Source organism: Mycobacterium sp. NGS68, assembly GCF_059812195.1.
Window position 1 is genome coordinate 1 of sequence record NZ_JCALCE010000012.1, and the last position, 55,959, is coordinate 55,959.

The 55,959-nt window shown below is 69.5% G+C and carries 57 protein-coding genes (1 of these 57 only partly in view); 42 read left to right on the forward strand and 15 right to left on the reverse strand.

All coding sequences use genetic code 11. The features are described from left to right. Positions 1-44 precede the first annotated feature (44 nt). Positions 45-536 (reverse strand): alpha/beta fold hydrolase, encoded by a 492-nt coding sequence (locus tag AC5Y5V_RS14915; RefSeq protein ID WP_499936450.1) that lies wholly within the window; start codon positions 534-536, stop codon positions 45-47. 341 nt (positions 537-877) lie between these two features. Here AC5Y5V_RS14915 and AC5Y5V_RS14920 point away from each other — a divergent pair, with 341 nt between their 5' ends. The 5 genes from AC5Y5V_RS14920 to AC5Y5V_RS14940 all read left to right on the forward strand — a co-directional run bounded on the left by AC5Y5V_RS14920 (position 878) and on the right by AC5Y5V_RS14940 (position 6,824). Then, the gene (locus AC5Y5V_RS14920; RefSeq protein WP_499936452.1) at positions 878-1,111 is read left to right on the forward strand and encodes a YlxR family protein; all 234 of its coding nucleotides are present in this window, start codon (positions 878-880) and stop codon (positions 1,109-1,111) included. A 99-nt stretch (positions 1,112-1,210) separates the two neighbouring features. Next, positions 1,211-4,060 carry a translation initiation factor IF-2 gene (gene infB, locus AC5Y5V_RS14925; RefSeq protein WP_499936455.1) on the forward strand — a complete coding sequence of 950 codons (2,850 nt, stop codon included), beginning with the start codon at positions 1,211-1,213 and terminating at the stop codon, positions 4,058-4,060. Continuing rightward, positions 4,060-4,548, forward strand: a complete 489-nt coding sequence (rbfA, locus tag AC5Y5V_RS14930) for a 30S ribosome-binding factor RbfA (protein ID WP_499936459.1) — start codon at positions 4,060-4,062, stop codon at positions 4,546-4,548. Before infB ends, rbfA begins: the two co-directional genes overlap by 1 nt. Then, positions 4,523-5,530, forward strand: a complete 1,008-nt coding sequence (locus AC5Y5V_RS14935) for a DHH family phosphoesterase (RefSeq protein ID WP_499936461.1) — start codon at positions 4,523-4,525, stop codon at positions 5,528-5,530. The genes rbfA and AC5Y5V_RS14935 overlap by 26 nt, the downstream gene beginning before the upstream one ends. Then, complete coding sequence (locus AC5Y5V_RS14940; protein WP_499936463.1) at positions 5,523-6,824, forward strand: MATE family efflux transporter; 1,302 nt, start codon at positions 5,523-5,525, stop codon at positions 6,822-6,824. The genes AC5Y5V_RS14935 and AC5Y5V_RS14940 overlap by 8 nt, the downstream gene beginning before the upstream one ends. Positions 6,825-6,846: 22 nt before the next feature. Here the strand turns inward: AC5Y5V_RS14940 and AC5Y5V_RS14945 are convergent, their stop codons facing one another. Genes AC5Y5V_RS14945 through AC5Y5V_RS14955 form a run of 3 tightly spaced genes read right to left on the reverse strand, consistent with a single transcriptional unit; the run spans position 6,847 to position 9,990 of the window. Further along, complete coding sequence (locus AC5Y5V_RS14945) at positions 6,847-8,028, reverse strand: RtcB family protein (protein WP_499936467.1); 1,182 nt, start codon at positions 8,026-8,028, stop codon at positions 6,847-6,849. A gap of 42 nt (positions 8,029-8,070) precedes the next feature. Continuing rightward, complete coding sequence (locus AC5Y5V_RS14950) at positions 8,071-9,234, reverse strand: DUF4245 family protein (protein WP_499936472.1); 1,164 nt, start codon at positions 9,232-9,234, stop codon at positions 8,071-8,073. 6 nt (positions 9,235-9,240) lie between these two features. After that, positions 9,241-9,990 (reverse strand): enoyl-CoA hydratase, encoded by a 750-nt coding sequence (locus AC5Y5V_RS14955; protein ID WP_499936475.1) that lies wholly within the window; start codon positions 9,988-9,990, stop codon positions 9,241-9,243. 138 nt (positions 9,991-10,128) lie between these two features. On the opposite strand from AC5Y5V_RS14955, the gene AC5Y5V_RS14960 reads away from it, so the two are divergent. Both AC5Y5V_RS14960 and AC5Y5V_RS14965 read left to right on the forward strand, forming a co-directional pair. Continuing rightward, positions 10,129-10,377, forward strand: a complete 249-nt coding sequence (locus AC5Y5V_RS14960; protein ID WP_499936477.1) for a DUF2277 domain-containing protein — start codon at positions 10,129-10,131, stop codon at positions 10,375-10,377. Beyond that, on the forward strand, positions 10,374-10,919 hold the full coding sequence (locus AC5Y5V_RS14965) for a DUF1802 family protein (protein WP_499936480.1): 546 nt from the start codon (positions 10,374-10,376) through the stop codon (positions 10,917-10,919). Before AC5Y5V_RS14960 ends, AC5Y5V_RS14965 begins: the two co-directional genes overlap by 4 nt. Positions 10,920-10,942: 23 nt before the next feature. On the opposite strand, the gene AC5Y5V_RS14970 is transcribed toward AC5Y5V_RS14965, so the two are convergent. Both AC5Y5V_RS14970 and AC5Y5V_RS14975 read right to left on the reverse strand, forming a co-directional pair. Beyond that, positions 10,943-12,586 (reverse strand): CocE/NonD family hydrolase, encoded by a 1,644-nt coding sequence (locus AC5Y5V_RS14970; protein ID WP_499936932.1) that lies wholly within the window; start codon positions 12,584-12,586, stop codon positions 10,943-10,945. Positions 12,587-12,596: 10 nt separating this feature from the next. Next, a complete protein-coding gene (locus AC5Y5V_RS14975) occupies positions 12,597-13,160 on the reverse strand; it encodes a DUF3558 domain-containing protein (protein WP_499936936.1) in 564 nt (187 codons plus the stop codon). 111 nt (positions 13,161-13,271) lie between these two features. On the opposite strand from AC5Y5V_RS14975, the gene pptH reads away from it, so the two are divergent. From pptH to AC5Y5V_RS15000, 5 genes are read left to right on the forward strand one after another with little or no spacing between them, the layout of a single operon-like run. Beyond that, positions 13,272-14,246: an ACP phosphodiesterase PptH gene (gene pptH, locus AC5Y5V_RS14980; protein ID WP_499936482.1), complete on the forward strand. Its 975-nt coding sequence runs from the start codon at positions 13,272-13,274 to the stop codon at positions 14,244-14,246. After that, positions 14,243-14,923, forward strand: a complete 681-nt coding sequence (gene pptT / locus AC5Y5V_RS14985) for a 4'-phosphopantetheinyl transferase PptT (RefSeq protein ID WP_499936484.1) — start codon at positions 14,243-14,245, stop codon at positions 14,921-14,923. Before pptH ends, pptT begins: the two co-directional genes overlap by 4 nt. After that, positions 14,920-15,801, forward strand: coding sequence for a tRNA pseudouridine(55) synthase TruB (truB, locus tag AC5Y5V_RS14990; RefSeq protein WP_499936487.1), 882 nt, complete (start codon positions 14,920-14,922; stop codon positions 15,799-15,801). Before pptT ends, truB begins: the two co-directional genes overlap by 4 nt. A 38-nt stretch (positions 15,802-15,839) precedes the next feature. Next, positions 15,840-17,042: a lipid-transfer protein gene (locus AC5Y5V_RS14995; RefSeq protein WP_499936491.1), complete on the forward strand. Its 1,203-nt coding sequence runs from the start codon at positions 15,840-15,842 to the stop codon at positions 17,040-17,042. Position 17,043: 1 nt separating this feature from the next. Further along, on the forward strand, positions 17,044-18,276 hold the full coding sequence (locus AC5Y5V_RS15000; protein WP_499936493.1) for an acyl-CoA dehydrogenase family protein: 1,233 nt from the start codon (positions 17,044-17,046) through the stop codon (positions 18,274-18,276). Positions 18,277-18,310: 34 nt separating this feature from the next. Here AC5Y5V_RS15000 and mntR read toward each other — a convergent pair whose 3' ends face one another. Continuing rightward, positions 18,311-19,012 (reverse strand): manganese-binding transcriptional regulator MntR, encoded by a 702-nt coding sequence (gene mntR, locus AC5Y5V_RS15005; protein WP_499936495.1) that lies wholly within the window; start codon positions 19,010-19,012, stop codon positions 18,311-18,313. Positions 19,013-19,059: 47 nt separating this feature from the next. On the opposite strand from mntR, the gene AC5Y5V_RS15010 reads away from it, so the two are divergent. The 5 genes from AC5Y5V_RS15010 to AC5Y5V_RS15030 all read left to right on the forward strand — a co-directional run bounded on the left by AC5Y5V_RS15010 (position 19,060) and on the right by AC5Y5V_RS15030 (position 25,300). After that, positions 19,060-20,028 carry a bifunctional riboflavin kinase/FAD synthetase gene (locus AC5Y5V_RS15010; protein WP_499936497.1) on the forward strand — a complete coding sequence of 323 codons (969 nt, stop codon included), beginning with the start codon at positions 19,060-19,062 and terminating at the stop codon, positions 20,026-20,028. Between the two features lie 122 nt (positions 20,029-20,150). After that, entirely contained in the window at positions 20,151-20,420 is a 270-nt protein-coding gene (rpsO, locus tag AC5Y5V_RS15015; RefSeq protein WP_096438806.1) for a 30S ribosomal protein S15, read from the forward strand. A gap of 280 nt (positions 20,421-20,700) precedes the next feature. Beyond that, positions 20,701-22,935, forward strand: coding sequence for a polyribonucleotide nucleotidyltransferase (locus AC5Y5V_RS15020; protein ID WP_499936499.1), 2,235 nt, complete (start codon positions 20,701-20,703; stop codon positions 22,933-22,935). Further along, positions 22,922-24,217, forward strand: coding sequence for a M16 family metallopeptidase (locus AC5Y5V_RS15025; RefSeq protein ID WP_499936502.1), 1,296 nt, complete (start codon positions 22,922-22,924; stop codon positions 24,215-24,217). The genes AC5Y5V_RS15020 and AC5Y5V_RS15025 overlap by 14 nt, the downstream gene beginning before the upstream one ends. A 60-nt stretch (positions 24,218-24,277) precedes the next feature. Further along, the gene (locus tag AC5Y5V_RS15030) at positions 24,278-25,300 is read left to right on the forward strand and encodes a nitronate monooxygenase (RefSeq protein ID WP_499936506.1); all 1,023 of its coding nucleotides are present in this window, start codon (positions 24,278-24,280) and stop codon (positions 25,298-25,300) included. Positions 25,301-25,337: 37 nt separating this feature from the next. Here the strand turns inward: AC5Y5V_RS15030 and AC5Y5V_RS15035 are convergent, their stop codons facing one another. Both AC5Y5V_RS15035 and ald read right to left on the reverse strand, forming a co-directional pair. After that, positions 25,338-25,697 (reverse strand): hypothetical protein, encoded by a 360-nt coding sequence (locus AC5Y5V_RS15035; RefSeq protein ID WP_499936509.1) that lies wholly within the window; start codon positions 25,695-25,697, stop codon positions 25,338-25,340. A 28-nt stretch (positions 25,698-25,725) separates the two neighbouring features. Beyond that, on the reverse strand, positions 25,726-26,829 hold the full coding sequence (gene ald, locus AC5Y5V_RS15040) for an alanine dehydrogenase (protein WP_499936512.1): 1,104 nt from the start codon (positions 26,827-26,829) through the stop codon (positions 25,726-25,728). A gap of 68 nt (positions 26,830-26,897) precedes the next feature. Here ald and aldR point away from each other — a divergent pair, with 68 nt between their 5' ends. The 4 genes from aldR (at position 26,898) to AC5Y5V_RS15060 (ending at position 30,539) form a co-directional block, all read left to right on the forward strand. Beyond that, entirely contained in the window at positions 26,898-27,413 is a 516-nt protein-coding gene (gene aldR / locus AC5Y5V_RS15045) for an HTH-type transcriptional regulator AldR (protein WP_499936516.1), read from the forward strand. A 15-nt stretch (positions 27,414-27,428) separates the two neighbouring features. Beyond that, on the forward strand, positions 27,429-27,890 hold the full coding sequence (locus tag AC5Y5V_RS15050; protein ID WP_499936520.1) for an SRPBCC family protein: 462 nt from the start codon (positions 27,429-27,431) through the stop codon (positions 27,888-27,890). 66 nt (positions 27,891-27,956) lie between these two features. Beyond that, positions 27,957-28,832: a metal-dependent hydrolase gene (locus AC5Y5V_RS15055; protein WP_499936522.1), complete on the forward strand. Its 876-nt coding sequence runs from the start codon at positions 27,957-27,959 to the stop codon at positions 28,830-28,832. Between the two features lie 3 nt (positions 28,833-28,835). Beyond that, a complete protein-coding gene (locus tag AC5Y5V_RS15060; protein WP_499936526.1) occupies positions 28,836-30,539 on the forward strand; it encodes an SDR family oxidoreductase in 1,704 nt (567 codons plus the stop codon). 6 nt (positions 30,540-30,545) lie between these two features. Here AC5Y5V_RS15060 and AC5Y5V_RS15065 read toward each other — a convergent pair whose 3' ends face one another. Then, positions 30,546-31,676 carry an epoxide hydrolase family protein gene (locus AC5Y5V_RS15065; protein WP_499936530.1) on the reverse strand — a complete coding sequence of 377 codons (1,131 nt, stop codon included), beginning with the start codon at positions 31,674-31,676 and terminating at the stop codon, positions 30,546-30,548. Between the two features lie 4 nt (positions 31,677-31,680). Further along, a complete protein-coding gene (locus AC5Y5V_RS15070) occupies positions 31,681-32,247 on the reverse strand; it encodes a TetR/AcrR family transcriptional regulator (protein WP_499936939.1) in 567 nt (188 codons plus the stop codon). A gap of 124 nt (positions 32,248-32,371) precedes the next feature. Here AC5Y5V_RS15070 and AC5Y5V_RS15075 point away from each other — a divergent pair, with 124 nt between their 5' ends. Continuing rightward, on the forward strand, positions 32,372-33,406 hold the full coding sequence (locus AC5Y5V_RS15075) for an aromatic ring-hydroxylating dioxygenase subunit alpha (protein WP_499936534.1): 1,035 nt from the start codon (positions 32,372-32,374) through the stop codon (positions 33,404-33,406). A gap of 7 nt (positions 33,407-33,413) precedes the next feature. Next, complete coding sequence (locus AC5Y5V_RS15080) at positions 33,414-34,502, forward strand: NAD(P)H-dependent amine dehydrogenase family protein (RefSeq protein WP_499936537.1); 1,089 nt, start codon at positions 33,414-33,416, stop codon at positions 34,500-34,502. A gap of 13 nt (positions 34,503-34,515) precedes the next feature. On the opposite strand, the gene AC5Y5V_RS15085 is transcribed toward AC5Y5V_RS15080, so the two are convergent. Together AC5Y5V_RS15085 and AC5Y5V_RS15090 are read right to left on the reverse strand one after the other, a co-directional pair. Continuing rightward, a complete protein-coding gene (locus tag AC5Y5V_RS15085) occupies positions 34,516-35,154 on the reverse strand; it encodes a TetR/AcrR family transcriptional regulator (RefSeq protein ID WP_499936539.1) in 639 nt (212 codons plus the stop codon). A gap of 28 nt (positions 35,155-35,182) precedes the next feature. Next, positions 35,183-35,980 carry an SDR family NAD(P)-dependent oxidoreductase gene (locus tag AC5Y5V_RS15090; protein WP_499936541.1) on the reverse strand — a complete coding sequence of 266 codons (798 nt, stop codon included), beginning with the start codon at positions 35,978-35,980 and terminating at the stop codon, positions 35,183-35,185. A 100-nt stretch (positions 35,981-36,080) separates the two neighbouring features. Here AC5Y5V_RS15090 and AC5Y5V_RS15095 point away from each other — a divergent pair, with 100 nt between their 5' ends. From AC5Y5V_RS15095 to AC5Y5V_RS15140, 10 genes are all read left to right on the forward strand, one after another. Continuing rightward, positions 36,081-36,806 (forward strand): enoyl-CoA hydratase/isomerase family protein, encoded by a 726-nt coding sequence (locus AC5Y5V_RS15095; protein WP_499936543.1) that lies wholly within the window; start codon positions 36,081-36,083, stop codon positions 36,804-36,806. After that, positions 36,803-37,594 (forward strand): enoyl-CoA hydratase/isomerase family protein, encoded by a 792-nt coding sequence (locus AC5Y5V_RS15100; RefSeq protein ID WP_499936545.1) that lies wholly within the window; start codon positions 36,803-36,805, stop codon positions 37,592-37,594. The genes AC5Y5V_RS15095 and AC5Y5V_RS15100 overlap by 4 nt, the downstream gene beginning before the upstream one ends. After that, the gene (locus AC5Y5V_RS15105) at positions 37,591-38,376 is read left to right on the forward strand and encodes an enoyl-CoA hydratase/isomerase family protein (protein WP_499936548.1); all 786 of its coding nucleotides are present in this window, start codon (positions 37,591-37,593) and stop codon (positions 38,374-38,376) included. The genes AC5Y5V_RS15100 and AC5Y5V_RS15105 overlap by 4 nt, the downstream gene beginning before the upstream one ends. Continuing rightward, entirely contained in the window at positions 38,373-39,602 is a 1,230-nt protein-coding gene (locus AC5Y5V_RS15110) for an aromatic ring-hydroxylating oxygenase subunit alpha (RefSeq protein WP_499936551.1), read from the forward strand. Before AC5Y5V_RS15105 ends, AC5Y5V_RS15110 begins: the two co-directional genes overlap by 4 nt. Further along, the gene (locus AC5Y5V_RS15115) at positions 39,599-40,096 is read left to right on the forward strand and encodes an aromatic-ring-hydroxylating dioxygenase subunit beta (RefSeq protein ID WP_499936553.1); all 498 of its coding nucleotides are present in this window, start codon (positions 39,599-39,601) and stop codon (positions 40,094-40,096) included. The genes AC5Y5V_RS15110 and AC5Y5V_RS15115 overlap by 4 nt, the downstream gene beginning before the upstream one ends. Positions 40,097-40,101: 5 nt before the next feature. After that, positions 40,102-40,317 (forward strand): hypothetical protein, encoded by a 216-nt coding sequence (locus AC5Y5V_RS15120; protein WP_499936942.1) that lies wholly within the window; start codon positions 40,102-40,104, stop codon positions 40,315-40,317. A gap of 27 nt (positions 40,318-40,344) precedes the next feature. After that, entirely contained in the window at positions 40,345-40,533 is a 189-nt protein-coding gene (locus AC5Y5V_RS15125) for a ferredoxin (RefSeq protein WP_499936555.1), read from the forward strand. Between the two features lie 79 nt (positions 40,534-40,612). Then, entirely contained in the window at positions 40,613-41,350 is a 738-nt protein-coding gene (dapB, locus tag AC5Y5V_RS15130; protein WP_499936558.1) for a 4-hydroxy-tetrahydrodipicolinate reductase, read from the forward strand. Continuing rightward, entirely contained in the window at positions 41,347-41,802 is a 456-nt protein-coding gene (locus AC5Y5V_RS15135; protein ID WP_499936561.1) for a tetratricopeptide repeat protein, read from the forward strand. Before dapB ends, AC5Y5V_RS15135 begins: the two co-directional genes overlap by 4 nt. A gap of 50 nt (positions 41,803-41,852) precedes the next feature. Then, a complete protein-coding gene (locus AC5Y5V_RS15140; RefSeq protein WP_499936945.1) occupies positions 41,853-42,254 on the forward strand; it encodes a flavodoxin family protein in 402 nt (133 codons plus the stop codon). Here the strand turns inward: AC5Y5V_RS15140 and AC5Y5V_RS15145 are convergent. Further along, entirely contained in the window at positions 42,251-43,078 is an 828-nt protein-coding gene (locus tag AC5Y5V_RS15145) for a thioesterase family protein (protein WP_499936563.1), read from the reverse strand. The genes AC5Y5V_RS15140 and AC5Y5V_RS15145 overlap by 4 nt on opposite strands. Before the next feature lie 78 nt (positions 43,079-43,156). Here AC5Y5V_RS15145 and AC5Y5V_RS15150 point away from each other — a divergent pair, with 78 nt between their 5' ends. The 5 genes from AC5Y5V_RS15150 to AC5Y5V_RS15170 all read left to right on the forward strand — a co-directional run bounded on the left by AC5Y5V_RS15150 (position 43,157) and on the right by AC5Y5V_RS15170 (position 50,418). Next, positions 43,157-43,558, forward strand: coding sequence for a PNPOx family protein (locus tag AC5Y5V_RS15150; RefSeq protein ID WP_499936565.1), 402 nt, complete (start codon positions 43,157-43,159; stop codon positions 43,556-43,558). Between the two features lie 15 nt (positions 43,559-43,573). Beyond that, positions 43,574-45,100 (forward strand): class I adenylate-forming enzyme family protein, encoded by a 1,527-nt coding sequence (locus AC5Y5V_RS15155; protein ID WP_499936568.1) that lies wholly within the window; start codon positions 43,574-43,576, stop codon positions 45,098-45,100. Positions 45,101-45,237: 137 nt separating this feature from the next. Then, positions 45,238-46,041: a PPE family protein, SVP subgroup gene (locus AC5Y5V_RS15160; RefSeq protein WP_499936570.1), complete on the forward strand. Its 804-nt coding sequence runs from the start codon at positions 45,238-45,240 to the stop codon at positions 46,039-46,041. A gap of 32 nt (positions 46,042-46,073) precedes the next feature. Further along, entirely contained in the window at positions 46,074-47,213 is a 1,140-nt protein-coding gene (locus tag AC5Y5V_RS15165; RefSeq protein ID WP_499936948.1) for a PPE family protein, read from the forward strand. Positions 47,214-47,229: 16 nt separating this feature from the next. Then, the gene (locus AC5Y5V_RS15170) at positions 47,230-50,418 is read left to right on the forward strand and encodes an acetyl-CoA carboxylase family protein (RefSeq protein ID WP_499936572.1); all 3,189 of its coding nucleotides are present in this window, start codon (positions 47,230-47,232) and stop codon (positions 50,416-50,418) included. A 38-nt stretch (positions 50,419-50,456) separates the two neighbouring features. On the opposite strand, the gene AC5Y5V_RS15175 is transcribed toward AC5Y5V_RS15170, so the two are convergent. Beyond that, on the reverse strand, positions 50,457-50,783 hold the full coding sequence (locus AC5Y5V_RS15175; protein ID WP_499936573.1) for a PE-PGRS family protein: 327 nt from the start codon (positions 50,781-50,783) through the stop codon (positions 50,457-50,459). 102 nt (positions 50,784-50,885) lie between these two features. On the opposite strand from AC5Y5V_RS15175, the gene AC5Y5V_RS15180 reads away from it, so the two are divergent. From AC5Y5V_RS15180 to AC5Y5V_RS15195, 4 genes are all read left to right on the forward strand, one after another. Further along, positions 50,886-51,668, forward strand: a complete 783-nt coding sequence (locus tag AC5Y5V_RS15180; RefSeq protein WP_499936575.1) for an SDR family oxidoreductase — start codon at positions 50,886-50,888, stop codon at positions 51,666-51,668. Next, positions 51,665-52,843, forward strand: a complete 1,179-nt coding sequence (locus AC5Y5V_RS15185) for an acyl-CoA dehydrogenase family protein (protein WP_499936577.1) — start codon at positions 51,665-51,667, stop codon at positions 52,841-52,843. The genes AC5Y5V_RS15180 and AC5Y5V_RS15185 overlap by 4 nt, the downstream gene beginning before the upstream one ends. Then, a complete protein-coding gene (locus tag AC5Y5V_RS15190; protein ID WP_499936579.1) occupies positions 52,840-53,949 on the forward strand; it encodes an acyl-CoA dehydrogenase family protein in 1,110 nt (369 codons plus the stop codon). The genes AC5Y5V_RS15185 and AC5Y5V_RS15190 overlap by 4 nt, the downstream gene beginning before the upstream one ends. A 162-nt stretch (positions 53,950-54,111) precedes the next feature. Further along, positions 54,112-55,959 carry the 5' end (the start) of a PE family protein gene (locus AC5Y5V_RS15195; protein WP_499936581.1) on the forward strand. Its footprint extends 2,997 nt past the window's final position, so only the first 1,848 of its 4,845 coding nucleotides appear in the window; the start codon lies at positions 54,112-54,114; its stop codon lies off the right edge, out of view.

Genomic DNA, 55,959 nt, shown 5'->3' on the forward strand with positions numbered 1-55,959 from the left:
GCCCTTCTGAGATGGCGTGCTGGCTGATGCGCGGGGAATAGGCTTCATGCCTGCCTACGCGATGGCGAGCACGCGATTCTGAGCGATCCACTCGTCGTTCGCTCCATGGTCACGGGCAGCGCGGCGCCGGAGAAGACGAGGTGGTCGGCACGAGGTATCTCGACATAGCTCCCCTGTTGATACCGGGCAGCCGTCCTGCGGGCGAACTGCGGCGGCACGCGGCTTGATTCGCAGACCCAGCCGCTGAAGACTTCGCGGGCGGTCTCATCGGTCTGGGCGTTGGCTATCCGCCGCCGATACCGCTCCCGCGTCGGGGGATATCGCGGTTTGCCCCGGGGTGCGCGGCTGTAGAAAGCGCCGCGCGTAGGTGACGGGCAGGCGGCGACAACGCTGGCGTGCCGGGTGCGTGCGGCCACGAGCTGCGCCAGCAGCCCGCCCAGCGACAAGCCGAACAGAAGCGGCGGCGAGCCCCGCGAGTCGGCGAGCGCGGCGAGGTCATCGGTGTAGTCGCGGAAGCTCATCGTCGCGATCTTCATCGGCCTCTCCACAGGGGCAGATCATGATGTCGCGGCGTCGGGTTGTGCACCGTATAACGCGCTCCGCGAAAGCCGTCCGGGTGGAACAAGAGAGGTCGTCGCGGCCCCAATTGCCATGGATCAGAACGACATGCCTCGCGTCGGACATCAGGCTAAGAATGACACCAACGGATCGGTTGAAGCGGGCGATTCTGACCACCGGTCCAGTGACGCTAGACTGAGCCGTGATCCAGCGCGAGCGTTCGGCCCCCGAGGCTAGACGGGCGCACAGACACACAGATGGACCAGTGCGGACGTGTGTCGGGTGCCGAAAGCGAGAGCTGGCCGTCGAATTGCTTCGAGTGGTTGCTGCATCGACCGGGAACGGCGAATACGCCGTGATCGTTGATGCAGCGAGTAGCCTGCCGGGGCGGGGTGCATGGCTGCATCCCGTACCGCAGTGCCTGCAACAGGCGATAAGGCGGCGGGCTTTCAGCAAAGCGCTGCGCATCGCCGGTTCACCGGACACATCCGTGGTGGTCGAGCACGTCGAGCAACTGGACGCGCCCCGACCACCTGGGCAACAGAACAGGTAGCAAAGAACATGAGCACACCGTGAAGTCCCGATGACAATGCGTCATAGCTAACCCCCGAGGCGCGGCCCACGAACTGTCGCCTCATAGACAGGAGATGTAGTGGCAGGTAAGGCCCGCGTACACGAGTTGGCAAAGGAACTCGGTGTCACCAGTAAGGAAGTCCTCGCCCGGTTGAATGAACAGGGCGAATTCGTCAAATCCGCATCCTCGACGGTGGAGGCACCCGTCGCGCGCCGGCTGCGGGAGTCGTTCGGAGGCAGCAAGCCCGCGCCCGACAAGGGCCCGGCCAAGGCTCCGGATGTAGCCAGAGGTCCCGCGAAGCCCGTCGACCGGGCGCTGGACCAGGCGCTCGACAAGGCTGTAGGCAACGGTGAGGCGGTCGCCAAGCCGGCAGCGGGCACGGCCCCGGCGGCCCCGGCGGCCCAAGCCCAGCCCCAGGTCCAGGCCTCGGCAGCGCCGGCCGCTTCGTCGGCGGCCACCGAGGCGCCTGCGCGGCCGGCGCCGGGTCCACGCCCCGGTGCACCGACCCCCGCCGCCCCGGCGCCCCCCGTGGCGCCCGCCCAGCCGTCGAGCCCGGGACCCCATCCGGGCACCGCGCCCGGCGCGCGTCCCGGCCCGGCGCCCAAGCCGGGTGCGCGTCCTCCGCGCGTCGGCAACAACCCGTTCTCGTCGGCGCAGCCCGTCGACCGGCCCATCCCGCGTCCGCACCCGCAAGCGCCGCGGCCCGGGGCGCCCCGGCCGGGCGCACCGCGACCGGGTGGCGCTTCGCCCGGCAGCATGCCACCGCGGCCCGGTGGCGCCGGTGGACCCGGCGCTCGTCCGGCGCGGACCGGCGCCCCGAGGCCCGGCGGCGGTCGGCCCGGTGGGCCCGGCGGCGGTCGCACCGACGGTGGTGGCGGTAACTACCGCGGCGGCGGCGTAGGCGCCGGACCCGGCGGCGGCGCCGGAGGCTTTCGAGGCCGTCCCGGCGGTGGCGGTCCCGGTGGCGGCGGTCCCGGTGGCGGCGGCGGCCGTCCCGGCCAGCGCGGCGGTGCGGCCGGTGCGTTCGGTCGTCCCGGCGGTGCGCCCCGGCGCGGCCGCAAGTCGAAGCGGGCAAAGCGCGCCGAGTACGAGAACATGCAGGCGCCGGTCGTAGGTGGCGTGCGGTTGCCGCACGGCAACGGCGAGACCATCCGGCTGGCCCGCGGCGCATCGCTGTCGGACTTCGCCGACAAGATCAACGCCAACCCGGCCGCGCTGGTGCAGGCGCTGTTCAACCTCGGCGAGATGGTCACCGCGACGCAGTCGGTGGGCGACGAGACGCTCGAGCTGCTGGGCAGCGAGATGAACTACGTCGTGCAGGTCGTCAGCCCTGAGGACGAGGACCGCGAGCTGCTGGAATCCTTCGACCTGACCTACGGCGAGGACGAAGGCGGCGAGGAGGACCTCGAGCAGCGTCCGCCGGTGGTGACCGTGATGGGTCACGTCGACCACGGTAAGACCCGACTGCTGGACACCATCCGTAAGGCCAACGTCCGCGAGGCCGAGGCCGGCGGCATCACCCAGCACATCGGCGCCTACCAGGTCGGGGTCGACCTCGACGGCAACGAGCGGCTGATCACCTTCATCGACACCCCGGGTCACGAGGCGTTCACCGCCATGCGTGCCCGCGGCGCCAAGGCCACCGACATCGCCGTGCTGGTGGTGGCCGCCGACGACGGCGTGATGCCCCAGACGGTGGAGGCCATCAACCACGCGCAGGCCGCCGACGTGCCGATCGTGGTCGCGGTGAACAAGATCGACAAGGAGGGCGCCGACCCGGCCAAGATCCGCGGCCAGCTCACCGAATATGGTTTGGTGGCAGAGGATTTCGGTGGCGACACGATGTTCGTCGACATCTCGGCCAAGCAGGGCACCAACATCGAGGCACTGCTCGAGGCGGTCGTGCTGACCGCGGACGCGGCGCTGGATCTGCGGGCCAACCCCGACATGGAGGCCCAGGGTGTGGCGATCGAGGCGCACCTGGACCGCGGCCGCGGCCCGGTGGCGACGGTGCTGATTCAGCGCGGCACGCTGCGCGTCGGCGACTCGGTGGTCGCCGGCGACGCGTACGGCCGCGTCCGCCGGATGGTCGACGAACACGGCGAGGACATCGAGGCGGCGCTGCCGTCGCGCCCGGTGCAGGTCATCGGCTTCACGTCGGTGCCCGGCGCGGGTGACAACTTCCTGGTCGTCGACGAGGACCGCATCGCCCGCCAGATCGCCGACCGGCGCAGCGCCCGTAAGCGCAACGCACTGGCCGCGCGGTCCCGCAAGCGGATCAGCCTGGAGGACCTGGACTCGGCGCTGAAGGAAACCAGCCAGCTGAACCTGATCCTCAAGGGCGACAACGCCGGTACCGTCGAGGCGCTGGAAGAGGCCCTGATGGGAATCGAGGTCGACGACGAGGTGGCGCTGCGCGTCATCGACCGCGGTGTCGGTGGCATCACCGAGACCAACGTCAACCTGGCGTCGGCGTCGGACGCGATCATCATCGGCTTCAACGTGCGGGCCGAGGGTAAGGCGACCGAGCTGGCCAACCGCGAGGGCGTCGAGATCCGCTACTACTCGGTCATCTACCAGGCGATCGACGAGATCGAGAAGGCCCTGCGCGGCATGCTCAAGCCGATCTACGAGGAGAACCAGCTCGGCCGCGCCGAGATCCGGGCGCTGTTCCGGTCCTCGAAGGTGGGCCTCATCGCCGGCTGCATGATCACGTCGGGCGTGGTGCGCCGCAACGCGAAGGCGCGGCTGCTGCGGGACAACATCGTGGTCACCGAGAACCTGTCGGTCACCTCGCTGCGACGGGAGAAGGACGACGTGACCGAGGTCCGCGAGGGCTTCGAATGCGGTATGACGCTGGGCTACTCGGACATCAAGGAAGGCGACGTCATCGAGTCCTACGAGTTGGTCCAGAAAGAACGCACCTGATGGCCGACCCCGCCCGCGCGCGTCGGTTGGCCAAACGGATCTGCACGATCGTCGCGTCGGCGATCGAGTTCGAGATCAAGGATCCGGGCCTGGTCGGGGTGACCATCGTGGACGCGAAGGTCACCGCCGACCTGCACGACGCGACGGTCTACTACACCGTGATGGGCCCCTCGCTGGACGACGAGCCGGACCTGGACGGGGCCGCGGCCGCGCTGGAGCGGGCCCGAGGTGCTCTGCGCACCAAGGTCGGGGCGGGCACGGGTGTGCGCTTCACGCCTACCCTGACCTTCGAGCGGGACACAACGTCGGACAACGTGCACCGGATGGAGGAGCTGTTGGCCCGTGCCCGTGCGGCGGACGCCGATTTGGCGCGGGTTCGGGTGGGGGCGAAGCCGGCGGGGGAGGCCGATCCGTATCGTGCGACGGCGGCATCAGAACCGTTAGCCGATCCCGAGGACACCGGTGACGGCGATCGATCCGAACACTGAACTGGCGAGTGTCCCGGTCGCGGGGACACGTGTCGACGCCCTGGGCGCCGTTGAGTTGCTGGCGGCCGCGCAGGCCGTCGCGGTGATCTGCCACGTCCACCCCGACGCGGACACCATCGGCGCCGGGCTGGCCCTGGCCCTGGTGCTGGACAAGTGCGGCACGCGGGTCGAGGTCAGCTTCGCCGCACCGGCGACGCTGCCGGAGTCGCTGCGGTCGCTGCCCGGCTGTCACCTGCTGGTCACACCCGAGGAGTTGCGTCCGGACGCGGATCTGATGGTGACCGTCGACGTCCCGAGCGTGCATCGACTGGGCCGGCTGGGCGATCTCGTCGAGGACAAGCCCCTGCTGGTCATCGACCACCACGCCTCCAACGACTTGTTCGGCACCGCGAATTTCGTTGATCTATCCGCGGATTCGACCACGATGATGATCGCCGAGCTGCTCGACGCCTGGGAGAAGCCAATCGAACCCGATGTGGCGCACTGCATCTACGCCGGCTTGACGACGGACACCGGCTCGTTCCGCTGGGCCAGCGCGCGCGCCCTGCGGCTGGCGGCGAGGCTGGTCGACCTCGGCGTGGACAACGCCGCGATCAGCCGGACGGTCATGGACAGCCATCCGTTCGGGTGGTTGCCGATGCTGTCGCGGGTCCTGGGTTCCGCGCAGCTGCTGCCCGACGCGGTGGCGGGGCGGGGTCTCGTGTATGCGGTCGTCGACCATCAGGAGTGGGTCAACGCGCGGCCCGAGGAAGTCGAGAGCATCGTCGACATCGTGCGCACCACGCAACAGGCCGAGGTGGCCGCGGTGTTCAAAGAGGTTGACCCGCAACAGTGGTCGGTGTCGATGCGGGCCAAGAGCGCCGTAGACCTGGCCGCCGTCGCGTCCGGGTTCGGCGGCGGTGGGCACCGGCTGGCCGCCGGCTACTCGTCCGCCGGGCCGATCGACGACGTCGTCGCATCCCTGCGCGCCGCGCTTGGCTGAAGCGGGCCGGATCGCGGCGCTGGCGCTGCCGGCGCTGGGTGTGTTGGCCGCCGAGCCGCTGTACCTGTTGTTCGACACCGCGGTGGTCGGTCGGCTGGGTGCGCTGTCGCTGGCGGGTCTGGCGATCGGCAGCCTCGTGCTCGGCATGCTGGGCTCCCAGCTGAACTTCCTGTCGTATGGCACCACGGCGCGATCGGCGCGTCATTTCGGGGCCTCAGACCGGGCGGCGGCGGTCGCCGAGGGAGTGCAGGCGACCTGGCTGGCGCTGGGTCTGGGCGGGCTGATCGTCGTCGCGGTGGAGGCGACGGCGGGTCCGCTGGTGGCGGTGATCGCGGGTGGCCGATCGGGCGGTGCGGCGATCGCACACGCGGCGCTGCCGTGGCTGCGGATCGCGATCCTGGGCACGCCCGCGATCCTGGTCTCGCTGGCCGGCAACGGGTGGATGCGCGGGGTGCAGGACACGGTCCGGCCGCTGCGCTACGTGCTCGCCGGTTTCGGGCTGTCCGCGCTGCTGTGCCCGCTGCTGGTGTACGGCTGGCTGGGGTTGCCCCGCTGGGGGTTGTCGGGTTCCGCGGTGGCCAATCTGGTCGGTCAGTGGCTGGCGGCCGTGTTGTTTCTGGGCGCGCTGCCGGCCGAGCGGACCCGGCTGCGGCCCGACGGCGTGGTGCTGCGCGCCCAGCTGGTGATGGGCCGCGACCTGGCGCTGCGGACGCTGGCCTTCCAGGCCTGCTTCGTGTCGGCGGCAGCGGTCGCGGCGAGGTTCGGCGCCGCCGCCGTCGCCGCCCACCAGGTGGTGTTGCAGCTGTGGAATTTCCTTGCGTTGGTCCTGGATTCGCTGGCCATCGCCGCCCAGGCGCTGGTCGGTGCCGCGCTGGGCGCCGCCGAGGTCGGGCATGCGAAGTCGGTGGCGCGACGGGTGACCGGGTTCTCGTTCGTGGCGGCGACGCTGCTGGCCGCGGTCTTCGCACTGGGCGCGGGCGGGCTGCCGCGGCTCTTCACCGGCGACCCGTCGGTGCTCGCCGCCATCGGCGTGCCGTGGTGGTTCATGGTCGCCCAATTGCCGCTGGCGGGAATCGTTTTCGCGCTCGACGGGGTGCTGCTGGGCGCGGGCGATGCCGCCTACCTGCGGACGGCGACCATCGCCAGCGCGCTGCTCGGCTTCCTGCCGCTGGTGTGGCTGTCGCTGGCCTACGGCTGGGGTCTGGCTGGCATCTGGTCGGGGCTGAGCACGTTCGTGGTGTTGCGGCTGGTCTTCGGCGGTTCGCGGACGCTGTCGGGGCGGTGGGCGACGTAGCCTGCAGCGGCCTGACCCGACGTCATTCGCCCTTGACGTTGAGGATCTGGCGCAGCTCGTGGTCGACGCTGACCAGCTCGCGCGCGTCTTCCATCACCGCATCGATGTCCTTGTACGCCGCGGGGATCTCGTCGATCCACGCAGCGCCATGCCGGTACTCGATGCCGTGCATCGCCCGCGCGAGGTCGTCGGTGCTGAACCGCTTGCGCGCCTCCGTGCGGGAGAAGCGCCGGCCCGCGCCGTGCGGCGCGCTGCACAACCCGGCCTTGTTGCCCAGGCCGGTGACGATGTAGGAGCGTGTGCCCATGCTGCCCGGGATGACTGCGCGCACACCCTTGTTGGCGTTGATCGCGCCCTTGCGGGTGATCCAGACGTCCTTGCCGCCGTGGCGCTCCACCGTCGTGTAGTTGTGATGGCAGTTCACACGGTCGACCTCGATGTCGGCGGGGTCGTCGTCCATGTGCCGGGCGAGGACCTGCCGGAAGCGGTCCATCATCTCGGCGCGGTTGGCCAGCGCGAATTCCTGCGCCCACTTCAATTCCGTGATGTAGGCGGTGAATTCGCGCGTGCCCTGCGGCAGGTACGCCAGGTCCGGGTTCGGCAGCGTGATCCAGAACTGGGCCATCAGCTTCTGGGCGATCTTGATGTGGCGGTTGGCGATCTTGTTGCCGACGCCGCGGCTGCCCGAATGCAGGAACATCCAGACGCGGTCGTCGTCGTCGAGGCACAGCTCGATGAAGTGGTTGCCACCGCCGAGGGTGCCCAGCTGCAGGCGCCAGTTGGGCGAGTGCCGCAGATCGACGTTGTTCGAATCCGCCTGCTGCTCAAGCGATTCGATGCGCTGCGCGGTGAACCCGAAGCGGTCCGCCCGGTCGTTGTAGCCGCCCTTGCTCATCGGGATGGCCGCCTCGATGGAGGCGCGCAGCTCCGCAAGCGGCAGGCCGGCGATGTCGTCCTTGCCGTACTTGGTGCGCGCGGCGATCATGCCGCAGCCGATGTCCACGCCCACCGCGGCCGGGATCACCGCACCCATCGTCGGGATCACCGTCCCCACCGCGGAACCCTTGCCGACGTGCGCGTCGGGCATCAGCGCCACGTGCGGATGCACGAACGGCATCGACGCGGTGTCCTTCGCCTGTTCGATCGTGCCGTCGTCGATCTGCGAGGCGAAGTTGAGCAGCTTGTGCCCCTCAATCTTCTTCATGGCTACCAATGATGGCCCGGAAGCGCCGGGAAAGCTTCCGAATTATTCGATGCTGCCGTTGCTCGGTGCGGGCCTGAGGCGGGCGGCGATCGTCGCCAACTGGTCGGTACTGAGGTCGTTGGAGACCAGCATCACGAACGTCCCGTCGCGTTCGAAATGTGCCTGCGACTGCGGCCATTCGGCCGGGCTGACCCTCACCGAACTCCCATCGCGGACCACTTGTTGCCAGTCCGCATCGATCGAGTTCTGGTAGCGGTGGTCAGACGCCGCCATCTGCGAGATCGAGACGTTCTGGTGTCCGTCGTCGGAGCGGTAGCTCAGCGCGACCATCGCCGGGGACGGTGGGCGCTGCGAGGCTTCCACGAATATGCAGTGCATCCGCCAATCGGCGGGCACGCGGTCCGGCATGAGAACCGTGAACGGGGCGCGCTGCTGCGCTTGAGTGAGCGTGATGGGCTGCAGATCGTGGCGCGCTCGCGAAGGCGTGGGCTGGATTTCTTCGCCCTCCGGCGCCGCGAACCGGAACGTCTCGGCGGGAATGGGCTCGTCGAAGCGGATTGCGAGCGTGGTGATCTTGAAAAAGGGCTGCTCGTCGCGGATCGCGGTGACGGCCAACAGCGCTCCGCGTTCCTGGTCGACGTCGAGTTCGTAGCGGTGGGCGCCGGCGCCGAGTTCGTGCAGTTCGAGAGCCATCCCGTTGCGTGGATCCTCCGGGCGCGGCGTGGCGTGGGCCGTGATGGTGGCCCTGCCGGCGACCTGGGAGTTCCCCGCCACGCGGAAGCGCAGCGAGCGAAGCAGCGGCGCGGGATTGAGCATGAACTGCAGTTCCTGCCCGACGCTGCTGCCGATCCTGGGATCGTCCTGATTGCTCCTGGCACCCATGCTGTTGGACCAAAACCACCACAGTGGACCGTCAGCAACGGCGTAATCGCCGTCCCGATGACCACCGTGGTGCTCCGTGCGGGATCGGTGGCCGTCGCGCCAGATGCGCAGCGTCTCTTCGGTCTCGGGGGGCGCGGGACCACCTCCGCGGGCGGCGCTGACACTGCTGATCGAAGCCCCGCGCCGCTTCTGTTCCTCGATGTTTGCGCGAAACGCGGCACCCATGCGCTCGTCATGGCGCCAGAGGCGATAGGTCGCCTGCACCGTTCGAAACGAGTCGTCAGCGTCGTGTAGCAACACCAGCAGGGCGCCAAGCTCGGACATGGGTTTTTAGCGCACCTGCGAGCGGCCGCGCTGCAGCACGGCCTCACGGTTGGCCGCGATGTCGTCGCCGCTGGTCCGGAATTGCCTGGCCGCCATGGCTTCCAACCACAGCCCCTCGCTGGTCTGCGTCTCGTCGATGCGGTGGTAGGACGCCAGCAGGGCGCGCACCGCGTCCTGGTTGTTGCCGACGATCGTGGTCGCCACCTGGCGCGCGGTAGGCAGCAGCTGGTCGTGCGGCACCACCTCGGTGACCAGTCCGGCCCGCAGCGCGTCGGCGGCGGACAGGTAGTCGCCGGTCATGCTCATCCGTCGGGCCAGGCCCACGCCCACCTTCTGCGGCAACCGCACGCTCAGCCCCCACGTGGGTAGCAGGCCCACCCGCGCGTGGGTGTCGGCGAAGCGCGCATGCTCCGAGGCGATCACGATGTCGCAGTACAGGACGAGCTCCAGCCCGCCGGTGACGGCGGCGCCGTTGATCGCGCCGATCACCGGCTTGGCCATCGCCGGCCAGCGCGGCGAGATGTCCGGCAGCGCCGTCTGCCCGCCGAGTTCCTTGAGGTCCAGTCCCGCGCAGAACACCGGGTCGGCCCCGGTGACGATGACGACGTCGACGCCGTCGTCGGTCTCGGCGTCGGTCAGCGCCCCGAAGAACCGGTCACGCAGCGCCGAGGACAGCGCGTTGCGGGACTGCGGCCGGTTCAGGGTCAGCGTGCGGACCCGTTCGGTGGTTTCGATCAGCAGGATGTCGTCGGTCATAGGGCAACCGTAGTCGCGCCGTTTTCGCATCGACCCTGCGTCCAGGGTCACCGTCGCCGCGATTTCCACGCCACCAGCGCAGGGTCGGTGCCCTGAGCGCAGACTCGGGCATTGAACCCCGCGCCTATCGTGGAAATCATGTGCCGGAACATCACCGAACTGCGTGGGCTCGAGCCGCCGGCCAGCGGCCAGGAGATTGCGGCCGCGGCGCGCCAGTACGTGCGCAAGGTCAGCGGCATCACGCACCCGTCGGCCGCCAACGCCGAGGCGTTCGAGGCCGCCGTTGCCGAGGTCACCGCGACGACGACGCGCTTGTTGCAGGCACTGCCGGCGCGGCGCCAGCCGCCCAAGACCGTCCCGCCGCTGCGCCGTCTGGCCGCGCGTTGACGCTGGCGCTCAAGGAGTGGAGTGCGGCCGTGCACGCACTGCTCGACGGCCGGCAGACCGTTCTGCTGCGCAAAGGCGGCATCGGGGAGAAGCGGTTCGAGGTGTCGGCGCGGGAGTTCCTGCTGTTCCCGACGGTCGCGCACAGTCACGCCGAGCGGGTGCGGCCCGAGCACCGCGACCTGCTGGCCGCCGCGGCCGCGGACAGCGGCGAGGACCGGCTGACGCTGCGGGCCGCCGCGAAAGTTGTCGCCGCGCTGTCGGTCAACCGGTCCGAAGGCCTGCGAGACATCGAGGACCTGCACATCTGGACCGCCGATTCGGTGCGCGCCGACCGGCTCGACTTCCGGCCGAAGCACAGGCTGGCCGTGCTCGTCGTCCAGGCGATTCCGCTGGTCGAGCCGGTGCTGCTGGAGCGGACGGCGGAGTATGCCGGCTGCAAGAGCTGGGTGGCAATCCCCGCGCAGCCGAGCCTGGCCGCGCCGGTGCACGGCGATGACGCATTGGACCAGGTCACCGCCCGGGTACGCAACGCCGTCGGTTAGCGGGGGCGTCGGCGGGGGCAGCGCTAGCCAGCCCCCACCGGGAGCACCAGCCGCGATCGCCCGAAGTGCACCGAATGCGTGGCCGGCCGCACCTGCCGGCCCGTCAGCATCGGCTCGGCGGTGCCCAGGTTGCGGGCGTAGCGGGGGAACCAGCTGCCGGCCACCAGGACGCGGATGCGCGAACCGGCGCGGAAGCGGTGGGCGGTGGGGTCGAGTTCCAGGCGGACGATCTCCGATTGCGGATCCAGCCGCCGATAGCACTCGGTGACGTTGCGCGACCGGTCCCGGGCGTCGACCTCACTCACGCGGACGAACAGGTCGACATGCGGATTGTCGGCGGTATGCGCCAACTCGACGACGGCGTTGCCGTGCAGGTACAGGTCCTGGGTCAGCGTGGCGCTGGTGAAGGCGAGCACGTCGGGGCGTGCGGCGAGCCGGGTGTCGTCGCGGTAGCCGCCGCGCGGGGAGAGCATCGGACCGCCAATGGTCGGTGTGGGGTCCGCGGGGTCATAGCGGAATGTCGCGGGCGCGGACCCGGATTCGGGCGGGGTGTCGTCCAGATGGCCGCCGGGTCGCAGGTACAGCACGCGGTCGGTGGTGGCGGGGGGCCAGTCGGACAGGTCGCGCCAGCCGCGGTTGTTCACAAAGACGCGCACGGGGCTCGGGCGCTGGACCCCCGCCGCGACGCCGGCGTGGGCGTCGAGCCAGTCCAGCGATTCGCGGGCCACGGTGGACAGCCCCTTCGTCAGCATCTGGGTATGCGTCCACGGTCCGACCGTCAGCGCGACGTCCACGCCCCGGTCGCGCAGATGCCGGTACTGGTGCAGGCTCTGGCGCACGAAGAGGTCCTGCCAGCCGCTCAGCAGCAGCACCGGCGCCTGCACCCGGTCCAGCGCGGCGGGTAGACGCAGCCGATCCCAGAACGGATCCTCCTCGGCGGTTTGGATCCACGATTCGAACCAGGGCGCACCCGCGCCGAGCAAGGTCCGGGTCGACGTGCCGACGGGCAACTCGCGCAGCGTCCGCGCCAGGGTGCGCGGCGCGGTCAGCTGGCGGATCCCGACCCTGACGCGGTTGGGATCCTCCTGACGGGCGACCATGTCGCTCCAACCCAGGAAGTCGTTGATCGCAAACGAACCGGTGCCCCACACCGAGTCCCGGAAGTCGTGCGGCCCCACGACGATTACCGCCGCGGCCAATTCCGGCGGCGGGTCCGCCAGCAGCGCCCACTGGGTGAACCCCAGGTAGGACAGCCCGATCGTGGCGAACCGGCCGGTGAACCAGGGCTGCGCACGCAGCCACTCGACCGTGTCGGCGCCGTCGGCGACCTCGTTGACCATCGGCTCGAACGCCCCGCCCGACCCGAACGTCCCGCGCACGCTCTGCAGCACCACGTGGTAGCCACGCGCGGCGTACAGCCGGGCGAACGCCAGCGAGAACGGAAACCCGCGGCCGTAGGGGCACCGGGCCAGCAGGGTCCCGACGGGCCGCGATGTCGTCGGCGCGTAATGGTCGGCCACCAGGTGGATCCCGTCGCGCATGGGTACGCCGACGCGACGCACGGTATAGCGGGTGGTCACCGGCGGCAGTTTCAACAGGCCGCGCAGAGCGGTGTCGCCGGCCCGGCTGGTCAGGGTGTGCCTCACGAAGCCTCTCGAAGCCCAGATTAGGGACGGCTTAGAACTTGTACAGCGGGGCGAGGTCGTTGGCGCGCTGCAGGTTGGTCGGCATGCAGTCTGGCTCGGGGTTGGAGTAGACGGTCGAGAAGTACAGCGCCTGCTGCAGCACCCCGTAGCTGGTCTTGAAGACGACCATGCAGGAGTAGTACCAGAAGCTGTTGTGGTAAGTCGGCTTCACCACCCAGTACTGGGCGGCGCGGTGGCCCGCGATCGTTGTCTCCAGCGCGTCAGCGGGCAACGTCTGTTCGTAGGTGCGCCAGATGATGGGTTCGATGGCCATCTGATAGTTGCCCGCGTCGAGGTGGCAACGCAGCCCGTCCTCCCGTTCGGGCGGCGTGAACGCCAGCCCCAGCCGCTGCAACGCGTCGATCGGAAGGTCGTTGCACGGGTCGAACGGGCTGGGATCGGTGGTGGGCACGATCGGGCTCTTCAGGGTGGTCTGCATGGGTTGCGCGGTCGACCGCAACTGGACGGCCCCGCCGCCGATCGGCGCCGGCGGGGCGCTCTGCCAGCCCACGATCACCGCCGCCACCACAGCGCCGAGCGCTCCGATCAGCCGCATCCTGGTTAACACGACACCCCCTGCGCTCGGCGGCCCTTTTGCCCGGACTATACAAGTCGGTTCCCGGCCGTCACAGCGAAACCTGAACTTGGGTCGATAGGGTGGTTAATCGTGACCAGGCAACAACAAGGGCAGGAGTCCCACGGCGGCCAGCCCACGCTTTGGGCGGTCTCCGACCTGCACACCGGTCACACCGGCAACAAGCCCGTCACCGAGTCGCTGCACCCGTCGTCGCCGGACGACTGGCTGATCGTGGCCGGTGACGTCGCCGAACGCACCGACGAGATCCGCTGGGCGCTGGACCTGCTGCGGCGGCGGTTCGCCAAGGTGATCTGGGTGCCCGGCAACCACGAGCTGTGGACCACCACCCGTGATCCCATGCAGATCTTCGGCCGCGACCGCTACGACTACCTGGTCAATATGTGCGACGAGATGGGCGTGGTCACGCCCGAGCACCCGTTCCCGGTGTGGACCGAACGCGGCGGCCCGGCCACCATCGTGCCGATGTTTTTGCTCTACGACTACAGCTTCTTGCCGGCCGGGGCCGCCACCAAGGCCGAGGGCATGGCTATCGCCAAGGAGCGCAACGTGGTGTGCACCGACGAGTTCCTGCTCTCGTCGGAGCCCTACCACACCCGCGAGGCCTGGTGCCGGGACCGGCTGGCTGCCACCCGCAAACGCCTCGAGGAACTCGACTGGATGACGCCGACCGTGCTGGTGAACCACTTCCCGCTGGTGCGCGACCCCTGCGACGCCCTGTTCTATCCGGAGTTCTCGCTGTGGTGCGGAACCACCAAGACCGCCGACTGGCACACCCGGTACAACGCCGTCTGTTCGGTCTACGGCCACCTACACATTCCACGCACCACCTGGTACGACGATGTCCGGTTCGAGGAGGTGTCGGTGGGCTACCCGCGGGAGTGGCGGCGGCGCAAGCCGTACAGCTGGCTGCGGCAGGTGCTGCCGGATCCGCAGTACGCACCCGGTTACCTCAACGACTTCGGCGGTCACTTCGTAATCACCCCCGAGATGCGGGCGCAGGCCGCACAGTTCCGGGAACGGTTGCGGCAGCGGCAGTCTCGATGACGGCCGGCATGCTGGTGCCCGCCGTGCTGCCCGGCACGGTGATCGCGGACCTCGGGTACGCCGAGGTGTACGCCGACCCGCCTGGCCTCGAACCGCTTCCCGAAGAGGAGCCGCTGATCGCCAAGTCGGTCGCCAAGCGGCGCAACGAGTTCATCACCGCGCGGCACTGTGCGCGCATCGCGCTCAGTGAGCTCGGCCTGCCACCGGTGCCGATCCTCAAGGGCGACAAGGGACAACCGTGCTGGCCCGACGGCGTGGTGGGCAGCCTCACGCACTGCACGGGCTATCGCGGGGCCGTGGTGGGGCGCACCGCCGCGGTGCGCTCGGTGGGTATCGACGCCGAACCGCACGGCGTGCTGCCCGACGGCGTGCTGGACGCGATCAGCCTGCCCGAGGAGCGCGTCGAGCTGCCGCGGGCGATGCCGCCCGGCCTGCATTGGGACCGAATCCTGTTCTGCGCCAAGGAGGCCACCTACAAGGCCTGGTTTCCGCTGACCAAGCGGTGGCTGGGTTTCGAGGACGCCCACATCACCTTCTCGGCGGACTCCGAGACGTCGGGCCGCTTCGTGTCGCGGATCCTGATCGATCCCGAGGCGCTGTCCGGACCGCCACTCGCGTCGCTGGCCGGACGCTGGTCGGTGCAGCGCGACCTGGTGCTGACCGCCATCGTGCTATGACCGACCCGGGAATCGTGATCGTCGACAAGCCGGCGGGCATGACAAGTCACGACGTGGTGGGCCGGTGTCGTCGCATCTTCTCCACCCGCCGGGTGGGGCATGCGGGGACGCTGGATCCGATGGCCACGGGCGTGCTGGTCATCGGGGTCCAGCGTGCCACCAAGATCCTCGGCCTGCTGACGGCGACCTCGAAGTCGTATGCCGCCACCATCCGACTGGGTCAGCGCACGTCCACCGAGGACGCCGAAGGCGAGCTGCTGCAATCGGTTTCGGCCGAAGACGTGAGTACCGAGGATATCGTCCGGGCGATGGCCGTGCTGCGCGGTGACATCAAGCAGGTGCCGTCGGCGGTCAGTGCGATCAAGGTCGACGGCAAGCGCGCGTATCGGCTGGTCCGCGAGGGGCATAGCGTCGAACTTCAACCGCGGCCGGTGCGCATCGACCGCTTCGAGCTGTTGGCGGTGCGGGCTCACGATCGGCTCGTCGACTTCGACGTCGAGGTCGACTGCTCGTCGGGAACCTACATCCGGGCGCTGGCCCGCGACCTCGGCGAGGCGCTGGGCGTGGGCGGGCACCTCACGTCGCTGCGGCGCACCCGCGTCGGGCGATTCACGCTGGACCAGGCGTCGACGCTGGACGAGCTGGCCGAGCGGCCCAGGCTCAGCCTGACCCTCGACGAGGCCTGCCTGCTGATGTTCCCGCGCCGTGACCTGACGGCCGCCGAAGCCGAGGGGACCGGTCATGGCCGGCCGCTTGCGGCCGCGGGCGTCGACGGCGTCTATGCCGCCTGTGATCCCGACGGCCGCGTGGTCGCGCTGTTGCGCGACGACGGCCCGCGGACCAAGCCGGTGGTGGTGATCCGCCCCGCGACGCTGTAGTGCACACTCGAAGCCAACGAGTCAGAAGGGGGACAAAGTTGTCCAACAAATCCGCCAACAAGGTGTACGTCGTCGGCGTCGGCATGACGAAGTTCGAGAAGCCAGGGCGCCGCGAGGGCTGGGACTACCCGCAGATGGCCAAGGAGTCCGGCACCAAAGCGCTCGAGGATGCCGGGGTCCCCTACACCGACATCGAGCAGGGCTTCGTCGGCTACTGCTCGGGCGACTCCACCTCCGGGCAGCGCGCCCTCTACGAACTTGGCATGACCGGCATCCCGATCGTCAACGTCAACAACAACTGCTCGACCGGGTCGACGGCGCTGTTCCTGGGCGCGCAGGCGATTCGCGGCGGGCTGGCCGACTGCGTGCTGTCGCTGGGGTTCGAGAAGATGCAGCCCGGCGCGCTGGGCGGCGGCGCGACCGACCGGGAGTCGCCCCTGGGGCGGCACGTGCAGGCGCTGGCCGCGATCGACGAGTTCGCATTTCCGGTTGCGCCGTGGATGTTCGGGGCCGCCGGCCGCGAGCACATGAAGAAATACGGCACCACCGCCGAGCATTTCGCGAAGATCGGCTACAAGAACCACAAGCACTCGGTGAACAACCCGTACGCGCAGTTCCAGGAGGAGTACACGCTCGACGACATCCTGGCCGCCAAGATGATCTCCGACCCGCTCACCAAGCTGCAGTGCTCGCCGACGTCCGACGGCTCGGCGGCGGTGGTCCTGGCCAGCGAGGACTACGTGGCCAGGCACGGCCTGGCCGGACAAGCCGTGGAGATCGTCGGGCAGGCGATGACCACCGACTTCGCGTCCACCTTCGACGGCAGTGCGGCCAACATCATCGGCTACGACATGAATGTCCAAGCCGCCCAACGGGTCTACCAGCAGTCGGGTCTCGGCCCCGACGACTTCCAGGTGATCGAGCTGCACGACTGCTTCTCCGCCAACGAACTGCTGCTGTATGAGGCGTTGGGCCTGTGCGGCGAGGGTGAGGCGCCCAAGCTGGTCGACGACAATCAGACCACCTACGGCGGACGCTGGGTGGTGAACCCGTCGGGCGGGCTGATCTCCAAGGGGCACCCGCTGGGTGCGACGGGGCTGGCGCAGTGTTCGGAGCTGACCTGGCAGTTGCGCGGCACCGCCGACAAGCGTCAGGTCGACAACGTGACCGCGGCCCTGCAGCACAACATCGGGTTGGGCGGCGCGGCCGTCGTCACCGCCTACCAGCGCGCCGAGCGCTGACATGATCGAGTGGTCCGACACCGACCTGATGGTCCGCGACACCGTCCGCAAATTCATCGACAGGGAGATCCGGCCGAACCTGGACGCGCTGGAAAGCGGTGAGCTGTCGCCGTATCCGATCGCGCGAAAGCTGTTCAGCCAGTTCGGTCTGGACGTGATGGCCGCCGAATCGGTGAAGAAGATGCTGGAACGGGAGCGGGACGGAAAGAGCGGCGGCTCAGGCGGTTCGGGGGGATTCGGGGTAGGGCAGGGCTCGATGGCCGCGGTGCTGATCTCCGAGCTCGCCGGCGTCAGCATCGGGCTGCTCAGCACGGCGTCGGTCAGCCTCGGCCTGGGCGCGGCGACCATCATGAGCCGCGGCACGCTCGCCCAGAAGGAACGCTGGCTGCCCGACCTGATGACGCTGAACAAGATCGCGGCGTGGGCCATTACCGAGCCGGACTCCGGCTCGGATGCGTTCGGCGGCATGAAGACTCACGTCAAGCGGGACGGGTCCGACTACATCCTCAACGGGCAGAAGACGTTCATCACCAACGGGCCCTACGCCGACGTGCTGGTGGTGTACGCCAAGCTGGACGACGGCGACCCGGCGACCGACAAGCGCCACCGTCCGGTGCTGGTCTTCGTGCTCGACGCCGGCATGCCGGGGCTGACGCAGGGCAAGCCGTTCAAGAAGATGGGCATGATGTCCTCGCCGACCGGCGAGCTGTTCTTCGACAACGTGCGGCTGACTCCGGACCGGCTGTTGGGCGAGACCGAACAGTCGAGCGAAGGCGATGGCCGCGAGAGCGCGCGGGCCAATTTCTCCACCGAACGGATCGGCATCGCGATGATGGCGCTGGGCATCATCAACGAATGCCACCGGCTGTGTGTGGACTACGCCAAGACCCGCACGCTGTGGGGCAAGAACATCGGGCAGTTCCAGCTGATCCAGCTCAAGCTGGCGAAGATGGAGATCGCCCGGATGAACGTGCAGAACATGGTGTTCCAGACCATCGAGCGGCAGCAGGCGGGCAAGCCGCTGTCGCTGGCGGAGGCGTCGGCGATCAAGCTGTACTCATCGGAGGCCGCCACCGACGTCGCGATGGAGGCCGTGCAGTTGTTCGGCGGCAACGGCTACATGGCCGAATACCGCGTCGAACAGCTGGCCAGGGACGCGAAGTCGCTGATGATCTACGCCGGCAGCAACGAGGTCCAGGTGACCCACATCGCCAAGGGGCTGCTCTCGAACTAGGCCGGCGAGCGGGCTGAAGCGGCCCCCGGGAAGTTCAGGCCACGACCCAGATGGCCCGGGCGGCCGGGCTGCCCAGCTCCACGGTGGTCGCCCCGCCGTCGGCGGACTCGATGGCGACGGAGATCATGCCGGCGAACTCGCGGCGGGTCAGGACACGGAACTGCGAGTCCAGGCTGATTCCGACGCTGTCGAAATAGCGCAGCATCTCCGGGTCGGCGTCGGAGATACGGGCGACCTTGCCGGTGTCACCGTCGTCGCAGGCCCACAGCTGACGCGCCGGCGGGCTCGGGACCTGCCCGTCGGTGGCCGGGATCGGGTCGCCGTGCGGGTCGCGCCGCGGGAACCCGAGCTTGGCGTCGATGCGGGAGACCAGGCGGTCCGACACGGCGTGTTCGAGCACCTCGGCCTCGTCGTGCACCTCGTCCCAGCCGTAGCCGAGCTCGTTGACCAGGAAGGTCTCCAGCAGCCGGTGGCGGCGCACCATCGCCAGCGCCGCCCGTCGGCCCGCCTCCGTCAGCGTCACCGCGCCGTACTTCTCGTGGTTGACCATGCCCTGTTCGGCGAGCTTGCGGATCGATTCGGACGCCGTGCTGGCGGACACCCCCAGCTTTTCGGCGAGCATCTTGGTGCTGACCTTGTCCCGCGACCACTCCTGCGCCGTCCAAATGACCTTCAGATAGTCCTGGGCAACCGCGGTGAGCCCACCAGGCTCGTCGTCGTTGTCTGGAGCCCTCACAACCTAAGAGTTTAGGGGTAGCGCGCGCACGCCGTAGGCTTGCGATCGTGCAGCGGTGGCGCGGCCAGGACGAGATCCCCACGGATTGGGGTCGATGTGTGCTCACGATCGGGGTGTTCGACGGCGTGCATCGCGGCCACGCCGAGTTGATCGCGCACGCCGTCAAGGCCGGCCGCGCCCGCAATGTCCCGGCCGTCCTGATGACGTTCGATCCGCACCCGATGGAAGTGGTCTATCCCGGCAGCCATCCGGCGCAGCTGACCACGCTGACGCGGCGCGCCGAACTTGTCGAGGAGCTCGGGGTCGACGTGTTTCTGGTGATGCCGTTCACCACCGATTTCATGAAGCTCACGCCGGAGCGCTACGTGCACGAACTGCTGGTCGAGAACCTGCACGTGGTCGAGGTGGTGGTCGGGGAGAACTTCACCTTCGGCAAGAAGGCGGCCGGCAACGTCGCCACCCTGCGCAAGGCCGGAGAGCGCTTCGGGTTCGCGGTCGAATCGATGTCGCTGCTGTCCGAGCATCACAGCAACGAGACCGTGACGTTTTCCTCTACCTACATCCGCTCCTGCGTCGACGCCGGCGACGTGATGGCAGCGACCGAGGCGCTGGGCCGGCCGCACCGCGTCGAGGGCGTCGTGGTCCGCGGCCACGGGCGCGGCGCCCAGCTGGGCTTTCCGACCGCCAACGTGGCGCCGCCGATGTACTCGGCGATCCCCGCCGACGGCGTCTATGCGGCCTGGTTCACGGTGCTGGGACACGGGCCGGTGACGGGGTCCGTCATCCCTGGTGAGCGCTATCGGGCCGCGGTATCCGTCGGGACCAACCCGACCTTCTCCGGACGCACCCGCACCGTCGAGGCGTTCGTGCTGGACACCGACGCCGACCTGTACGGGCAGCACGTCGCGCTGGACTTCGTCGCGCGGATCCGCGGGCAACGCAAGTTCGACTCGATCGACGGCCTCGTGAAAGAGATCGCGAAGGACACCAAGCGCACGCGGACCCTGTTGGGGTAGCGCGCGGTTTCGGCCGTGTCGCCGTTCGCTGCTAAACTGCCCCACGACATCGGCGCGTGCTGCGGTTCGCGGTGGCCGCGCTCTGAATTCCCTGATCGCGGACCTATTGATGGAGATATTTCGTGGCGCTTACTGCCGAGCAGAAAAAAGAGATTCTGGGCCAGTACGGCCTGCATGACACCGACACCGGGTCGCCGGAGGCGCAGATCGCGCTGCTGACCAAGCGCATCGCGGACCTCACCGAGCACCTGAAGGTGCACAAGCACGACCACCACTCGCGGCGGGGGTTGCTGCTGCTGGTGGGTCGGCGCCGCCGGCTCATCAAGTACATCTCCCAGATCGACGTCGAGCGCTACCGTTCGCTGATCGAACGGCTGGGTCTGCGCCGCTGACCTGCCCGTGTAGAGTGGGGGCGTTCTGGGCCGGTTCGGTCCAGCAAACGGTGCGGTTCGCGCAGATCCGCGTGCGCCGTTCCAGCGTGCCGCTAGGCGTGTCACGGGGAGCAGCCCAGTCTGCATCGGGCGGTCCTCGGTAGTGGCTGCCGGGCTCCCCGGATCTGGGGCAGGTCGGCCGCTTCGATCGATGGCCGTAGCCGTATTCGGACTCTTGCTTCTCTGGGCGCCTGTTGGCGCGCGAAAAAGATGAATAGCGAGAGAGGCCATACGGACACCTATGTCTGTAGCTGAAATTGAAGAGGGCGTGTTCGAGGCGACCGCCACCATCGACAACGGGAGCTTCGGCACCCGGACCATTCGTTTCGAGACCGGTCGGTTGGCCCAGCAGGCCGCCGGCTCCGTGGTCGCCTACCTGGACGAAGAGAACATGCTGCTGTCGGCGACCACCGCCAGCAAGCACCCCAAAGAACACTTCGACTTCTTTCCATTGACGGTCGACGTCGAGGAGCGGATGTACGCCGCCGGCCGCATCCCCGGCTCGTTCTTCCGGCGCGAGGGCCGGCCGTCCACGGACGCGATCCTGACCTGCCGGCTGATCGACCGTCCGCTGCGCCCGTCGTTCGTCGACGGCCTGCGCAACGAGATCCAGGTCGTCGTGACGATCCTGAGCCTGGACCCCAACGACCTGTACGACGTCGTGGCGATCAACGCCGCGTCGGCGTCGACCCAACTGAGCGGCCTGCCTTTCTCCGGGCCCGTCGGGGGCGTGCGGGTGGCGCTGATCGACGGCACCTGGGTCGCCTTCCCCACGGTCGAGCAACTCGAGCGGTCCGTGTTCGACATGGTGGTGGCGGGCCGCAAGGTGGAGGATGACGTCGCGATCATGATGGTCGAGGCCGAGGCCACCGAGAAGGTCATCGAGCTCGTCGAGGGCGGCGCCCAGGCGCCGACGGAAACCGTTGTGGCGGAAGGCCTCGAGGCGGCCAAGCCGTTCATCGCCGCGCTGTGCACCGCGCAGCAGGAGCTGGCCGACGCTGCTGCGAAACCGAGCCGCGAGTACCCGACCTTCCCGGACTACGAGGACGACGTGTACGACTCGGTGTCCGCGGTGGCCACCGAGGAGCTGGCGGCCGCGCTGACCATCGGCGGCAAGGCCGAACGCGACGCGCGCACCGACGAGCTCAAGGCCGAGGTGCTGACGCGGCTCGCCGACACCTTCGAGGGGCGTGAGAAAGAGATCAGCGCCGCGTTCCGGTCGCTGACCAAGAAGCTGGTCCGCCAGCGCATCCTCACCGACCACTTCCGCATCGACGGCCGCGGCATCACCGACATCCGCGCGCTGTCGGCCGAGGTCGCCGTCGTCCCGCGGGCGCACGGCAGCGCGCTGTTCGAGCGCGGCGAGACCCAGATCCTGGGCGTGACCACGCTGGACATGGTCAAGATGGCCCAGCAGATCGACTCGCTGGGGCCCGAGACGTCAAAGCGGTACATGCACCACTACAACTTCCCGCCGTTCTCCACCGGTGAGACGGGCCGCGTCGGTTCGCCCAAGCGGCGCGAGATCGGTCACGGCGCGCTGGCCGAGCGGGCACTGATCCCGGTGCTGCCCAGCGTCGAGGAGTTCCCGTACGCCATCCGGCAGGTGTCGGAGGCCCTGAGCTCCAACGGCTCCACGTCGATGGGCTCGGTGTGTGCGTCCACGCTGGCGCTGCTGAATGCCGGTGTGCCGCTGAGGGCGCCGGTCGCCGGCATCGCGATGGGCCTGGTTTCCGATGACGTCGAGGGTGAGACCCGCTACGTCACGCTGACGGACATCCTGGGTGCCGAGGACGCGTTCGGTGACATGGACTTCAAGTGTGCGGGCACCAAGGACTTCGTGACCGCTCTGCAGTTGGACACCAAGCTGGACGGCATCCCGTCCAAGGTGTTGGCTGGGGCGCTGGCCCAGGCCAAGGATGCGCGCCTGACGATTCTCGAGGTGATGGCCGAGGCCATCGACCAGCCCGACGAGATGAGCCCCTATGCGCCGCGGGTGACCACCATCAAGGTCCCGGTGGACAAGATCGGCGAGGTCATCGGGCCCAAGGGCAAGGTCATCAACGCGATCACCGAGGAGACCGGCGCGCAGATCTCGATCGAGGACGACGGCACGGTGTTCGTCGGCGCCACCGACGGGCCGTCGGCGCAGGCCGCGATCGACCGGATCAACGCCATCGCCAACCCGCAGCTGCCGACGGTCGGCGAGCGGTTCCTCGGAACCGTGGTCAAGACAACCGATTTCGGTGCTTTCGTATCGCTGCTGCCCGGTCGTGACGGTCTGGTGCATATCTCCAAGCTCGGCAAGGGCAAGCGCATCGCGAAGGTCGAGGACGTGGTCAACGTCGGCGACAAGCTGCGCGTGGAGATCGCCGACATCGACAAGCGGGGCAAGATCTCGCTGATCCTGGTGGCCGACGAGGACGCTGCGGCCGCCGCCACGCCGGAGACCGCGCCGGCCGATGCCGTCAGCTGATCGGGCGCTGCGCCGCACGACGTTGCCCGGGGGCCTGCGTGTGGTCACTGAGCACCTGCCGGCGGTGCGCTCCGCGTCGGTCGGCGTCTGGGTCAACGTCGGGTCGCGCGACGAGGGTGCCACCGTGGCGGGCGCGGCGCACTTCCTCGAGCACCTGCTGTTCAAGTCGACGCCGACGCGCACGGCCGTGGACATCGCCCGGGCGATGGACGCGGTCGGCGGGGAGCTGAACGCGTTCACCGCCAAGGAGCACACCTGCTATTACGCGCACGTGCTCGACAGCGACCTGGCGCTGGCGGTCGACCTCGTCGCCGACGTCGTGCTCAACGGGCGCTGCGCGGCCGACGACGTCGAGCTTGAGCGCGCCGTCGTGCTCGAGGAGATCGCGATGCGCGACGACGACCCGGAGGATGCGCTGGGCGACATGTTCCTGACGGCGCTGTTCGGGGACCACCCGGTGGGCCGTCCGGTGATCGGCACCACGCAATCGGTCTCGGCGATGACGCGCAGCCAGCTGAACTCGTTTCACGTGCGGCGTTACACGCCGGAGCGGATGGTCGTCGCGGTGGCCGGCAACGTCGACCACAACGAGGTCGTCGCGCTGGTGCGCGAGCACTTCGGGCCGCGGCTGGTCCGCGGGCGGCATCCCGTCGCGCCGCGCAAGGGCGCCGGGCGGGTCAACGGCGGCACTCAGCTCACGCTGGGCAAGCGCGACGCCGACCAGGTCCACGTGTCGCTGGGGGTACGCACGCCCGGGCGCGGCTGGACGCAGCGCTGGGCGCTGGCAGTGCTGAACACGGCGCTGGGCGGCGGGCTGAGTTCGCGGCTGTTCCAGGAGGTGCGGGAGTCCCGGGGGCTGGCCTACTCGGTGTACTCGGCGCTGGACATCTTCGCCGACACCGGCGCGCTTTCGGTGTATGCGGCGTGCCTGCCCGAGCGGTTCGCCCAGGTGATGCGGGTGACCAGCGAGGTGCTCGAGGCCGTGGCGCGCGACGGCATCACCGAGGCGGAGTGCCGGATCGCGAAGGGGTCGCTGCGCGGCGGGCTGGTGCTCGGGCTGGAGGATTCCAGCTCGCGGATGAGCCGGATCGGCCGCAGCGAACTGAACTATGGCAAGCACCGCAGCATCGAGCACACCCTGCGGCAGATCGACGCGGTCACCGTCGAGGACGTCAACGCGGTGGCCCGCCAACTGCTGAGCAAAAGCTACGGCGCGGCGGTTCTCGGGCCGTTGAACTCGAAACGATCTCTGCCGCAACAGCTTCGGGCGATGGTAAGCTAGCCCCAAATGTCCGCCTCCTCACTCGCGCCGTGCCGGCGCTCGCCGTCGACGGACTAGCCCATGGTGCTGGGTTTCTGGGATATCGCGCTGCCCATCGTGGGAGCGCCGATGGCCGGTGGTCCCGGCAGTCCCGCGTTGGCGGCGGCGGTGTCCAACGCCGGCGGGCTCGGTTTCCTCGCGGCCGGATATCTGACCGCCGACGAGTTCGCCGCCGACATCGTCGCCGCGCGCGCCGCCACCAACGGCCCGCTCGGCGTGAATCTGCTTGTGCCGCAACCCAGTGTCGCCGACTTCAACCAATTGGAGTACTACGCCGAGGAACTCGAGGACATCGCCGACCACTACGGCGTCGACGTCGGCTGGCCCGAATTCGGCGACGACGACTGGGAACGCAAGCTCGAGGTGGTCGCCGACCTGCGCCCCGAGTTGGTGTCATTCACCTTCGGTGCGCCGCCGCCGGATGTCGTGCGGCGACTGTCCGCCCAGGGGCTTCTGGTGATGGTGACCGTGACGTCGGCGTACGAGGCCGGGGTGGCCCTGGCCGCCGGCGCGGACAGCCTGATCGTCCAGGGCCCGGACGCGGGCGGGCACCGCGGCACCTTTGCGCCGGACATGGAGCCCGGCACCGAGCCGTTGCACCGGCTGATCGACCAGATCGTCAGGGCCCACCGAGACGTTGCGCTCGTGGCGGCGGGGGGCCTCGGGAGCGCCGAGGACGTCGCCGGTGTGCTGCGCCGGGGCGCGGTGGCGGCCCAGGTCGGGACGGCCCTGCTGCTCGCCGACGAAGCCGGCACCAATTCCACTTACCGCGCCGCCCTCAAGCATCCGGATTTCACCCACACCCTGGTCACCCGGGCGTTTTCGGGCCGGTACGGGCGCGGTCTGGAGAACCACTTCACCCGCCTGCTCGACCGGGTGGCTCCGCTGGGCTATCCCGAGGTCAACAAGATGACGGCCCCGATACGAGCCGCCGCGATCGAGGTGGACGACCCGAACGGGACCAACCTATGGGCGGGTACGGCGTATCGGCAGGCGCGTTCCGCGCCGGCGGGGGAGATCGTCGCGGAGCTCGCGGCGGGTTAGCCGCGGCCGGCGCACTGCTCGCCGGGTGTCAGCCGGCCTAACCGCTCACGATCAGCGGCAGCGATACGGCGCCGGCGCCGCCGGTCACCACGATCACCCAGCGGCCGTCGACCGGCAGGCTGACCTCGATGGGGTAGAACGCGAATCCGATTTCGCCGCCCGCGGCGGCGTCGGGCAACTCGTAGGTGACCTTTCGGGGCTCGTCGCCGTCGGGCGAGAGGAACTCGACGTCAACCCGACGGTCGGGATCGTCCGTCTCGGACTGCGTCAGTACCACCAGCACGAACTCGGCCGTTCGGTCCGGACCGACCATGAACCTGGCCAGCACGCCGCCTTTTACCTCGAGCTTGTTGTTCACTGCCGAGGCCGACTCGGCGAGGAAGGCCCCCGTGATCACTCGCTGAAGCTACCGTCTCGCCGGTCGGTCAAGCGAACGCGGTGAACGGTAGCCCCAGATCGGCGGCCACGCGTTCGCACAGCAGCGCGCCGTCGTGGGTGGACAAGCCCTTGGCCAGCGCGGCATCCGTCCGGCACGCGGCCTGCCAGCCCTGGTCGGCCAGCCTGAGCACATAGGGCATGGTCGCGTTGGTCAGCGCGAAGGTCGAGGTCCTCGGCACCGCGCTGGGCATGTTCGCCACGCAGTAGAACAGCGTGTCGTGCACGGCGAACGTCGGGTCGTCGTGGGTGGTGGGCCGCGAGTCCTCGAAGCAGCCGCCCTGGTCGATCGAGATGTCCACCAGCACCGCGTCTGGCTTCATCTGTGCCACGAGCGAGTTCGACAGCAGCGTGGGCGCCTTGGCTCCCGGCACCAGTACCGCGCCGATTACCAGGTCGGCGCGTTTGACGGCACCTTCGAGCTCGTACGTGGACGAGTAGCGGGTGCCGATACGACCGCCGAACTCCGCGTCGAGCAGCCGGAGCTTGGCGAGGTTGACGTCGAGCACCATCACGCTCGCGCCCATGCCGTTGGCGACCCTGGCCGCGTTGTAGCCCGCGGTGCCGCCGCCGATCACCACCACGTCGGCCGCCTTGACGCCGGGCACCCCGCCCATCAACACGCCGCGGCCGCCCTTGGTCCGCATCAGGTGATACGCCCCGACCTGGGCCGAGAGCCGCCCGGCGACCTCGCTCATCGGGGCCAGCAGGGGCAGGGCTCCGTCGGGGGTCTGCACGGTCTCATACGCGATCGAGGTGGTGCCGGAGGCCAGCAGCGCCTCGGTGCACGGACGCGACGCCGCCAGGTGCAGGTAGGTGAAGAGCGTCTGGCCGCGGCGCAGCAGGCTGTACTCGGCCGGCAGCGGTTCCTTGACCTTGAGCAGCAGGTCGGCGGCGCCCCACACCTCGTCGGCGGTGGCGATCAGTTGGGCGCCCGCCGCCTTGAATTCCGTGTCGGAGATCGCCGAGCCGTCCCCGGCGCCGGCTTGGACGAGGACGTCGTGGCCGCGTCGCGTCAGTTCGGCGACGCCCGCCGGCGTGATCGCGACCCGGAATTCGTTGTTCTTGATCTCGGTGGGGATGCCGACGCGCATACCCTCGATTGTGAAGAAAGTTCGAAATGACCGCAAATATGCTGATAATGATTCTCTAGGATAGGCGTATGTCGGATGATCCCACGGAATTTGCCGCCCAGCTGGATGATGCGCCGAAGGATCTTCGGCCCGTGGATCTGGATGCGGTGGACCGCCGAATCCTGGGCCTGCTGCACGGCGACGCCAGGATCACCAACAACGCGCTCGCGGAGGCCGTCGGCATCGCACCCTCGACGTGTCACGGCCGCGTCCGACGACTCGTGGAGCTGGGCGTCATCCGCGGGTTCTACACCGACATCGACCCGGTCGCGGTGGGGCTGCCGTTGCAGGCGATGATCTCGGTCACCCTGCAGTCCAACGCCCGCGGCAAGATCCGCAGCTTCATCCAGCAGATCCGCCGCAGGCGGCAGGTGATGGACGTCTATTTCCTGGCCGGCGCGGATGACTTCATCCTGCACGTCGCGGCCCGCGACACCGAGGACCTGCGCTCATTCGTCGTCGAGAACCTCAACGCCGACGCCGACGTCGCGGGCACCCAGACGTCGCTGATCTTCGAACATCTTCGGGGAGCCGCTCCGATCTAGGCCTATGATCACCGCATGACAGACCCGTCCGCGTCGGCCACCGTCCAGATCGACTGCGGCGCCGACGAGGTGTACCAGCTGCTCACCGACCTCCGGACGCTGGCTTCGCTGGCCGAGGAGGCCAAGGCCATGGAGTTCCGGAAGGGCGACGCGATCCGCGAGGGAGCGGTGTTCGTCGGCCACAACGAGAACAGCGGCAAGCGCTGGACGACGAAGTGCACAGTCACCGACGCCGAGCCGGGGCGTACCTTCGGATTCGACGTGCGCTACGCCGTCGTGCCGATCTCGCACTGGCGCTACGACATCGTCGCGACCGACGGCGGCTGCCAGGTGACCGAGAGCACCTGGGACCGCCGGCCCGGCTGGTTCCGGCCGTTCGGCGGCATTGCCACCGGCGTCTCCGACCGGGCGTCCGCCAATGCCGAGCACATCCAGCTCACCCTGCAGCGGCTCAAGCAACGCGCGGAGAAAATATAGTACCGCGGGTACCGCATACCGCCTGCTTCAGTACACTTGCCAAGACCTGAGGCAAGGGGGCCCACGATGCTAACCGCCGAACGGCTGGTCCTGGAGGCGCGCGACGTCGACTTCGACTGGTCCACTCTGCCGTTCCACTACGTGCCCGACGAGCCGCTGGCCACCCACGTGCTCAACGTGCTGCACCTGCTGCTGCCCGCCGGCGAGGAATTCTTCGTCAAGGTGTTCAAGAAGACGCTGCCGCTGATCAAGGACGACCAATTGCGGCTGGACGTGCAGGGCTTCATCGGCCAGGAGGCGATGCACTCCCAGGCGCACTCGGGCGTGCTCGCGCATTTCGCGGCCCAGGACGTCGACCTCACGCCGTTCACCCGTCAGGTCAGGTGGCTGTTCGACAAGTTGCTGGGGGACCGAACCGGCAAGCCGTGGCTCAGCGTGCGACGGCAGCACAGCTGGCTGCTGGAGCAGGTTGCCTTCATCTCCGCGATCGAGCACTACACCGCGGTGCTGGGCGAGTGGATCCTCAACTCCCCGGAGCTCGACGCCGCCGGCGCCGACCCGGTGATGCTGGACCTGCTGCGCTGGCACGGCGCCGAGGAGGTCGAGCACAAGGCCGTCGCCTTCGACACCATGAAGCACCTGCGGGCGGGGTACTTTCGGCAGGTGCGGGCGCAGCTTGCGGTCTCGCCGGTGATGTTGCTGCTGTGGGTCCGCGGCGTGCGGTTCATGTACTCGGTGGACCCGCTGCTGCCGGCGGGCGCCAAGGCGTACTGGCGCGACTACCTGCGCGCGGCCCGCCGCGGGCTGGTGCCCGGGCCGCTGCGCCTGGCGCGGGTGGTCGGGGACTACTACCGGCCGGGCTTTCACCCGTCGCAGCTGGGCGGCCTGGACCGGGCCGTCGAATATCTGGCCCTGTCGCCGTCCGCCCGGGCCTCGCACTGACCCATGACTGTCACCGCTTCCGACGGCGTCACCCTGGCCGTACACCGCTACAACGAAATCGACCCGCAGCGCCCGACCATCCTGGCCATCCACGGCTGGCCGGACAACCACCACGTGTGGGACGGCGTCGCCGCAGAGCTCCTGGGGCGCTACAACTTCGTCGCCTACGACGTGCGCGGTGCGGGGGAATCCTCTTGTCCGGCAGATCGTTCCGGATACCGGTTCGACCAACTGGCGGCCGATACCGCGGCGGTGATCGACAGCCTGGGCGTCGGCAGGGTGCATCTGCTCGCCCACGACTGGGGTTCGATCGCGACCTGGAACGCGATCACCGACGAATCGATGGCGGCCCGGGTGGCGTCATTCACGTCGGTGTCGGGTCCGCATCTGCGCTACGCGGGCAGGTTCCTGCGCTCGGCGCGCTCGCCGCGCGAGGTGGCCGTCGTCGCCAAACAGCTTGCGGGGTCCAGCTATATCGGCTTCTTCCTGTGCCCCGGGCTGCCGGAGCTGGCGTTCCGCTCCGGGCTGGGGGTGAAGGTCCTCGGCGCCCTGGAACGTTTCGGCCGGACCAGCGCCCGCAGCCGGCGCGAACCGCCGCCCCGCGCGCTCGGCGACTTCGTCAACGGGCTGGGCCTGTACCGGGCGAACATGCCGGCTCCGATGGTGTCCCCCGGGGAGCACCTGCCGCAGGTCACCGTGCCGGTGCAGGTGCTGGTGCCGCGCAAGGACCTCTTTGTCACTCCGGCGCTGCAGCGCTTCACCGGCGCCATTCCCCCTGGCGGCCGGGTGGTTTCGATCGAGGGCGGGCACTGGGTGGTGACGTCGCGGCCCGAGGTGATCGCCCGGCTGACCGCCGAATGGGTGGACCGCGTCGCCGGTGGCGCCCCGGTCCCCACGCGGGAGTTGCGCGGCGGACCGCGCGAGGTGGCGGGCAAACTCGCGCTGGTCACCGGCGCCGGCGCGGGAATCGGCCGGGCCACCGCGGTGGAACTGGCGCGTCAGGGTGCGCGAAAGGTGGTGATCGTCGATCGCGACTCGATCGCCGCCAAGGAGAGCGCGGACGCGGTGCGCGCCGCGGGCGCCGAGGCCGCCGCGTACCAGGTCGACGTCAGCGACGAGGCTGCGATGAAAGACCTTGCCGCACAAGTCCTGCGCGAGCACGGCGTGGTCGACATCCTGGTGAACAACGCCGGCATCGGCATGGCCGGCCGGTTCCTGGAGACGACGCCGGAGCAGTGGGACACCATCATGGCGGTGAATGTCCGCGGCGTCATCACCGGCAGCCGGCTGTTCGGCGCGCAGATGGTCGAGCGCGGCCAGGGCGGCGCGATCGTCAACATCGCGTCCGCGGCCGCCTACGTGCCGTCCAAATCGATGGTCGCCTACTCCACCACGAAGGCGGCGGTGCTCGGGTTCAGCGAAACCCTGCGCGCCGACTTCGCCGACGAGGGCATCGCCGTGACGGCGGTATGCCCAGGCTTCGTCAACACCAACATCGCGTCGGCCGACGAGCACGATCGCGCGGACGCGGCGTACCGACGCTGCAACTTCACGCCCGAGGCCGTCGCCAAGGCGATTGTCAGGGCCGTCCGGAGCGGTACGCCCGTCGTGCCCGTCGCCGCGGAGTCCCGGCTCGGGTACGCGCTGCGCCGCATCAGCCCGTCGGCGCTGCGGGCGTTCGCGCGCTTGGACATTCGGCAGAAGTAGCCGCGATCAGAAGACCCGCTGTGCCAGCAGGACGTCGGCGTAGTGGGCCAGATCGGTCGCGAAGGCCGCGGGTTGCTCGAATGCGGCGAAGTGGCCCCCGCGCTCGTGAATTGTGTGGTGCACCAGGTTGTATCGCGCCGCCGCCCAGGCGCGTGGGGTCTGCAGCATTTCGTAGGGGTATACCGCGTAGCCGGTGGGGACGTCGACGCGGCCGGTCCATTCTTCGAGCGGGCCCGTGCCCGCCCGCCTGGATTCGCAGTACAGCCGCGCCGCTGACGTCGCGGTGCCGGTAAGCCAATAGAACATCAGGTTGTCGATCAGCCGATCGGTGGAGATGGGCATGCCGTCGCGGATGTCGCACCAGGCGTGAAATTTTTCCAGTATCCAGCCGGCCAGGCCGACCGGCGAGTCGTCGAGGCCGTAACCCAGCGAATGTGGCCGTGTCCCTTGCAGTTCCATGTAGGCCGTGCCGTCCTTGATGCGTTCGACGCCGGCTCCGATGGCGGCCCATTCAGCATCGGTGACGTCGGCCAGCAGTTCGGGGTCGTTCTGGTCGGGCGGTGCGAAAAGCATGTTGGTGTGGATGGCGACCGCCTGCTTTGGGTAGTGCTCGCCGAGGTATCGCGTGACGATTGCGCCCCAATCGCCGCCCTGGGCGATGTAGCGGTCGTATCCCAGTTGGGCCATCACGTCGTTCACCGCCGCGGCGATCCGTGCGACGTCGACGCCCCGTTCGCGCGTGGGGCCCGAGAAGCCATAGCCGGGCATCGAGAACAGCACGACGTGGAACCGCTGCCGCAACATCGGCAGCGCGTCGAAGAATTCGACGATCGAACCCGGCCAGCCGTGGGTGATGACCAGCGGAGGGGCGGCCGCGTCGTCGCAGCGGGCGTGCAGGAAATGCACACGCTGGCCGGCCGCCTCGGTGACGAACGAGCCGGCCGCGTTGACTTCGGCCTCGACGGCGCGCCAGTCGTAGCGGTTCACCCAATGGTCGACCACCGACCGCAGGAACGCCTGGTCGGTGCCGTAATCCCAACCCGCGTCGGTGATTTCGGCGGGCCAGCGGGCGTTGCTGAGACGCTGGCGGAGCTCGCTGATCTGCAGCTCTTTCACCTCGATGACGAACGGTTCCACTTACTCACCCCTGTAGATAGGCGGCCAGAGCGTTGGTCAGGCCCCGCCGGGCCAGGTCGAGATCGGCGTAGGAGCCCAGCTGCCGTTCCGACACCAGGCCGCGCATGGCGCCCGGGATCAGCGCGGCCACCTCGCGCACCCGCTGCGGGTCGACGTCGAGGCCGGCAAAGGCATGCTGGCAGGTCTGCAGCCAGCTCTTGCCCCACGAGAACAGCTCGGCGGCGGTGCGCGGGTAGAGGCGCTCGAGCTCGGCGGGGTCCCGGGGGAGGGCGGCCCGCAGGTTCTCGATCGCGCGGGAGTCCGGCGACGCCAGCCCGCGATAGAGCGTTTCGATGATCGCGCCGACCCGCTCGCGCAGCGGCGCGTCCGGCTGGACCGGCGCGGACAGGTTCAAGAACGTCTCGGCGCGCCGCTCGGCGGTGCGGTGCAGCACCGCGGCCCAGAAGCCGTCGGTGTCGCCGAACTGGTATTGCACCGCGCCCCAGGTGGCGCCGATGTCCTTGGCGATGCGGTTGGCCGACACCGAGCCGGGCTCGCCCGAGGCCAGCGACCGCAGCGCGGCCTCGAGCATGTTCTCGCGGGTGGCGTTGCCGCGCCGGTTGGGGCGCCGGCCCTCGACGCCGCTCACCCGCCCAGTCATGTCGCCGATCCTATGATCTCGACTAACTTTTTCATAGAGGGTACTCTGAATGTCCATGGCCAAGCCACCACTGTCGATGAAGCCGACCGGCTGGTTCCAGGTCGCCTGGTCGGACGAGATCGTCGTCGGCGACGTCCACCGGATGAAGTACTTCGACCAGGAGATGATCGCCTGGCGGGCCGAATCGGGCCAGCTCACGGTGATGAACGCCTACTGCGAACACCTGGGCGCGCACCTGGGCTACGGCGGCAAGGTCGTCGGCGAGGTGTTGCAGTGCCCGTTCCACGGCTGGCAGTGGAGCCAGGAGGGGCGCAACGTCTGCATTCCGTACCAGGACCGTCCCAACCGGGGCCGTCGGATCCGCACCCACCCGGTCGTCGAGCGCAACGAGTCGGTGTACATCTGGCACGACGCGAACGGCCGCGAGCCGTTCTTCGACGCCCCCGACGTGTTCGCCAGCTTCGACGACGAACGCGGACCCGCCGACTACTACCCCCAGCAGCGCCTGTACCGGGCGGGCCTGGAACTGCACCCCCAGTACGTGCTGGAGAACGGCGTGGATTTCGCGCACTTCAAGTACGTGCACAACACCCCGATCGTGCCGGTCTTCACCCGTCACGACTTCGACGAGCCGGTCTCGTTCGTCGACTTCACCATCACCTTCGAGGGCGACGACGGCCAGCGCATCGAGGACGTCAACAGCGGCGTGGAGGCCATCAACGGCGGGCTGGGCGTCGCGGTGACCCGCAGCTGGGGCATGGTGGACAACCGCACCATCTCGGCGATCACCCCCGTCGACGAGTTCACCTCCGACGTGCGGTTCATGGTCTACATCGGCCGCAAGCCCAGCCGGGACGCCGCCCGCGCCGAGCGTGCTCAGTCCAAGGCGCAGGAGTTCGGGCAGGAAGTGATCCGGCAGTTCGAGCAGGACGTCCACATCTGGGCGCACCAGCGCTACTCCGACCCGCCCGCGCTGGCCACCGACGAGTTCAAGGGCTTCACCGCGATTCGCCAGTGGGCCAAGCAGTTCTACCCCGACGGCATCGGTGGCAGCGCCGCCGAGGTATATGCAGCATCCCAGAAAGGCTGACACATCGATGAATACACCCGCGCGTCCGATTCGCGTGTTCCAGGTAGCCACCGGAAACGTCGGTTCGGAGATGATCAGGCGGATCGCGGACCGACCGGACCTGGAACTGATTGGCGTGCACTGCTATTCGCCGGAGAAGGTCGGTCGTGATGCCGGCGAGCTCGCGGGTATCGAGCCCAACGGAGTGACGGCCACCGGCACCGTCGAGGAGATCATCGCGGCCAGGCCCGACGTGCTGACGTTCCACGGCGTGTTTCCCGACGAGGACCTCTACGTCAAAGTCCTTGAGGCGGGCATCAATATCGTCACGACCGCGGACTGGATCACCGGGTGGCACCGCGACAAGAACCACCCGCACCCGTCGGGCAAGCCGGTGACCCAGCTGCTGGCCGAGGCGTGCGAGAAGGGCGGCTCGACGTTCTACGGCACCGGGATGAACCCCGGCCTGAACCAGATCCTCGGTGTGGTGTGCTCCGCCGACGTCGCCGAGATCGAGAACATCACCACCATCGAGTCCGTCGACGTGTCGTGCCATCACTCGCGCGACACGTGGATCGAAGTCGGATACGGCCAGCCCGTCGACGACCCGGAGATTCCGTCGAAGCTGGAGAAGTACACCCGCGTCTTCGCCGACAGTGTGCTGATGATGGCCGACTGCTTCGACCTGACGCTGGACGAGGTCAAGTTCAGCTACGAGCTGGGCGCATGCACCAAGGACGTCGACCTGGGTTGGTACGTGCTGCCGAAGGGCTCACTGGGCGGGAACTACATCAAGTACCAGGGCATCGTGGACGGCGTGCCGCGGGTGGAGACCCACCTGGAGTGGCAGATGACGCCGCACACCGATCCCAGCTGGAACATCAAGGGCTGCTACATCACTCGGATCCAGGGCGACCCGTGCGTCTACAACAAGCACATGATCTTCCCCAAGCCCGGCGTCGACCTATCGAACCCGGACAATTTCGCGTCCATCGGGATGACGGTGACCGGGATGCCGGCGCTCAGCGCGATCGCGTCCGTCGTCGCCGCCCGCCCCGGCCTGATCACCAGCGCCGACGTGCCGCTGCGCGGGTTCGCGGGGCGGTTCAAGCTGTAGGCGCGCGCCTGCGTCAGCGCCTGGCGGGGCTCAGCCCGTTGCGCACCAGGATCTGCGCGTTAGCGACCACGCCGTCCACGGATCCGCGTTTGGCATCCCACCACTCGACCGCCCAGTTCAGGGCGCCCATCACGAGCATCCGCGCGTAGCGGGCGTCGAGATCGTCGCGAATCTCACCCTCGGCGAATGCGTCGGCGAACAGCCGTCGCCAGATCCTGCCGTAGGCGTCGTCTTCCTTCTTCTGCCTGGTACGAAGGCGTTCGGGGATCTGACCGGAATTGCGGATGGACGCGGTGGCGTAGTCGGACAGCTCCAGTTCGTGGCGCAGATGCGCTTCCACCGCGGCCATGATCCTGTCCATCGGCGACGTACCGGCTGGAAGCGCGTCCAGGGTGTTCTGCAGATGCCGGCGCATGTCGCTGATGCCGCAGTACATGACCTCTTCGATGAGGTCCTCGCGGGACGGGAAGTAGTAGTAGATCGCGGGGGCTTGCAGTTCCGCGTAGTCGGCCACATCCGTCAGCCGGGTGCCGGCAAATCCCTTGACGCTCAGCACATGGGCGGCGGCGTCGAGGATCCGCGCACGCGTGCGCGCCGATTTGGCATCGGCCCCGTTCCGGCGTGCGGTGGCCGAGCCGGCTTTTCTAGGCATCGTTCAATACTAGGGCTGCCCGGGTAGCTCACGGCATCGTGTAGCCGCCACTGACCGAGATGAGTTGGCCCGTAACCTGTCTGGCGGTCCGCTCCGAGGAAAGCCACGCCACCGCGTGGCCGATGTCCTCGGCCGTGGTGAGGCGGCGCAGCGGCGTGTCCTTGAGCATGTAGTCCACCTGACTCTGGTTGAACACGTTGTCGTTACCGACCGACCACAGGCTCGCCGCACCCACGGCGTCGGGGCTTTCGGGGATCACCAAGCCGGGGCAGACGATGTTGGATCTGATGCCGTGGCGTCCATGCTCGCGCGCCGTGGTTCGGGCCAACGCCACCATGGCCGCCTTCGACGCCCCGTAGACCCCTTGTCGGATCTGGCCGAATGCGGCGTCGCTGGCGATGAAGACGATCGACCCGCCGCCGCCGTCGCGCATCGGCCCAATAACCGCCTGGGTGGCCGCAATTGCGGTGAACAGGTTGATCTCGATGGTGCGCTGCCATTTGTCACGGTCGGTGTCGGTGGCGATGAAGCCCGGGACGCTCCACCCGGCGTTGTTCACCAACACGTCGACGCCGCCCCAGGTCCGCACCGCGGACTCGATGGCGGTCTCGGCCCCGCCGGGTTCGGTGAGGTCGGAGATGGCCACTTCCACCGCGCCCGCGCCCCGCTCCAGGGCCTCGCCGCGCACCTTCTCCGCCTGCGGCCCGTCGATGTCACTGATCACGATGCGCGCGCTCTCGGCGGCGAACACGTGCACGATGCCGCGCCCGATATTCGACGCGCCGCCCGTGACGACGACGCGTGCGCCGGCGAGTCCCAAATCCACGTCGTACCTCCTCGGGGCCGGCTTGGTTCAGACCGCCGGTTGGTTTAACCTAGATTAGAAATTGCGATTAGATTTGTCTATCGGTCACCGTGAACGAAGGTTGAGCATGGTTGAGGCGCTGGTCGACGGCCGCGTGGGGCATATCACGCTCGACCGCCCGCAGCGCATGAATGCGATCGATCTGGCGCTCGCCGAGGGCCTGCACCGCGCGATCGCTTCCCTGGGCCGTGACCCCGTCGTGAGCGTGATCGTCATTCGTGGCGCCGGCGGAAACTTCAGCGCAGGAGGCGATTTCGACGAGGTCCAGCGGCTGCGCACGCAGGGCCCGTCGGCGCTGGCGTCGCTGTTCGCGGCGTTCCGCGCGGCCTGCGACGAGATCGCCGCCGTCGACGTTCCGGTGATCGCCGCGGTGCGCGGCGTCGCGGCGGCGGGTGGCTTCGAACTGATGCAGGCCGCCGACGTCGTGCTGGTCAGCGAGAACGCCCGCATCGCCGACAGTCACGTGAAATTCGGGATGGTCCCGGGCGGCGGCAGCACCGCGCGGCTGCCGCGGATCGTCGGCCGGCAGCAGGCCCTGGGGCTGTTGTTGTCCGGAGACCAGATCTCCGGGCCGGACGCGGTCCGGCTGGGCCTGGCCTACCGCTGCTATCCGGACAGCGAATTCGACGACGGCGTGGCGCAATTCGTCCAGACGCTGGCAGCCCGCAGCCGCGACGCGGTCACGACGATCAAGCGCCTCGTTTACGCGCAGGAGGATGAGGGTTTGTCCGGCGCCCTCGACGCGGAACTCGCGGCCACCGTCGAGCATATCGTGGCGCGCGCATGAGCGCCCCGGTCGAGGTGCGGACCTGCGACGCCGGGATCGCCCGGCTGCGCCTCAACCGGCCGGAGGCGTCCAACGGTTTGAACGTCGAAATCCTCAAGGCATTGCACGAGGCGATCCTGGCCTGCCATGCCGACCCGCGGGTCAAGGTGGTGCTGCTGACGGGCGAGGGCCGCAACTTCTGTGCCGGTGGCGATGTCAAGACCTTCGAGGCGAAAGGCCCCGCGCTGCCCGACTATCTGCGCGAGGCCACCGCCTGGCTGCAGTTGGCCACTGCGGCGCTGATCCAGTTGCGGGTCCCGGTCGTGGCCGCGGTGCAGGGCTTCGCGGCCGGCGGCGGCGGCCTGGGCCTGGTATGCGCGTCGGATCTGGTGGTGGCGGCGCGTTCGGCGAAGTTCTTCTCCGGCGCCGTGCGGGTGGGGATGGCGCCCGACGGCGGGTCGTCGGTGACCCTGACCCAGCTCGTCGGGCTGCGTCAGGCGCTGCGCATCCTGCTCACCAACCCGACCATGACGGCGGACGAGGCCGCCGGGATCGGCCTGATCACCGAAGTCGTCGACGACGAACGGCTTTTCGTTCGCGCCGACGAGATCGCTCGCGAGTTGGCGGCGCTGCCGCCGCTGGCGCTTTCGGCGACCAAACGGTTGGTGTGGAGCGGTGTGGGGCAGGCGGTCGAACAGCGCCTGGCCGAGGAGGCCCGCACCGTCTCCGAGCTGTCCGGCACCGCCGACGCGCTGGAAGGTCTGCGCGCCGTCATCGAACGCCGACCGCCGAGGTTCACCGGCAAATGACGATCCTGATCGACGACGACGGACCGCTACGCACCCTCACTCTCAACCGGCCAGAGGTCCGCAACGCCATCGACATCCCGTTGCGCATTGCGCTGGCCGAAGCGCTCGAGACGGCCGCCGCCGACCGCGGCGTGCGGGCGATCGTCCTCACCGGGGCCGGGCGGCTGTTCTGTTCCGGCGGCGACATCTCGACCATGCGACGCCTGCCGCATGCCCAGGCCGTCGAACGAATCCAGATGGTGCAGCGCGTCATTCGAGCCATCTGGAGTGCCCCCAAGCCGGTGCTGGCGGCGGTCGAGGGGGGCGCGTTCGGCGCCGGCACCGCGCTGGCCGCCGCGTGCGACCGCGTCATCGCGGCTCGCGACGCGCGGTTCGCCGCGACGTTCCTGCGGGTCGGACTGGCCGGGGACATGGGTGCCTGCGTGTCGCTGCCCGCCCGCATCGGCGTCGCGCGGACCCGCCAGATGCTGATGATGGGCCAGCCCGTCGGCGCCGCCAGGGCGCTCGACTGGGGCCTGGTGGACGAGATCTGCGATCCCGGGGAAGCGTTGGCGCAGGCCGTGGCGGACGCCCGGCACCTGGCGGATCTTCCTGCGGCGGCGCTGAGCGTGACGAAGAAGATGCTGACGCTGGCGCCGACGCTGGACCGGCTGGAGGCGCTTGACCGCGAAGCCGACTATCAGGCAATGCTTTTCGACACGGACGACTTCGCCGAGGGCATCGCCGCCTTCCGGGAGAAGCGCACACCGCGTTTCGGTGGCAAGCCGGGGGTGTCGCCATGACCTCCGGGCTGATCCGGCACGACAAGGTGCACGGTTCGCTGTACACCAATCCGGAGATCTTCGCCGAGGAACTTCGCAAGATCTGGTACCGCACTTGGGTGTTTGTCGGTCACGAGACCGAAGTGCCCGAGCCGAACGACTACGTCCGCAAGAAGCTCGCGCTGCAGGACGTCATCATGACGCGCGACCGCGACGGGCGGATCCACCTGCTGCTCAACCGGTGCTCGCACCGCGGGAATCAGGTCTGCGACGCCGTCAAGGGCAACTCGGGCTCGTTCCGCTGCCCCTATCATGGTTGGACGTTCCGCAACACCGGTGAGCTGATCGGCTTTCCATTCTTCAAGGGCTATGGTCAGCGCAAACTCGACCTGCCGATGGCGCGAGTCCCGCGGGTGGACTCCTACGGCGGCTTCGTATTCGGCAGCTTCGCCGACGAGGGGCCGTCGCTGGCCGAACATCTGGGCGCGGCCGCCGGCGAGATTGACCGCCTGACCGGATTGTCGCCGGAGGGTCAGGTGGCGCTGTCCGCGGGCTGGCTCGCGCACCAGACCCGGGCGAACTGGAAGCTGCTGGCTGAGAACGAAACCGACGGCTATCACCCGCAGTTCGTGCACGGCTCGATATTCGGGGTGACCGGTAGCACCATCGGACCGCTGTACAGCGACTCGTCGATCGCCGTGACCCGCAACCTCGGCGGCGGGCACAGCGAGAACGACCTACGTCCGGAGTTCCGCAAGTTCGCCGAGCCGATGCGGTGGTTCGGGACGACGGAATCGCGCGTGCCGAACTATGTCGCGGCGATGCGCGCCAAGCACGGCGACGCCGCCGAGCAGATCCTGATCGAGGGCGCACCGCACGTGATGATCTTTCCGAACCTGTTCATCGCCGAAATCCAGGTGTTCAACATCCAGCCGGTCGCGGTCGACGAGTGTGTCCAATACTCCACGGCGGTCCAGCTGGTGGGGGCGCCGGAGCTGAACCGCCGCATGGTGTCGCAGTGCGTCGGCTCGGTGGGGCCCGCGGGCATGCTGCTCGCCGACGACACCGAGATGTACGAACGCAACCAGCGCGGCATCGAATCTCTTTGTCCCGAATGGCTCGACGTGCGCCGCGGCCTGAACCGTGAGCGCGTCGACGCCAACGGGTTCACCGTCGGCGGGGCCACCGACGAGACCGGCATGCGCGCATTCTGGTCGCATTACCGGGAATTGATGGAGTGGGCATGACGGCGCCCGACTTCGACCGCGTCGAAGTGGAGCAATTCCTCTTCCGCGAGGCCCGCTACGCCGACGAAACCGACTACGACGCCTGGGAAGCCCTGTGGACCGACGACGCGCTGTACTGGGTCCCGGCTAACGGCGCCGACACCGATCCGAGCCAGCAGATGTCGGTGATCTACGACAACCGCAACAGAATCGCCACCCGCCTCAGCCAACTCCGCACCGGCAAGCGCTACGCCCAGGCGCCGCCGTCGAACGCGCGCAGGCTGGTAAGCAACATCGAATTCCTGGGCAGCAGGGCCAATCCCGACGGCGGCACCGACCTCGAGGTGGGCGCCAACTTCCTGCTCCTGGACTCCCGGCCGCGCGGCAATCACCTGTGGGGCGGTCGCGTCACCTATCGGCTGCGCCGCGTGGACTCCGAGCTGCGCCTGGCCTACAAGAAGGTGGTTCTGGTCGACAACGACAAGCCGCTTCCGACGCTGGGGTTCCTGATCTGATGGGCATCGTTAGTAGCGAATTCGCCTCGGTCGCCGTGAGTTGCGACGACGAGGGCAATTCGCCGCGGCTGCGGCTGGAAGACCTGCGCACCGGCCGGGTGCGGTTCCTCGACGCGCTGGAACTCGAAACGCTGGTATGGCTGCCCGAACCCAGCCTGACGGCATTGCTGGACCCGTCGCGCAGCCGCTGGCGGGGCGACACCGGTTCGGATTCGGACTGAGAAATCTTCGAGATCTAGAGTGTGCTGATGCGGGTTCGGGTGGACGCCACGATGTGCTCGGGCATCGGGATGTGCGAGATGGCAGCCCCGCGGGTGTTCGAGGTCGGTGACGACGGGCAGTCGCACGTGCTGGACCCGGATCCCGTCGGCGAGGATCTGGCGGCCGCGCGGGACGCTGTGGCCAACTGTCCGACGGGCGCGCTCTCGATCGAGTAGGCACCGTGCAGGCCGGGCTCGTTAGCGTGCGCAAACTGCCGCCCCGAGCGCGAAAAGGCCGGCCCAGTAGGCTGCACCCATGCGGGTAGGTGTGCTGGGAGCCAAGGGCAAAGTCGGGGCGACGATGGTATCGGCCGTGCAGGCCGCCGACGATCTGACGCTGTCCGCCGAGGTGGACCTCGGGGATTCGCTGAGCCTGCTGACCGACACCGACACCGAGGCCGTCATCGACTTCACCCACCCCGACGTCGTGATGGGCAACCTGGAGTTCTTGATCGACAACGGGATTCACGCCGTCGTCGGCACCACCGGATTCACCGCCGAGCGGCTCGAGCAGGTGGAGGCGTGGCTGGCCGACAAGCCCGGATCGTCGGTGCTGATCGCGCCGAACTTCGCCATCGGCGCCGTGCTGTCCATGCATTTTGCCAAGCAGGCCGCGCCGTTCTTCGACTCGGCGGAGGTCATCGAACTGCACCACCCGCACAAGGCCGATGCGCCGTCGGGCACCGCCGCCCGCACCGCCAGGCTGATCGCGGAGGCCCGAAAAGACCTGCCGCCCAACCCCGATGCCACCAGCACCGGCCTGCCGGGCGCCCGCGGCGCCGACGTCGACGGCATTCCGGTGCACTCCGTGCGGCTGGCCGGCCTGGTCGCGCACCAGGAGGTGCTGTTCGGCACCGAGGGGGAGACGCTGACCATCCGTCACGACAGCCTGGACCGCACCTCGTTCGTGCCCGGCGTGCTGCTGGCCGTGCGACGGATCGCCGAGCGGCCCGGCCTCACCGTGGGCATCGAGGGCCTGCTCAACCTGCAATGAACCCGATCGTCCGCATCCAGGTGGTCATCGCCTTCCTGTGCGTGGCGATGCTGGTGTATTTCGTGCTGCTCGGCCGGGTCGGCGTCGCGCTGATCGGTTCGGGCCGCCCGGCAGCCGTCGGGCTGGGGGCGGCGGTGCTGGTCATGCCGGTGATCGGGCTGTGGGCGATGGTCGCGACGCTGCGCGCCGGCTTCGCTCATCAGAAGCTGGCCCGCCTGATCGCGCAGGACGGCCTGGAACTCGACTCCGACGCGCTGCCGCGACGGCCGTCGGGTCGCATCGAGCGGGAGGCCGCCGACGAACTCTTTGCCAGCATGCGCACCGAGGTCGAGGGCGATCCCGACGACTGGCGGCGTTGGTATCGGCTGGCCCGCGCCTACGACTACGCCGGCGACCGCCGTCGGGCCCGGGAAGCGATGAAGACCGCCGTCGAACTCGAGGCACGCCGGTGAGCAAGACGCTGCTGATCGTGCACCACACGCCGTCGCCGCACTGCCAGGAGATGTTCGAGGCGGTGTTGGCCGGGGCCACCGACCCCGAGATCGAGGGTGTGGACGTGATCAGGCGGCCTGCACTGACCGTCTCGCCGACGGACATGCTGGAGGCCGACGGCTACGTGCTGGGCAGCCCGGCCAACCTGGGTTACATGAGCGGGGCGCTTAAGCACGCTTTCGACGTGTGCTACTACCCGTGCCTGGACAGCACCAGGGGCCGGCCGTTCGGGCTGTACCTGCACGGCAACCAGGGCAGCGAGGGCGCCGAGCGGGGCGTCACCTCGATCACCACCGGCCTGGGGTGGGTGAAAGCCGCCGAGTACGTGCTGGTTTCGGGCAAGCCAAGCAAAGACGAGCTGCAGGCATGCTGGGAACTCGGCGCGACGGTCGCTGCGCAATTGATGGACTAGCTGAGGAGCGGCTGGAACGCCTCGGCGGGCTGGGCGAGGGCCAGCGCCGAGCTGGTGCCCAGCGGACCGTGCCGGTCGAACAGGGTCGCGCTGCCGGTGGCCACGCCCGCCGTGCCGTAGTGGCTCTGGGCCGCCAGACCGATGTAGTCGCCGTCGGGCAGCCGGCTCACGGTGACGGTGTAGTCGGCGTTGATGTAGCGCAATCCGGCTGTGCCCCAATGCGTCAGCGAACTGGTGACGTCGCCGACGAACGCCAGCCGGGTGAAGGGCGTCAACGGAAAGCCGTGTACCACCGGGCGGAACAGCCGCGTCCAGGCGAACTTCTGGGAGTGCGACTGCTCCCACTCGCCCGCGGAGATGCCAGGGTTGCCCGCGCGCGTGGCCCCGTACCCCCAGATGTAGAACGGCATGTCCGCGGGAAATCCGTCGTAACCGGTCGGCAGCGGCGGCATCTCGGCCGGAGCGGACCACACCTGTCCGTCGGGATGCTCGCCGCGGCGCAGGAACAGCGCACTGGCCCGCGCGACCGTCCGGCCGTTCTGCACCAGGGCGCCGTCGACGAGCTTGATGCGACGGCCCTCGCGCTGCACCGTCGTGACAATTCGCACCGGCTCGATCAGGACCGGGCGCAGCAGGTCGACCGTGAGCCGGGCGGGCTGCAGATCCTCGTCGATGCCGGAGCGCTCGATGCCAAAGCCGAGCAGGCCGCCGACGATCTGGCCGCCCATCCCGAAGCCCCACGGCCCCCGCGTCAGCTCGCTCGGGACGTAGGAGTCGCCGTCGACGGTGAAGAACGCCTCGGCGGAATCGGTAGTCACCGCCATCACGATAGGACACAGGACAGTGGGGACCCGGGACCAAGGTCCCTGGCCGCACATCCTGCGGCGGAGCAGGCTTGGTGTATGCCTACCTACAAGAACCCGCGCGTGAACGACGCGGTCCGAAGCTTCAACAAGCGCGTGCTCAACCCGGCGATGCTGGCCCTGGCCGGCCGGCGCTTCTGGTATGCGGCGGTGATCGAGCACGCCGGCCGCAGGTCGGCAAAGCGCTATTCCACCCCGGTCGTCGCGGTCAAGGTTCCCGACGGCATCGTTGTTCCGCTGCCGTACGGCACCGACGTCGACTGGCTGCGCAACGTTCTCGCCGCCGGATCCGCGACGATCGTCAACCACGGGCGCAGCTACCAAGTGGTGCGGCCGAAGGTCCTCGACGCGGCCACCATCGAACCGCAGCTCCCGGCGTGGTGGCGCCGGATATTCCACGCAGCCAACGTCGACAACTACGTCACATTCGCGCTGGCCTGAACTACGGTTTGTGGCATGCCCGAAGTGGTCGAGATTTCGCGCAGCCAGAACCCCTTCCCGGTGACCGGCGTGTCCCGCGACGGTGCGGGTCTCCCGCACTACGACGACATTCCGGACACGCTGCTGGACATGCTTGCCGAACACGTCGACTCCCGCCCGGACAGCGAAGCCGTGGTCGAGCTCGGCGCCGGCCGGCTGACCTACCGGCAGCTGTGGGACCGCGCGGCGCGCGTCGCGGGCGGGCTGCGCGAATCCGGCCTGCGGCCGGGCGACCGCGTCGCCGTGCGTTACCCGGCGGGCCTGGACTGGGTGCTGGCGTTCTGGGGCACCGTGATGGCCGGCGGCATTGCGGTGGCGGTCAATACGCGGTCCGCGCGGCCGGAGGTCGACTTCGTGCTGGCCGACGCCGGCGCGCACGTGGACCTCGCGGCCGACACCGCGCTGCCCGACGGCGCGCCGTACGTGACCGAAGGACTCACCCGCACCGACGTCGCCGCGCTGTTCTACACGTCGGGCACCACCGGTCACCCCAAGGGCGTGCCGACCACCCACGAGGCCTTTCTGACCAACACCGAGAACGGGGTTCGTTGCCTGCGGCAGCCACGGGATATCGGCGAGGAACTGCGCACCCTGATCTCGGTTCCGCTGTTCCACGTGACCGGTTGCAACTCACAGCTTTTGGCCGCGATGCGGCTCGGCGGCGCATCGGTGATCATGCCGGCGCTCAACCTCGACGGGCTGATCGCCACGCTGGGCGCCGAACGCATCTCGCTGATGGTGACCGTACCGGCCATCTACTCGTTGTTGTTGCGGCACAAGAATTTCGCCAGCGCCGATACCTCCGGCGTGCGGTGGGTGGGCTACGGTGGCGCGCCGATCGCCCCGTCATTGGTGCGGTCGGTCAAAGCGGCGTTTCCGCGGGCGACGGTGTTCAACGGCTACGGCATGACCGAGACCGCCTCCCTGATGACCGTGCTACCCGACGGGGACGCGATCGAGCACGCCGACTCCGTGGGGTATGCGGTGCCGTCGGTGGATCTCGGCGTCGTTCCGTTAGCCGATGGCACCGGAGAATTGGTGGCCCGCGGCGCCAATGTCACCGCCGGGTACTGGAACCGGCCGGAGGCCACGTCGGCCACGATCATCGACGGCTGGCTGCACACCGGCGACGTGGTTCGCGTCGACGATGCGGGCCGGATCCACATCGTCGACCGCATGAAGGACATCATCATCCGCGGTGGCGAGAACATCTCCAGCGTCGAGGTCGAGGCGGCGTTGTTGGCCGCCCCCAACGTCGCGGACGCGTGTGTGCTGGCCGTGCCCGACGACGTGATGGGGGAGAAGGTGGGCGCCGTGCTGTTCGGCGGCGCGGACCGGGTCGACGTGGCGGCGGTGATCGAGCACTGCCGTGCGCAGCTGGCCGACTACAAGGTGCCGCAATACGTCACCGTGGTTGACGACGCGCTGCCGCGCAACGCCGGCGGCAAACTGCTCAAGGGCAAGCTGCGCGAGCAGGTGCAGTGGGGCGACCCGCTGCGCTGAACGCAGGTATCTCGGACGGCCGCGTGTCAATCGTGTGCGTTTACCACGACTGAATGTCACTCTCGATATGGCGGTGTTAACACTGCCGACAGGCGCGTTACGGTGCCGTAAATCGCGCGTACCCGGGAGGAGCCCTTATGTCGTTCGTCACCACACAGCCCGAGGAGCTGGCCGCCGCGGCCGGCAAACTCGGGGCGATCGGGTCGGCCTGGGCCGCCCAGAATGCGGCCGCCGGAGGCCCGACCACGGGCGTCGTCCCCGCTGCCGCGGATGAGGTCTCCGCGCTGCAATCCGCCCTGTTCAGCGCCTACGGCACCCTGTATCAGCAGGTCAGCGCCGAAGCCACCGCGATGTACGACGCATTCGTCAACACCCTCGGGGTCAGCGCGGGCACGTACGAGGCCACCGAGGCAATTAACTCGTCGTCGGCCTCGTCGCCGCTGGCATCCGCCTTGGCGGCTGCTCCCACGGCGGCGGCCGCTACTCCCGAGGACGACATCGCGAACCTCCTGGATATCGGCCTGGGCAACTGGGGGTCGGCGGCGTCGAACTTCCTCGGCCTGGCAAACGGGGCGCTGATGCTGCCCGAGATGAACGCCGACTGGGCGGGCGCGGCGGATATCGGCGCCGGTATCGGCGCGAGTCTGGAGCCCGCGGCGACGGCAGGGCTCGGCGGGGTGTCGATGGCACCGCTGGCGGGTATGGGCGTCGCGTCGTCCGTCGGGGCGCTGTCGGCGCCGGTGAGCTGGGCGACACCCGCCACGCTCGTCTCCAAGACCGCCGCACTGCCGGGTTGGGTGTCCGCGGCGCCGCAGGCCGCGTCGGCGACGCTGCTGCCCGGGATGCCGGGGATGGTCGCTACCGGCCGCAACAGCGCAGGATTCGGCGCGCCGCGCTACGGCGTCAAGCCCCTCGTGATGCCGCGGCCGCAGGCCGTCTGACCCCGACGAGACTCGGAAGGAATGACATGACAATTGATTTCGGAGCGCTGACACCTGAGGTCAACTCCGCGCGCATGTATGCCGGTGCGGGCGCGACGCCGATGATGGCGGCCGCGACGGCGTGGAACAACCTGGCCGCCGAGCTGAGCACCACGGCCGCCTCCTTCGAATCGGTGATCGCCCAACTGACCTCGGAGCTCTGGATGGGCGCGGCGTCGCTTTCGATGGCGGCCGCGGCGCAGCCGTTCGTGGCCTGGCTGACCTCTACCGCCGAGTCCCTGGCGCTGGCGGGCTCGCAGGCCGTCGCGTCGGCGGCCGCCTTCGAGGCGGCGTTCGCGGCGACCGTGCCGCCCGCCGAGGTGGCCGCCAACAGGGTTCAGCTGGCCGCGCTGGTGGCGACCAACATCCTGGGCCAGAACACGCCGGCGATCGCGGCCACCGAGGCGCTCTACGGCGAGATGTGGGCGCAGGACGCGTTGGCCATGTACGGCTATGCGGCAGCCTCGGCGGTCGCGGGAAAGCTGACCCCCCTGACCACGCCGGCGCAGCTGGCCAACCCGTCGGGCGTCGCCGGCCAAGCCGCTGCGGTCAGCCAGGCGGCGGCCGGATCGGCCCAGCAAGCGGGCCTGAACAGCCTGGTCGCCAACGTGCCCAACGCGGTCACCGGCCTGGCCTCGCCGCTCGCGGCCACGCCGGCCGCGGCGGGCGACGCCCTCGATTCCGCGATCGTGCAGAACACCATCAACGGCCTGGTCAACACGGCGGCGTGGATGACCACCGCCGGCATTACGACCGCGATATTCCTGGGCCACACCCTCAGCACGCTGTCGGCGGGCGAGACCGTCGCAGGGGCACTGCCGATGGCGGCCGCGGCGGCCCAGAGCGTGGCGCCGGCCGCGCTGGGCGGTGCCCCGCTGATGGCGGCGCTGGCCAACGCGTCCTCGGTCGGCGGCCTGTCGGTGCCGGCGGGATGGTCGGCCGCCGCGCCCGCGATGACGGCCGGCACCTCGGCGCTGGAGGGCAGCGGGTGGGCCGTGCCCGCGGAGGCCGCGCCGATTGCCGGGCTGCCCGGGGCGCCGGGCATGGCGTTAGCCTCCAAGGGGGCCGGTGCCTACGCTGGGCCACGGTACGGCGTCAAGCCCGTCATCATGCCCAAGCTGAATGTCGTCTGATTACTGAGGTGTGCCGATGACCCTGCTGGTCGCGAACCGCGGCGAGATCGCGCTGCGGATCATCCGCACGGCAACCGAATTGGGCATGCAGACGGTTGCGGTCTACGCCGAGGACGACGCCGACAGCCCGCACGTCCACGCGGCCGACGAGGCGATCGGCGTGCCCGGCTATCTGGACCAGGCCGCGATTCTGGCGGCGGCCAAGCAGTCCGGCGCCGAGCTGATCCACCCGGGCTACGGGTTCCTCAGCGAGAACGCCGGATTCGCGCGGGCCTGCGCGGCCGCGGGGCTCACCTTCGTGGGTCCGGACGCCGACGTGCTGGAGGTCGTCGGCCACAAGTCCGCGGCCCGGGCCGCGGCGGTCGCGGCCGGTCTGCCGGTCCTGGCCGCGACCGAGGGCCCCAGCAGTCTCGACGAGGTGCGGGCATTCTTCGCGGAGACCGACGGCGCGATCATGATCAAGGCGCTCGCCGGCGGCGGCGGACGCGGAATGCGCAAGGTGGACAGCGCAGATCAGCTCGCCGACGCCTACCGGCAGTGCGCCGCCGAGGCGCAACTCGGTTTCGGGGACCCGGCGGTGTTCGCCGAGGCGCATCTGGGCGCCGCGCGCCACATCGAAGTGCAGATCGTGGCCGCGGCGGCGGGTTTCCAGACGCATGCGCTGGCGCTCGGCGACCGCGACTGCAGCATCCAGCGGCGCTACCAGAAGCTCGTCGAAATCGCGCCTGCCCAGGGGCTTTCGGACACCCTGCGCCGCGATCTGCATCGGGCTGCGGCCCGGTTGTGTGCCAATGTGGGCCTGCGCGGGCTGGCCACCGTCGAATTCCTGGTCGCGGGCGAAAAGTTCGTCTTCCTCGAGGTCAACCCGCGAATTCAGGTGGAACACACCGTCACCGAGGAGGTCACCGGCGTCGACCTGGTGGCCGTTGCGCTGGCCATCGCCGGCGGCACGTCCTACTACCAGCTGCGGCTGCCGGCCGGGATCGCCTCGGACGGAAGCGAAGTCATCGGTGAGCCGGCTGCGCGGCGGGGCATCGCGATTCAGGCGCGGGTGAACATGGAGACCTTCGCTCCCGACGGGTCCGTGGTACCGGCCGCGGGCACGCTGACGGTGTTCACGCCGCCCAGCGGGCCCGGGGTGCGCGTCGACACCTTCGGCCGGCCCGGGTTGACCCCCAGCCCGCGTTACGACTCGCTGCTGGCCAAGGTCGTGGTGCATACCCGGGGTTCGGACTTCGCGGCGGCGGTGCGCAAGGCGCGCACCGCGCTGGCCGAGTTCGGCGTCGAGGGCATTCGCACGAACATCGGATTTCTGCGGGAATTGCTGTCCGACAACGAGGTCCGGTCGGGCTTCGTGCCGACGAGCTTTCTGGACGAGAAGCTGCCCGAGCTCGCGGCCGCCAGTCGCACCGCCCCCGAGCCCGGCGTGCGGGTCACCGCCGTGGAGCTGTACCCCGGCGAGGAGGTGCTGCGGGCGCAGCTGGCCGGCACGGTGGTGGAACTGCCCGCCGACGGCGTCGAATTCGGCGCCGGTGAACAGCTGGTGGTGCTCGAGGCGATGAAAATGCAGCACGTGCTCGTCGCACCCGATCCGCTGCGTACCGTGCGGAACCTGGTGGCGCCCGGCCAGGTCGTCGGGACCGGAGACCCGCTGGTGGTCTTTGCCCGCACCGGCGCCGGCGCCGACGACGAATCACGATCCGCCGCACAGGATCTTGATCGGCCGCGCGCCGACCTGGACGAGGTGCGACAGCGTCACCTGCTGACGCTGGACGAGGGCAGGGAGGCCGCCGTTGCCAAGCGGCACGAGCGCGGGCGTCGCACCGCCCGGGAGAACATCGCCGACCTGGTGGACGCGGGCAGCTTCGTGGAGTACGGCGCGCTGGCGATCGCCGCGCAGCGCAGCCGTCGGTCGGAAGAGGACCTGATCGCCAACACCCCGGCCGACGGCCTGGTCGCGGGCCTGGCGACGATCGGCGGGGCCGAGGCGGTCGTGGTGTCCTACGACTACACGGTCCTGGCCGGAACGCAGGGCATGCGCAACCACGCCAAGACCGACCGCGTCTTCGACCTGGCCGGGCGCAAACGGCTGCCGGTGGTGCTGTTCGCCGAGGGCGGCGGGGGCCGGCCCGGCGACACCGACGTGGGCGGCATGGCGGGGTTGGATGTACCGACGTTCCGCGTGCTGGCCGGGTTGAGCGGGCGGGTGCCGCTGGTCTCGATCGTGTCGGGCCGGTGTTTCGCCGGCAACGCGGCGCTGGCCGGGGTGTGCGACGTGATCATTGCGACTCCCGACGCCAACATCGGCATGGGCGGGCCGGCGATGATCGAGGGCGGCGGGCTCGGGGTGTACCCGCCGGAAGCGATCGGGCCGATCGACGTGCAGCGGCACAACGGCGTCGTGAGCCTGGTGGCCCGCGACGAGACGCATGCGGTGTCGCTGGCCAAGCGGTACCTGTCCTACTTCCAGGGCCGCGTGGCCGACTGGACCGCACCCGATCCGCGGCTGGCCCGGCACGTGGTGCCGGAGAACCGGTTACGCGCCTACGACGTGCACCGCGCGATCGAGTCCGTCGTGGACGTCGGATCGGTGCTCGAGCTGCGGCCCGACTACGGGGTGGGCATCGTGACCGCGCTGGTGCGCGTCGAAGGGGTGCCCTACGGGCTGATTGCCAACAGCAGTCATCATCTCGGCGGCGCGATCGACGCCGAGGCCGCGGACAAAACCGGCGACTTTCTGGAGCTCTGCGAATCGTTTCGGCTGCCGGTGATCTCGCTGTGCGACACGCCGGGTTTCATGGTCGGGCCGGACACGGAGAAGGACGCCGCGGTGCGCCGCTTCGGCCGAATGTTCATCCTCGGTGCGCGATTGACCGTGCCGCTCGGAATGATCATCTTGCGCAAGGGATACGGCCTGGGCGCAATGGCCATGGCGGGCGGGTCGTTTCACGCGCCGCGGTTCACGGTGGCCTGGCCGACCGGCGAGATCGGCGGGATGGGCCTGGAAGGGGCGGTGCGCCTTGGGTTCAGCAAGGAACTGGCCGCCGCCGCGGACCCTGTCGAGCGTCAAGGGCTTTTCGACCGATTAGTGGCCGCGGCCTATCAGCACGGTAAGGCGCTGCGCTCAGCCACGACCTTCGAACTCGACGATGTGATCGACCCGGCAGACTCCCGGGCCTGGATCTCCAGGTTGCCGGGAGTCTGACCGGTGAGACCGATGGACTTTTGACAGTTTAGGGCGATTTAGCCGTGGCCGGAGCCGCAGCCGACGCCCGGCAGACATCCCTGACCGCCCGGGACGCCGCCCGGCCCGCCGTTGACGCCGCCGGAGCCGCAGCCGACACCGGGCACGCAGCCCTGACCGCCGGGGCCGCCGCCGGGCCCTTGGTTCTGGCCGCCGGAGCCGCAGTTGCCGTTGGCGTCACAGCCGCTGCCACCCGGGTCCTGCTTGAAGGTGACGTGCGTCCCAGCGTGACCGGACATCCCCGGTCCGGCGGAAACATCGGCTGCTGCCATAGGTGCGAACGCGATCGCCGCCGCGAAAGCGCCCGTCACTGCCAGTGGTTTCATGAGGTTTCGTTTCGCTAACATTCCTCTCGCATACCACGTGCACACCGGTACAAAACATTTCGTCGAGCAACCGGCGCCCAGCAACCAAAAAGGCGTACCACGATGACCTCACTGGATCTGTCCGGCCGCACCGCCATTGTCACCGGAGCTTCCCGCGGAATTGGCCTGGCGATCTCGCAGCGGCTCGCCGCCGGCGGCGCGAACGTCGTGCTTACCGCCCGCAAGCAGGAGTCGGCCGACGCGGCCGCCGCGCAGGTCGGGGAGGGTGCCGTGGGCGTGGGTGCGCACGCGGTCGACGAGGAGTCCGCGCGCCGGTGTGTGGAGCTGGCGCTGGAGCGCTTCGGCAGCGTCGACATCCTGATCAACAACGCCGGAACCAACCCGGCCTACGGCCCGCTGATCGACCAGGACCACGCGCGCTTCACCAAGATCTTCGACGTCAATCTGTGGGCGCCCCTGCTGTGGACGTCGCTGGCGGTCAAGGCGTGGATGGGGGAGCACGGTGGCGCCGTGGTCAACACGGCCTCGATCGGGGGTCTGCACCAGTCGCCGGCGATGGGCATGTACAACGCCACCAAGGCCGCGCTGATCCACGTCACCAAGCAACTGGCGCTGGAACTCTCGCCGCGGGTAAGGGTCAACGCCATCGCGCCGGGGGTGGTGCGCACCCGCCTGGCCGAGGCGCTGTGGAAGGACCACGAAGACCCGCTGGCGGCGTCCATCGCGCTCGGGCGCATCGGCGAGCCGGTGGACGTGGCTCAGGCCGTCGCGTTCCTGGTCTCGGATGCGGCCAGCTGGATCACCGGCGAGACGCTGGTCATCGACGGCGGCCTGCTGCTCGGCCCCGCGCAGGGCTACCAGATGTACCCCGGCGGCGCGCAATGAGCTCCGGACCCGACCTGGATGCATTGGTGCGGACCCTGCTGGACGATCACGATCCGGCCGATACGCGGGATTTCCTCGGTGCGCAGTTCGACGCCGGGCTGGCCTGGGTGCACCTGCCGGTCGGCTTCGGGGGGCTGGACCTGCCCCGAAGTGCCCAGCAGCGGGTGGACGCCCAGTTGGCCGCCGCCGGTGCGCCGATCGGCGGGACGGCCAAGAACTACATCGGCATGGGGATGGCGGCGCCGACGATCGCGGCGTTCGGGACCGACGAGCAGAAGCGAAAGTTTCTGCGCCCGTTGTTCACTGGCGAGCAGATTTACTGCCAGCTGTTCAGCGAGCCCGGCGCCGGGTCGGACCTGGCGGCCGCCGCGACCCGCGCGGTGCGTGACGGTGACGACTGGATTGTCAACGGCCAGAAGGTGTGGACGTCGCAGGCGCAGCACGCGCAGATGGCGATCCTCGTCGCGCGCACCGACCCCGCGGTGCCCAAACACGCAGGCCTGACCTATTTCCTGTGCGACATGACCCAACCGGGTGTCGAAGTCCGGCCGCTGCGGCAGATCACCGGCGAGGCGGAGTTCAACGAGGTGTTCCTCAGCGATGTCCGGGTCCCGGATGCGAATCGGCTCGGTCCGGAGGGCGGCGGCTGGCGGGTCGCGACCACCACGCTGAACAACGAGCGCGTCGCGATCGGCGCTGGCTCCCGCGCCCCGCGTGAAGGCGGCCACATCGGCAAGGTCACCGCCGCCTGGCGCGACGACGCTTCGCTGCGCAACCCCGCGATGCGGGACCAGCTGATGCGGCTGTGGGTCGAGGCGGAGGTGTTGCGGCTCAGCGGCGAACGCCTACGGCAGCAGGCCGATACGGGCCAACCGGGTCCCGAGGGCGCGGGCATGAAGGTGGCGTTTGCCACTCTGGCGCAGGCGATCTCGGGCTTCGAGATCGAGCTGCACGCCGAATCCGGGCTGCGTTATGACGACTGGACCATGCGCCGCCCGGAAACGGTCGACCTGGTCGGGCGCGGGCCGGGATACCGCTACCTGCGGGCGCGCGGCAACTCGATCGAGGGGGGCACGTCGGAGATCCTGCGCAACACCATCTCTGAGCGGATCCTGGGTCTGCCCGGCGAACACCGCGTCGACAAGACCGCTGCGTTCAAGGACCTGGAAAGGTGAACGCGGTGAGCAATCTGCTGTATTCGGACACCGAAGACGCGCTGCGCGCCGGCCTGCGTCGCCTGTTCGCCGACCGCTGCCCACCGGAAACCGTGGCGCGCGCCTATGACGTCGAGGCCGCGGCGCCACAAGACTTTTCGGGTGTCTGGCGGACGCTGGCCGCCGAACTCGGGGTGGCGGGGCTGCTGGTGCCCGAATCACTCGGCGGCGCCGGCGCCGGCGCCCGCGAGGCCGCCGTCGTCATGGAGGAGATCGGTAGGGCCGTCGCGCCGGTGCCGTTCTTGTCCAGCGCGGTACTGGCAACCGTCGCGTTACTCAGTGCCGGCGACACCGAAACTCTGCCGCAGCTGGCGTCGGGCACGACGACCGCCGCGCTGGTAGTGCCGTTCTCCACCGCGCCAGGTGACCCGGTCGCGGGAGTGGACTCTGGCCCCGACGGCCTGACCGGCGCGGTCAGCAGCGTCGCGGGCGTCGCCGACGCCGACGTGCTGGTGGTGCCCGTCGCGGGCGCCGAAGGGCTCGAGCTGCACACCGTCGCCCGCGACGCGACCGGTGTCGAGGTATCGCCGCTGTTGGCGCTCGATATGACGAGACCGCTTGCGGACGTACAACTCTCGGGTGTCGCGTCGACGCGGGTCGGTGACGGCCCGGCAAGCGCTGCCGTCGGCGAGGCCCTGCTCACCGCGGCGGCCCTGCTTGCGTCCGAGCAACTCGGCGTGGCGCAGTGGTGTTTCGACACCACGCTCGCGTATGCGAAGGAACGCAAACAGTTCGGCCGCACGATCGGCTCGTACCAGGCGATCAAGCACCGGCTCGCCGACCTGTGGATAGCGGTCAACTCGGCCACCGCCGCGGCACGCTATGCCGCCGACACCTGTGCCAGGGGAGATGCGGACGCGGCCGTCGCGGCCGCCGTCGCGCAGGCATACTGCAGCGGGGTCGCCGTACACGCCGCCGAGGAGTGCGTGCAGCTGCATGGCGGCATCGGGATGACCTGGGAATATCCCGCGCATCTGTATCTGAAGAGGGCCAAGAGCGACCAGTTGGCGTTCGGCACCGCCTACCGTCATCGCGCCCGGCTGGCCGAATTGGTCGACCTGGCCTAGCGGTAATCCAGGGACGTGCAACCGACCGGCAGCTCGTGACACATATGAAAAACAGCTAACTGCCAACAGATCCGATCCGACCCGCGTAGCGTGTTCCCGGCCGTCCTGATGGGTCGTGCTGTAGCTAAAAGTGTCGTGTTGCCTTGAGGCGATCGGAGCCAGATGTCGTCGTATTTGTTTGCCTCGCCCGAGGCCTTGGCCGCCGCGACGGCGGACTTCACCGGTATCGGTGAGGCGATCAGGGCGGCCAATGCGGCGGCGTCCACCCGGACGACGGGCATCGTCGCCGCGGCGGCCGACGAGGTGTCGGAGGCCATCGCAAGCCTGTTCGGCGCGCACGCCCAGGAATATCAGGCGTTCAGCACCCAGGCAGCGGCGTTCCACGACCGGTTCGTGCAGTTGCTGCGTTCGGGTGCGGGCGCCTACGTGGACACCGAATTCGCCAACGCCTCGCCGCTGCAAATTCTGCAGCGCGAGCTCACGACGTTCGCGACGACACCGCTGCCGTTGGCCGACCGGCCGCTGATCGGCAACGGCATCAACGGGGCGGCGGGCACCGGGGCCGACGGCACCGACGGCGGGATTCTGTGGGGCAACGGCGGCAACGGCGGGTCGGGTGCAGCGGGCGGCAAGGGCGGCAACGGCGGCTCGGCCGGGCTGTTCGGCAAGGGCGGCAACGGCGGGAATGGCGGGGCCGCGACGAGCCCCGGCGCCACCGGCGGTGATGGCGGCAACGGTGGCACCGGCGGTTTGTTCGGCGGTCACGGCGGCCAGGGTGGCCAGGGTGGAGCCGGTGCGGCCGGCGCTGCGGGCGAAGTCGGGGGCAACGGCGGCATGGGCGGGGCCGGCGGCAACGCGGTGAGCCTCGTCGGTGGTCGCGCCGGAGCCGGCGGAGCCGGCGGGGCGGGCGGCGCGGGCGGCGTCGGCACGGCCGGCACTACAGGTGGTGGCACGGGCGACTTCGGCGCGGCCGGTGGTATCGGCGGGGCCGGCGGCGCGGGCGGCGTGTCCGAATCGGCGCTGCTCGGCGCGGGTGGCGCCGGTGGCGTCGGCGGGCAGGGCGGCATCGGCGGCACCGGCGGTGAGGGTGGCAGCGGGGCAGGCACCGGCGGGGTCGGCGGCGTCGGCGGTGCGGCCGGCGCCGGTGGCGCCGGTGGCGCCGCGCTCGGCTCGCTGGGGACCGCGGGCGTCGCCGGGGCGTACGGCACGGGCGGCGCCGGGGGCACCGGCGGTGCCGGAGGCGTGGGTGACGCGGCCGCCAGCGCCGGTGGCAACGGGCTGGCCGGCGGCAAAGGCGGGGTCGGCGGCCAGGGCGGCGGCTCGGGCGCGGGCGGCACCAACGGCGACGGCGGGACCGGCGGCAACGGCGGCGTCGGCGGCGCCGGCGGCAACGGCACCGAGGCCGGCGGCGCCGACGGCGGCAACGGCGGCAACGGCGGCAAGGGCGGCGACGCGGGCGATGGCGGCCTGGCCGGCGTGGGCGCCGACGCCAAAGCGGGCAAGGTGGGCAACGCGGGCACCGGGGGCACCGGTGGTGCGGGCGGCGCCGGCGGCAAGGGCGCCGCCGCGGGTGCCGGCATCGACGGCTACGACGGCGGCGATGGCGGCAAGGGCGGCGAGGGCGGTTCGGCAGGCGCGACCGGCACCAACGGTAAGGGTGGCGTCGGCGGCGCCGGCGGTGCCGGCGGCAGCGGAGACCCCGGTTCGACGATCAACGGCAACAACGGCGGCGACGGCGGCAACGGCGGCAAGGGCGGCGACGGCGGCGTGGGCGGCACCGGCGCCGGCAAGGCGGGCACCGGCGGCGACGGCGGGGTGGGCGGCGCCGGGGGCACCGGCGACGCGGCCGCCACCCCCGGGGGCACCGGGTACGCCGGCGGCCTCGGCGGTGACGGTGGCAAGGGCGGTGCCGGTGGCGCTGCCGGCTCCGCCACGGCCACCAACGGCGACGGCGGCAATGGCGGCGTCGGTGGCGTGGGCGGAACCGGCGGCGGCGGGACCAACGGCAGC

Coding starts and splice junctions, on each gene's coding strand:
- AC5Y5V_RS15150 (WP_499936565.1), top strand. CDS start 43,157: ATGCCTACCTACAAGAACCCGCGCGTGAACGACGCGGTCCGAAGCTTC.
- aldR (WP_499936516.1), top strand. CDS start 26,898: ATGTCGGATGATCCCACGGAATTTGCCGCCCAGCTGGATGATGCGCCG.
- AC5Y5V_RS15155 (WP_499936568.1), top strand. CDS start 43,574: ATGCCCGAAGTGGTCGAGATTTCGCGCAGCCAGAACCCCTTCCCGGTG.
- AC5Y5V_RS15070 (WP_499936939.1), bottom strand. CDS start 32,247: ATGCTCGAGGCCGCGCTGCGGTCGCTGGCCTCGGGCGAGCCCGGCTCG.
- AC5Y5V_RS14950 (WP_499936472.1), bottom strand. CDS start 9,234: ATGTCCGAGCTTGGCGCCCTGCTGGTGTTGCTACACGACGCTGACGAC.
- AC5Y5V_RS15080 (WP_499936537.1), top strand. CDS start 33,414: ATGAATACACCCGCGCGTCCGATTCGCGTGTTCCAGGTAGCCACCGGA.
- AC5Y5V_RS15185 (WP_499936577.1), top strand. CDS start 51,665: ATGAGCTCCGGACCCGACCTGGATGCATTGGTGCGGACCCTGCTGGAC.
- AC5Y5V_RS15025 (WP_499936502.1), top strand. CDS start 22,922: ATGCCGTCAGCTGATCGGGCGCTGCGCCGCACGACGTTGCCCGGGGGC.
- AC5Y5V_RS15085 (WP_499936539.1), bottom strand. CDS start 35,154: ATGCCTAGAAAAGCCGGCTCGGCCACCGCACGCCGGAACGGGGCCGAT.
- AC5Y5V_RS15140 (WP_499936945.1), top strand. CDS start 41,853: ATGTTCGAGGCGGTGTTGGCCGGGGCCACCGACCCCGAGATCGAGGGT.
- AC5Y5V_RS15100 (WP_499936545.1), top strand. CDS start 36,803: ATGAGCGCCCCGGTCGAGGTGCGGACCTGCGACGCCGGGATCGCCCGG.
- AC5Y5V_RS15145 (WP_499936563.1), bottom strand. CDS start 43,078: ATGGCGGTGACTACCGATTCCGCCGAGGCGTTCTTCACCGTCGACGGC.
- pptT (WP_499936484.1), top strand. CDS start 14,243: ATGACGGCCGGCATGCTGGTGCCCGCCGTGCTGCCCGGCACGGTGATC.
- dapB (WP_499936558.1), top strand. CDS start 40,613: ATGCGGGTAGGTGTGCTGGGAGCCAAGGGCAAAGTCGGGGCGACGATG.
- AC5Y5V_RS14915 (WP_499936450.1), bottom strand. CDS start 536: ATGAAGATCGCGACGATGAGCTTCCGCGACTACACCGATGACCTCGCC.
- AC5Y5V_RS15020 (WP_499936499.1), top strand. CDS start 20,701: ATGTCTGTAGCTGAAATTGAAGAGGGCGTGTTCGAGGCGACCGCCACC.
- AC5Y5V_RS15000 (WP_499936493.1), top strand. CDS start 17,044: ATGATCGAGTGGTCCGACACCGACCTGATGGTCCGCGACACCGTCCGC.
- AC5Y5V_RS15060 (WP_499936526.1), top strand. CDS start 28,836: ATGACTGTCACCGCTTCCGACGGCGTCACCCTGGCCGTACACCGCTAC.
- AC5Y5V_RS14955 (WP_499936475.1), bottom strand. CDS start 9,990: ATGACCGACGACATCCTGCTGATCGAAACCACCGAACGGGTCCGCACG.
- AC5Y5V_RS15030 (WP_499936506.1), top strand. CDS start 24,278: ATGGTGCTGGGTTTCTGGGATATCGCGCTGCCCATCGTGGGAGCGCCG.
- AC5Y5V_RS15055 (WP_499936522.1), top strand. CDS start 27,957: ATGCTAACCGCCGAACGGCTGGTCCTGGAGGCGCGCGACGTCGACTTC.
- AC5Y5V_RS15175 (WP_499936573.1), bottom strand. CDS start 50,783: ATGAAACCACTGGCAGTGACGGGCGCTTTCGCGGCGGCGATCGCGTTC.
- AC5Y5V_RS15125 (WP_499936555.1), top strand. CDS start 40,345: ATGCGGGTTCGGGTGGACGCCACGATGTGCTCGGGCATCGGGATGTGC.
- ald (WP_499936512.1), bottom strand. CDS start 26,829: ATGCGCGTCGGCATCCCCACCGAGATCAAGAACAACGAATTCCGGGTC.
- AC5Y5V_RS15135 (WP_499936561.1), top strand. CDS start 41,347: ATGAACCCGATCGTCCGCATCCAGGTGGTCATCGCCTTCCTGTGCGTG.
- AC5Y5V_RS15170 (WP_499936572.1), top strand. CDS start 47,230: ATGACCCTGCTGGTCGCGAACCGCGGCGAGATCGCGCTGCGGATCATC.
- AC5Y5V_RS14945 (WP_499936467.1), bottom strand. CDS start 8,028: ATGAAGAAGATTGAGGGGCACAAGCTGCTCAACTTCGCCTCGCAGATC.
- AC5Y5V_RS14975 (WP_499936936.1), bottom strand. CDS start 13,160: ATGCGGCTGATCGGAGCGCTCGGCGCTGTGGTGGCGGCGGTGATCGTG.
- AC5Y5V_RS15075 (WP_499936534.1), top strand. CDS start 32,372: ATGGCCAAGCCACCACTGTCGATGAAGCCGACCGGCTGGTTCCAGGTC.
- AC5Y5V_RS15160 (WP_499936570.1), top strand. CDS start 45,238: ATGTCGTTCGTCACCACACAGCCCGAGGAGCTGGCCGCCGCGGCCGGC.
- AC5Y5V_RS15180 (WP_499936575.1), top strand. CDS start 50,886: ATGACCTCACTGGATCTGTCCGGCCGCACCGCCATTGTCACCGGAGCT.
- AC5Y5V_RS15110 (WP_499936551.1), top strand. CDS start 38,373: ATGACCTCCGGGCTGATCCGGCACGACAAGGTGCACGGTTCGCTGTAC.
- AC5Y5V_RS14960 (WP_499936477.1), top strand. CDS start 10,129: ATGTGCCGGAACATCACCGAACTGCGTGGGCTCGAGCCGCCGGCCAGC.
- AC5Y5V_RS15050 (WP_499936520.1), top strand. CDS start 27,429: ATGACAGACCCGTCCGCGTCGGCCACCGTCCAGATCGACTGCGGCGCC.
- AC5Y5V_RS15115 (WP_499936553.1), top strand. CDS start 39,599: ATGACGGCGCCCGACTTCGACCGCGTCGAAGTGGAGCAATTCCTCTTC.
- rbfA (WP_499936459.1), top strand. CDS start 4,060: ATGGCCGACCCCGCCCGCGCGCGTCGGTTGGCCAAACGGATCTGCACG.
- AC5Y5V_RS15105 (WP_499936548.1), top strand. CDS start 37,591: ATGACGATCCTGATCGACGACGACGGACCGCTACGCACCCTCACTCTC.
- truB (WP_499936487.1), top strand. CDS start 14,920: ATGACCGACCCGGGAATCGTGATCGTCGACAAGCCGGCGGGCATGACA.